The 57,671-nt window shown below is 68.0% G+C and carries 48 protein-coding genes, 3 pseudogenes and 1 riboswitch (2 of these 52 only partly in view); of the genes and pseudogenes, 23 read left to right on the plus strand and 28 right to left on the minus strand.

Features of this window, described 5'->3' with window-relative positions:
- The 6 genes from NET02_RS01285 to NET02_RS01310 form a co-directional block, all read left to right on the plus strand.
- Positions 1–903, plus strand: the 3' portion of a protein-coding gene (locus tag NET02_RS01285) for a M81 family metallopeptidase (RefSeq protein WP_284055559.1). 609 nt of this gene lie to the left of the window's left edge; only the last 903 of its 1,512 coding nucleotides appear in the window; the start codon falls outside the window, past its left edge; its stop codon occupies positions 901–903.
- Positions 904–1,481: 578 nt separating this feature from the next.
- Entirely contained in the window at positions 1,482–2,234 is a 753-nt protein-coding gene (locus tag NET02_RS01290) for a response regulator transcription factor (protein ID WP_284055560.1), read from the plus strand.
- A gap of 115 nt (positions 2,235–2,349) precedes the next feature.
- Positions 2,350–2,982 (plus strand): response regulator transcription factor, encoded by a 633-nt coding sequence (locus NET02_RS01295; RefSeq protein WP_284055561.1) that lies wholly within the window; start codon positions 2,350–2,352, stop codon positions 2,980–2,982.
- Between the two features lie 301 nt (positions 2,983–3,283).
- On the plus strand, positions 3,284–3,700 hold the full coding sequence (locus tag NET02_RS01300; protein WP_284055562.1) for a hypothetical protein: 417 nt from the start codon (positions 3,284–3,286) through the stop codon (positions 3,698–3,700).
- Between the two features lie 70 nt (positions 3,701–3,770).
- The gene (locus NET02_RS01305) at positions 3,771–4,166 is read left to right on the plus strand and encodes a hypothetical protein (RefSeq protein ID WP_284055563.1); all 396 of its coding nucleotides are present in this window, start codon (positions 3,771–3,773) and stop codon (positions 4,164–4,166) included.
- Between the two features lie 75 nt (positions 4,167–4,241).
- Positions 4,242–5,651: a signal peptidase I gene (locus NET02_RS01310; RefSeq protein ID WP_284055564.1), complete on the plus strand. Its 1,410-nt coding sequence runs from the start codon at positions 4,242–4,244 to the stop codon at positions 5,649–5,651.
- A 1-nt stretch (position 5,652) separates the two neighbouring features.
- On the opposite strand, the pseudogene NET02_RS16650 reads toward NET02_RS01310, so the two are convergent.
- From NET02_RS16650 to fmdA, 12 genes and pseudogenes are all read right to left on the minus strand, one after another.
- Positions 5,653–5,889 (minus strand): annotated as a pseudogene (locus NET02_RS16650) (hypothetical protein); the annotation flags it as partial.
- A 30-nt stretch (positions 5,890–5,919) separates the two neighbouring features.
- On the minus strand, positions 5,920–8,061 hold the full coding sequence (locus NET02_RS01315; RefSeq protein WP_284055565.1) for a heavy metal translocating P-type ATPase: 2,142 nt from the start codon (positions 8,059–8,061) through the stop codon (positions 5,920–5,922).
- Positions 8,062–8,073: 12 nt separating this feature from the next.
- Positions 8,074–8,403, minus strand: a complete 330-nt coding sequence (locus NET02_RS01320; protein WP_284055566.1) for an ArsR/SmtB family transcription factor — start codon at positions 8,401–8,403, stop codon at positions 8,074–8,076.
- A gap of 379 nt (positions 8,404–8,782) precedes the next feature.
- Positions 8,783–8,989 (minus strand): annotated as a pseudogene (locus NET02_RS01325) (heavy-metal-associated domain-containing protein); the annotation flags it as partial.
- Positions 8,990–9,096: 107 nt separating this feature from the next.
- Positions 9,097–9,429 (minus strand): annotated as a pseudogene (locus tag NET02_RS01330) (ArsR/SmtB family transcription factor); the annotation flags it as partial.
- Positions 9,430–9,836: 407 nt separating this feature from the next.
- Complete coding sequence (gene nrfD / locus NET02_RS01335) at positions 9,837–10,847, minus strand: NrfD/PsrC family molybdoenzyme membrane anchor subunit (protein WP_284055568.1); 1,011 nt, start codon at positions 10,845–10,847, stop codon at positions 9,837–9,839.
- A gap of 31 nt (positions 10,848–10,878) precedes the next feature.
- On the minus strand, positions 10,879–11,727 hold the full coding sequence (locus NET02_RS01340; protein ID WP_284055569.1) for a 4Fe-4S dicluster domain-containing protein: 849 nt from the start codon (positions 11,725–11,727) through the stop codon (positions 10,879–10,881).
- Positions 11,724–14,969: a formate dehydrogenase gene (gene fdh / locus NET02_RS01345; RefSeq protein WP_284055570.1), complete on the minus strand. Its 3,246-nt coding sequence runs from the start codon at positions 14,967–14,969 to the stop codon at positions 11,724–11,726. The genes NET02_RS01340 and fdh overlap by 4 nt, the downstream gene beginning before the upstream one ends.
- A gap of 107 nt (positions 14,970–15,076) precedes the next feature.
- Positions 15,077–15,442, minus strand: coding sequence for a DUF190 domain-containing protein (locus NET02_RS01350; RefSeq protein WP_284055571.1), 366 nt, complete (start codon positions 15,440–15,442; stop codon positions 15,077–15,079).
- 58 nt (positions 15,443–15,500) lie between these two features.
- Entirely contained in the window at positions 15,501–15,896 is a 396-nt protein-coding gene (gene crcB, locus NET02_RS01355; protein ID WP_284055572.1) for a fluoride efflux transporter CrcB, read from the minus strand.
- 209 nt (positions 15,897–16,105) lie between these two features.
- Entirely contained in the window at positions 16,106–16,624 is a 519-nt protein-coding gene (locus NET02_RS01360; protein WP_284055573.1) for an AmiS/UreI family transporter, read from the minus strand.
- An 80-nt stretch (positions 16,625–16,704) separates the two neighbouring features.
- Positions 16,705–17,955, minus strand: coding sequence for a formamidase (gene fmdA, locus NET02_RS01365; RefSeq protein WP_284055574.1), 1,251 nt, complete (start codon positions 17,953–17,955; stop codon positions 16,705–16,707).
- A gap of 305 nt (positions 17,956–18,260) precedes the next feature.
- Between fmdA and NET02_RS01370 the strand changes: the two genes are divergently transcribed.
- A complete protein-coding gene (locus NET02_RS01370) occupies positions 18,261–18,560 on the plus strand; it encodes an FmdB family zinc ribbon protein (protein WP_284055575.1) in 300 nt (99 codons plus the stop codon).
- A gap of 12 nt (positions 18,561–18,572) precedes the next feature.
- On the opposite strand, the gene NET02_RS01375 is transcribed toward NET02_RS01370, so the two are convergent.
- Positions 18,573–18,998: a universal stress protein gene (locus tag NET02_RS01375; RefSeq protein WP_284055576.1), complete on the minus strand. Its 426-nt coding sequence runs from the start codon at positions 18,996–18,998 to the stop codon at positions 18,573–18,575.
- A 1-nt stretch (position 18,999) separates the two neighbouring features.
- Positions 19,000–20,202, minus strand: coding sequence for a cation:proton antiporter (locus NET02_RS01380; RefSeq protein WP_284055577.1), 1,203 nt, complete (start codon positions 20,200–20,202; stop codon positions 19,000–19,002).
- A 75-nt stretch (positions 20,203–20,277) separates the two neighbouring features.
- A riboswitch (Fluoride riboswitch) is annotated at positions 20,278–20,353 on the minus strand.
- Between the two features lie 357 nt (positions 20,354–20,710).
- On the opposite strand from NET02_RS01380, the gene NET02_RS01385 reads away from it, so the two are divergent.
- From NET02_RS01385 to NET02_RS01410, 6 genes are all read left to right on the plus strand, one after another.
- On the plus strand, positions 20,711–21,325 hold the full coding sequence (locus NET02_RS01385) for a hypothetical protein (protein ID WP_284055578.1): 615 nt from the start codon (positions 20,711–20,713) through the stop codon (positions 21,323–21,325).
- Between the two features lie 123 nt (positions 21,326–21,448).
- Positions 21,449–22,123, plus strand: a complete 675-nt coding sequence (locus NET02_RS01390; RefSeq protein ID WP_284055579.1) for a hypothetical protein — start codon at positions 21,449–21,451, stop codon at positions 22,121–22,123.
- 12 nt (positions 22,124–22,135) lie between these two features.
- Positions 22,136–24,394: a copper resistance protein CopC gene (locus NET02_RS01395; protein WP_284055580.1), complete on the plus strand. Its 2,259-nt coding sequence runs from the start codon at positions 22,136–22,138 to the stop codon at positions 24,392–24,394.
- Between the two features lie 203 nt (positions 24,395–24,597).
- Positions 24,598–27,387: a 2-oxoglutarate dehydrogenase E1 component gene (locus NET02_RS01400; RefSeq protein WP_284055581.1), complete on the plus strand. Its 2,790-nt coding sequence runs from the start codon at positions 24,598–24,600 to the stop codon at positions 27,385–27,387.
- 16 nt (positions 27,388–27,403) lie between these two features.
- Positions 27,404–28,753, plus strand: coding sequence for a 2-oxoglutarate dehydrogenase complex dihydrolipoyllysine-residue succinyltransferase (odhB, locus tag NET02_RS01405; protein ID WP_284055582.1), 1,350 nt, complete (start codon positions 27,404–27,406; stop codon positions 28,751–28,753).
- An 89-nt stretch (positions 28,754–28,842) separates the two neighbouring features.
- Positions 28,843–29,670, plus strand: coding sequence for an alpha/beta fold hydrolase (locus NET02_RS01410; protein WP_284055583.1), 828 nt, complete (start codon positions 28,843–28,845; stop codon positions 29,668–29,670).
- Positions 29,671–29,800: 130 nt separating this feature from the next.
- Here the strand turns inward: NET02_RS01410 and NET02_RS01415 are convergent, their stop codons facing one another.
- Positions 29,801–30,157, minus strand: a complete 357-nt coding sequence (locus NET02_RS01415) for an SPW repeat protein (RefSeq protein WP_284055584.1) — start codon at positions 30,155–30,157, stop codon at positions 29,801–29,803.
- 354 nt (positions 30,158–30,511) lie between these two features.
- Here NET02_RS01415 and NET02_RS01420 point away from each other — a divergent pair, with 354 nt between their 5' ends.
- Complete coding sequence (locus NET02_RS01420; RefSeq protein WP_284055585.1) at positions 30,512–31,207, plus strand: cupredoxin domain-containing protein; 696 nt, start codon at positions 30,512–30,514, stop codon at positions 31,205–31,207.
- 100 nt (positions 31,208–31,307) lie between these two features.
- Here the strand turns inward: NET02_RS01420 and NET02_RS01425 are convergent, their stop codons facing one another.
- Positions 31,308–32,915: an LCP family protein gene (locus tag NET02_RS01425; protein ID WP_284055586.1), complete on the minus strand. Its 1,608-nt coding sequence runs from the start codon at positions 32,913–32,915 to the stop codon at positions 31,308–31,310.
- A gap of 352 nt (positions 32,916–33,267) precedes the next feature.
- Between NET02_RS01425 and NET02_RS01430 the strand changes: the two genes are divergently transcribed.
- Positions 33,268–34,548 carry a polysaccharide deacetylase family protein gene (locus NET02_RS01430; RefSeq protein ID WP_284055587.1) on the plus strand — a complete coding sequence of 427 codons (1,281 nt, stop codon included), beginning with the start codon at positions 33,268–33,270 and terminating at the stop codon, positions 34,546–34,548.
- Between the two features lie 1,210 nt (positions 34,549–35,758).
- Here the strand turns inward: NET02_RS01430 and NET02_RS01435 are convergent.
- Positions 35,759–37,663 carry a glycoside hydrolase family 127 protein gene (locus NET02_RS01435; protein WP_284055588.1) on the minus strand — a complete coding sequence of 635 codons (1,905 nt, stop codon included), beginning with the start codon at positions 37,661–37,663 and terminating at the stop codon, positions 35,759–35,761.
- Positions 37,664–38,571: 908 nt separating this feature from the next.
- On the opposite strand from NET02_RS01435, the gene NET02_RS01440 reads away from it, so the two are divergent.
- From NET02_RS01440 to NET02_RS01470, 7 genes are all read left to right on the plus strand, one after another.
- Entirely contained in the window at positions 38,572–41,697 is a 3,126-nt protein-coding gene (locus tag NET02_RS01440) for a WD40/YVTN/BNR-like repeat-containing protein (RefSeq protein WP_430981067.1), read from the plus strand.
- 104 nt (positions 41,698–41,801) lie between these two features.
- A complete protein-coding gene (locus NET02_RS01445) occupies positions 41,802–42,815 on the plus strand; it encodes a proline dehydrogenase family protein (protein ID WP_284055590.1) in 1,014 nt (337 codons plus the stop codon).
- A 66-nt stretch (positions 42,816–42,881) separates the two neighbouring features.
- Entirely contained in the window at positions 42,882–43,811 is a 930-nt protein-coding gene (locus tag NET02_RS01450; RefSeq protein ID WP_284055591.1) for a dihydrodipicolinate synthase family protein, read from the plus strand.
- Positions 43,812–44,178: 367 nt separating this feature from the next.
- Complete coding sequence (locus tag NET02_RS01455; RefSeq protein WP_284055592.1) at positions 44,179–44,715, plus strand: macro domain-containing protein; 537 nt, start codon at positions 44,179–44,181, stop codon at positions 44,713–44,715.
- 278 nt (positions 44,716–44,993) lie between these two features.
- On the plus strand, positions 44,994–45,599 hold the full coding sequence (locus NET02_RS01460) for an AAA family ATPase (RefSeq protein WP_284055908.1): 606 nt from the start codon (positions 44,994–44,996) through the stop codon (positions 45,597–45,599).
- Positions 45,600–45,899: 300 nt separating this feature from the next.
- Positions 45,900–46,859, plus strand: a complete 960-nt coding sequence (locus NET02_RS01465; protein WP_284055593.1) for a hypothetical protein — start codon at positions 45,900–45,902, stop codon at positions 46,857–46,859.
- Positions 46,860–47,057: 198 nt separating this feature from the next.
- Complete coding sequence (locus NET02_RS01470) at positions 47,058–47,957, plus strand: tyrosine-protein phosphatase (RefSeq protein WP_284055594.1); 900 nt, start codon at positions 47,058–47,060, stop codon at positions 47,955–47,957.
- A 24-nt stretch (positions 47,958–47,981) separates the two neighbouring features.
- Here the strand turns inward: NET02_RS01470 and hemG are convergent, their stop codons facing one another.
- Genes hemG through hemE form a run of 3 tightly spaced genes read right to left on the minus strand, consistent with a single transcriptional unit; the run spans position 47,982 to position 51,474 of the window.
- On the minus strand, positions 47,982–49,406 hold the full coding sequence (gene hemG / locus NET02_RS01475; RefSeq protein ID WP_284055595.1) for a protoporphyrinogen oxidase: 1,425 nt from the start codon (positions 49,404–49,406) through the stop codon (positions 47,982–47,984).
- 2 nt (positions 49,407–49,408) lie between these two features.
- The gene (hemH, locus tag NET02_RS01480; RefSeq protein ID WP_284055596.1) at positions 49,409–50,374 is read right to left on the minus strand and encodes a ferrochelatase; all 966 of its coding nucleotides are present in this window, start codon (positions 50,372–50,374) and stop codon (positions 49,409–49,411) included.
- Entirely contained in the window at positions 50,371–51,474 is a 1,104-nt protein-coding gene (hemE, locus tag NET02_RS01485) for a uroporphyrinogen decarboxylase (protein ID WP_284055597.1), read from the minus strand. The genes hemH and hemE overlap by 4 nt, the downstream gene beginning before the upstream one ends.
- A 231-nt stretch (positions 51,475–51,705) precedes the next feature.
- On the opposite strand from hemE, the gene NET02_RS01490 reads away from it, so the two are divergent.
- Complete coding sequence (locus NET02_RS01490; RefSeq protein WP_284055598.1) at positions 51,706–52,260, plus strand: nitroreductase family protein; 555 nt, start codon at positions 51,706–51,708, stop codon at positions 52,258–52,260.
- Positions 52,261–52,291: 31 nt separating this feature from the next.
- Here the strand turns inward: NET02_RS01490 and NET02_RS01495 are convergent, their stop codons facing one another.
- The 8 genes from NET02_RS01495 to dmpG form a co-directional block, all read right to left on the minus strand.
- Positions 52,292–53,047: a DUF1700 domain-containing protein gene (locus NET02_RS01495; protein WP_284055599.1), complete on the minus strand. Its 756-nt coding sequence runs from the start codon at positions 53,045–53,047 to the stop codon at positions 52,292–52,294.
- Positions 53,044–53,373: a PadR family transcriptional regulator gene (locus tag NET02_RS01500; RefSeq protein ID WP_284055600.1), complete on the minus strand. Its 330-nt coding sequence runs from the start codon at positions 53,371–53,373 to the stop codon at positions 53,044–53,046. The genes NET02_RS01495 and NET02_RS01500 overlap by 4 nt, the downstream gene beginning before the upstream one ends.
- A 352-nt stretch (positions 53,374–53,725) precedes the next feature.
- Positions 53,726–54,535, minus strand: a complete 810-nt coding sequence (locus NET02_RS01505; RefSeq protein WP_284055601.1) for a 2-keto-4-pentenoate hydratase — start codon at positions 54,533–54,535, stop codon at positions 53,726–53,728.
- Positions 54,536–54,550: 15 nt separating this feature from the next.
- A complete protein-coding gene (locus NET02_RS01510) occupies positions 54,551–55,279 on the minus strand; it encodes a 2-keto-4-pentenoate hydratase (protein WP_284055602.1) in 729 nt (242 codons plus the stop codon).
- On the minus strand, positions 55,263–55,478 hold the full coding sequence (locus tag NET02_RS01515) for a tautomerase family protein (protein ID WP_284055603.1): 216 nt from the start codon (positions 55,476–55,478) through the stop codon (positions 55,263–55,265). The genes NET02_RS01510 and NET02_RS01515 overlap by 17 nt, the downstream gene beginning before the upstream one ends.
- Before the next feature lie 2 nt (positions 55,479–55,480).
- A complete protein-coding gene (locus tag NET02_RS01520; protein WP_284055604.1) occupies positions 55,481–56,347 on the minus strand; it encodes an alpha/beta fold hydrolase in 867 nt (288 codons plus the stop codon).
- A 17-nt stretch (positions 56,348–56,364) separates the two neighbouring features.
- Positions 56,365–56,934 (minus strand): flavin reductase family protein, encoded by a 570-nt coding sequence (locus NET02_RS01525; protein WP_284055605.1) that lies wholly within the window; start codon positions 56,932–56,934, stop codon positions 56,365–56,367.
- A gap of 46 nt (positions 56,935–56,980) precedes the next feature.
- Positions 56,981–57,671 carry the 3' portion of a 4-hydroxy-2-oxovalerate aldolase gene (gene dmpG, locus NET02_RS01530; protein ID WP_284055606.1) on the minus strand. The gene runs 323 nt beyond the window's last position, so the window shows 691 of its 1,014 coding nt (coding positions 324–1,014); its start codon lies beyond the right edge, outside the window — the gene reads right to left on this strand; the stop codon is at positions 56,981–56,983.

Genomic DNA, 57,671 nt, shown 5'->3' on the forward strand with positions numbered 1-57,671 from the left:
CAGCGGCAGTACACCCACGCCGAGCCGATGCTGGGGGTCAAGCACCTGTCCCGTGACATCGAAAACGAGAGCGGCATCCTCAACGTAAGCTACCTGCCGGGCTTCCCCTGGGCCGACATCCCGATCACCGGCTTCAGCGTGATCGTGACCGCCGAGGGGGATCGCCTGCAGGCCCAGCGCGCCGCTTCACGACTGGCGCAGGAGATCTGGAACCGGCGCGAGCAGTTCGTCGTGCAGCCGACGCCGGTGGACGAGGCAGTACGGCGGGCCATGGCCGCTCCGGAGGGGCCGGTCGTGCTGGCCGACATCGGCGACAACCCTGGAGGAGGCGCCCCGGCCGACGGCACGGTGCTGCTGGAGGCGCTGCTACGGCTCGGAGCCAAACGCGCCGCGCTCGCGCCGATCCGGGATCCCGAGGTGGTCGAGGCCGCGCGGGCGGCCGGCGAGGGAGCAGTCATTACCGTGGCTCTCGGAGGCAAGACGGACGACCGGCACGGCCGGCCGCTCCAGGTCACCGCCCGGGTCGTGCGGCTGACCGAGGGCCGCTTCACCCACACCGGCCCGATGAGCACTGGTATGACCGTCGACCTCGGGCCGACGGCGGTGCTCGAGCTGCGCGGCCAGCGTGATGGCTGCGTGCTGGTCGTGGTCACGACGCACCGCTACCAGCCGACCGACCTCGGGATCTTCCGCAGCCAGGGGATCGAGCCGACGGCGCAGCAGATCCTGGCCGTCAAGTCCTCAGTCCACTTCCGGGCCGCCTTCGGGCCGATCGCCCACGAGATCATCGAGGTGGACACCCCGGGCATCACCAACCCGCGGCTCGACCCGGCGGCTTACCGCAAGCTCCCCCGGCCGATCTACCCGTTCGACCGGGAACTCGAGTGGCGGATCGACCTGTAGTCGGCGAGGAGATCCTCCACTGGATGGCGGTGCTCGCGGCGGCTTACGGCACCGTCATCGACGTCGTGGACGGCGTGGGGCGCGTCCGGCTCTGAGCAGCTACACCACCCGCGCTCACCTGCCCTCTGGGCACGGTTCTCCCGTGCCTCCCGCTCACTATACCTTCGGTTCCCGCTCCCGCGAGGCGCGGTAGAGGGGCCTGATGCCGTACGAGGTGGCGCGGTCCCACAGCTCGCGTGGGCGTGCGTCCCCCTCTCGGAGGTTCAGGAGAGGGGAGATCGGCCGGTCGGCCCTACAGCACACCGCGGTCCACCCTCCGGACGCGCCGTCGATTTCCGGCGAGCGAGCCCGGCGGGAACCACTGTGTTCCCGGGAGATCACTACCCTGGTGACAAACGATTCAGGTCCGAGTAACAATATGTGTGACACAGATACTAACGCGACATAGGGGAGTTGTCGTTCGTCTAATCGAATTTCAGGGTTCGCGGGCAAACGATCGACGGCGTGGCGAATGGGGCAGCAACCCGACCCATGCTCTGCATAAGCGATCCGATTCAGGTTCGGGGAGGGGGTTGGGGATGGACGTGTTGCTCTTCAGCCAGGATCAGCAGCTCGCCACGCTGCTGGGGCGCATCCTCCGCAGCCGCTGGGACAGCGCCTGGGTGCACCTGGTCGCTAACCTCGACGAAGCCGTCGAGCGACTGGACACCGCCGAGCTCGTGTTCGTCGATCTGGCTGCCTATCCTCGCGACTTTGCCCGGCTGATCCAGGAAATCCGCGAGGCCTGGCCCGGGCCGCTGGTGGCGCTGTGCGACGAGCACGCTGAATCGGAGCGACAGGTCATCGCGCTGCGGGCCGGCGCCGACGAGGTCTACGAGCTTCCCCCGGAGCCGCTTCTCTACCTGGCGCGCATCCAGGCGCTCCTGCGCCGCACCGAGGCGGCGCGCCGGATGCGGGTCGGCCGTCTGGTGCTCCTGCCCGACACGGCGGAGGCGCTGGTCGATGATCGGCCGCTGGCTCTGACGCCGCGCGAGTTCCGGCTGCTGCACGCCCTGGCAGCCCGCGCGGGCCGGATCGTGCCCGTCGAGGAGCTGATCGAGGCCGTCTGGGAGGGTGAAGCAGTCGACCGCTCGACGCTGCGCAAGTTCATCCAGCGGCTGCGCCAGAAGCTCGGTCCCCAGGCCGGCGTCCAGATCGTCGCTAGACCCGGCATCGGATACAGCCTCAAACCGGTGAGTTTTCAAGATGTGCTGGAACAGATCCAGCGAGCGGTGGCCCTGGCCGGGCCGCTCGCCGCGTCCTGTGCCCCGCTCTGCCTGAGCTGGATCTGACGCTCGAGTAACCGAGATGTAACGGCGCAGTCACCGGCTGTCCACGCCGAATTCACGGTCGTGATCCACACTGGATTTGGGTACGGGGAGCCAATTACAGTCGGGTTTCGTCTCCATGAAACTCCTGCTCGTGGTCGAGCCAACTGGCCAAAGCACGTGGGGTGACCGGCTCCAGCGGGCGCTGGCCGGGACCGACTGGCGGGTCTGCCGGTCGTCCCCGGCCGAAGCCCGGCGGGCGGCGCTGAGCACGGCGGCGCTGGTGGTCGTGGTGACCGAGGCGGCGCTGGCGGCGAGCCCGGGGCTGCTCCCGGCGCTGGCAGGCGCCATCCGGGCGCCGGTGGTGGTGGCCGGGCGAGACGACCGCCAGGCGGAGCTGGTCGCGCTGCGCGCCGGAGCCGTGGCCTACTTCCGGCCTGAGCAGCCGGATGACCTCCTCGTGGCCCGGCTGGAAGCGCTGCTGCGGCGACACCCGTTCCGGCCCGTGCTGGAGCGGTTGCCCAAAAGGCTCGGGCCGCAGGAGCGCGCGCTGGCGCACGCGATCCTGGCCCACCGCGGCCCGCTGGACCGGCTGCGGGCGGTGGAGGTGCTGTGGGGCGGGTTCGCGAGCGAGAGCGCCTACCGGGTGGGCTTGCTCCGCCTGCGGCGGAAGCTTGCGGCGGCGGGCCTGCTGGTGGAGGTGCGGCCCGGCCTCGGCGCGCGGATCCTGGTGGCGCCCGAGGCGGCGACCGGCGGCGCGCGACCCGGCTGAGCTTCTGAGGGGAGGTGGTGCGGCTCGCGAGGGAACACAGGAGAAGACCCCAGGCAGGTGCAGGCTGCCCGGGGTCGGAACGGGACCAGGCTCGCCGCCTGATCGCCGCGCTCCGAGCGGGATTGTACCAGGCGCCGGCGGGCCGGGTCGAGACGAGGCGCGATCGACGAGCCGCTACGACCTGCCGCGGGCGCGTCGATCGCCGGAGTGGGCAGCGGCCGCCGGGGACCGGCCTCCGCCGGGCGACCGCTGGTGGACGGCACCAGGCGGCCGCGGGAGAGACGAGGAAGGATCGGGAGCCATGAAGCGAGTGTTCGTATCGCTGGCGCTGGTGCTGGCCCTGGCGGCGGCGGCCTTCGGCGCCGCGGCCGCGCTCAACGTGGACGGCGGCGTCATCCAGGCCGGCGCGGACACGAACCTGCAATGCGACACCGACGGCGTGCGCGTGGCTGGCTGGGGGTTGGAGACGGATACCGGCCTGGTCGACTTCGTCCGCATACACGATATCAATCCTGGGTGTGAGGGAGCCGAGCTCTTCGTGAACATCACCCAGAACGGCACCAAGATCGCTGAGGGCAGCGCGACTATCCCGAGCGACGGTGCTGGTGGGGACAACGACCTGGATCCCAATGAAGTCGGCGTGAAGGTGGACTTCGAACCCGATCAGCCGGCCGCGGACATCACGGACATCGAGGTGTTCATCGAGGGCGGCAACTAGGGCGCAGTGAGGTCGCGGCGGTGGCCGGCACGCCGGCCATCGCCGTCGCCCCGATTGACAGGGGACGATCATGCTGGCGCGTCTCGTGCTAAGCGCAGCGCTCCTGAGCCTGCTGCTCGCCGCGGCCCTGGGATCGGCCGCCCTGCTGGGCGTCTCGGGCGGTGTCATCCAGGCCGGCGCGGACGACGACCTGGCCTGCGATGAGGACGGCGTCCACGTGGTCGAGTGGAACCTCAACACGAACACCGGCCTCGTCACCTCGGTGACAATCGGCGGTATCGATGAAGGCTGCCAACAAGGTGACACCGACCTGTGGGTGACGCTGACGCATCTGGGATTCCCGCTGGTCGGCGGCCACTACGACGACATCGACGGTACCGAGGTCGTGGTTCCGCTCGATTTCCCGATGTCGGCCTGGAACATCACCGACATCGAGGTGTACATCGAGGGGGAGGCGAACGACTAGGTCTGGTGGAGCGGCAGTCGCCCTTGCCCGTGGCCCGTGCCACCGGCGGGCGGTGGGCAGTCCCGGAGGGCAGCGGTGCGGAGGTGGGCGTACCTGACCACCATGTTCGCGCTCTTTTGGGCCTGGTTTTTCCTGTTCCGGCCCGCCGCGCTGGGCGGGCCGGCGTCCTACGTCATCGTCTCCGGCATCAGCGTGGAGCCCACCCTCTATGCCGGCGACCTGGTCATCACCCGGCGGCAGGACACCTACCAGATCGGCGACGTCGTCGCCTTTCGGGTCGACGATGGCCTCGTCATCCACCGCATCGTGGGCCTGACGCCGGAGGGCACCTATGTGCTGCGGGGCGATAACCGTAACTCCGACGACCTGTGGCACCCGACGGCCGACGAGGTCGTCGGCCGGATGTGGCTACGCCTGCCGGGGATGGGCCGCTGGGTGCAGCGGCTCCGCGAGCCGGCGAGCTTCGCCGCTCTGGTGGCTGTCCTCGGGCTGATCTCGCTGCCGGGTCTGGGCACGGCGCGCGATGCGCGGAGGAGGCGACGGATGAGGGCCGCAACCGGTTCGAGCGGGTGGGGTACGCTGAGCCTCTGGGTGAGCGCCGTGGCCGTCGCGGCGGCGCTGGCAGTGGCCTTCGGAGCACTGGCGGTCTATGCGTTGCGGCAACCGCTGCAGCGCACCGAGGAGGTCGAGCGGCTCCGCTACGAGCACGCCGCTGCCTTCAGCTACACCCTCGAGGTCGCGCCGTCGACCCTCTACCCCGAAGGCGCGGTCGGGCCGGTGACGCCCTCGGTCGCCCCCGCGCAGCAGCCCGCCGGAACTGCACCGCCGCCGGGCGCGGGCGCTGATCGCGAGCGGGTGACGGGCACTGCGGTCTACACTAGGGAGCCCCGGCGGCTGCTGCTGGACATCCGCTACAGCCTGAACGCTCCGGAGCCGGCCTACGTCGCCGGCGAGTACCGAGTCGATCTCGAAGTGCGGGCGGGCGCCGACGGCTGGAGCAAGGTGCTGCCACTGGTCGAGCCGGCGTCCTTCGGCGGCACGCAGTTGATGCTGAGCGTCCCGGTCGACCTCGAGCAGGTGCGAGCGCTGATCGCGGTGGTGGAGGAAGAGACCGGCTTCGAGCCAGGGGCGTACCAGCTCACGGTGATCCCGGAGATCCGGGTGCGGGGCCGTATCGGCGACCAGCCGGTGGACGAGGTCTACGCGCCGCCCTTCCGCATGACCTGGAACCGCAGCCACCTGGTGCTCGACGGCGAGCTCGCGCGCAGCGAGCCGCACAGCGTCGCCGAGCCGGTCGCGCGGCCGGCGCAGATAGGACTGCTCGGCCTCGACATGCCGGTCGGGATGGCCAGGATCGTCGCTCTCGCCGGGCTCGTCGCGAGCCTGCTGGGACTGGCGGCTGCCGGCGGCCTGCTGGTGCGCCACCGCGCCGCTCCTCCGGCGGGCCGAGCGCGACTGCGACGCCATCGCTGGTCCGGACCGTGATCCGCGCCGACCCGGATACAATGGGCTCGCTGAAGTCGAGCACGACCGCCGGCGGGCTGGTGCCCAGCCGCTCGCCCGGCCGCGGCGTGGTGCGCACCAGGAAGGCGTGCGCGCTGGCGATCCCCGGCAGGACAAGCCCCAGGACCACGATCAGCGCCGCCAGGAGGAGTCGGACCGCCGCGTTCCCGCCGCTCCGTCTCGAGACCGGTGCGCTCGTGTGGTCATCAGTCCGGGGCATGACGTGCTCCAGAGCGTTCGTCTCGCCGACTCACGAGCGCAGCATGCGCAGGCCGCTGGCGATCACCACAAACTCGCTGATCTCGTGCCCCAGCACGGCGATCGGCAGGGTGAAGACGCCCGCGATCGCCCCTACCACCAGGGCGCCGATGACCGCGGCCGAGAGGGCCAGGTTCTGGTTGACCACGCCCTGGGTGCGTCGGGCCAGGCGGAGCGCGTAGACGAGCTTCTCCAAGTCGTCGGCCATGAGCGCCACGTCGGCCGTCTCGAGCGCCACGTCGGTGCCGGCCGCGCCCATGGCCACGCCGACGGTCGCCTCGGCCAGCGCGGGCGCGTCGTTGACCCCGTCGCCCACCATCGCCACGTGCCCGTGCTGCTGCGCGAGCTCGCGCACCTTGGCCACCTTGTCCTCCGGCTTGAGGTCGGCGTACACCTCGTCGATCCCCACCTCGCGGGCGATGGCGTGGGCCGTGCGGGCGTTGTCGCCGGTCAGCATCGCCACCTTCACGCCCAGCTCGTGCAGCGCCGCGATCGCCTGGCGGGCGTTCGGGCGGATGGTGTCGCGGATGGCGACCAGCCCCCAGGGCCCCCGCTCGTCGCCGACCAGCACCACCGTCTTCCCCTCGCCCTGCAAGCGTTCGATCTCCTCCCGCACCGCGTCGACCGCTACGCCGAGCCGTGATTGGAACAGGTCTGGGCTACCGATGTACACCGTCGCTCCGTCTAGCCGCGCCATTGCCCCCGCCCCGGGCAGGGCGCGGAATTCCGCTGGCTCCGTCGGCCTTGCACCCGTGGCCTCCGCGTAGCGGACGATCGCGCGCGCCAGCGGGTGCTCGCTGCGGCGTTCGATGCCCGCGGCGACGGCCACCAACTCATCTGACGAGCTGATGCGGCCCGCGACGCCATCCGGACACAGCAGGACATCCGTGACCTCCGGCTCGCCGCGGGTGATGGTGCCGGTCTTGTCCAACGCCACGACCCTGACCTTGGCCAACTCCTCCACGTACACGCCGCCCTTGATCAGCACGCCGTTGCGGGCGGCGGTGCCCAGCGCGGCCACCAGGGTGATGGGGATGGAGATGACGAGCGCGCACGGCGCCGCCGCCACGATGAAGACGGTGGCGCGGGTGATCCAGGTCTCCCACGGGGCGCCGAAGGCGAGCGGCGGCACCACGGCGAGCAGCACGCCGAAGAGCAGGACGGCCGGGCTGTAGCGCCTGCCGAAACGTTCGATGAAGCGCTGGCTCTTGCCCTTGCGCTCCTGGGCCTCTTCGACCATCTGGATGATGCGGGCGATGGTGTTGTCGGCGAAGGTCTTCGTCGCGCGGACCTCCAGGGCGCCCTCACCCGCGTTGATGGTGCCCGCGAATACCGTGTCGCCGGGCCCCTTCTCCACGTGGACGCTCTCGCCGGTCACCGGCGCCTGGTTGACACTGGACTCGCCGACGAGCACCACGCCGTCGGTGGCGACGGCCTGCCCCGGCCTGACGATGAAGACATCATCGACGGCGAGCTCCTCGACCGGAATCTCCACCTCGCGCCCGTCCCGCCGCACCAGCGCCATCTTCGGGGCCAAGTCCATCAGCGCCCGGATGGCGGAGCGGGTCTTGTCCTCGGTGTAGCCCTCGGCGGCCTCCGAGATGGAGTACAGGAAGACGAGCATCGCGCCCTCGGCGGCCTGGCCCATCGCCGTCGCGACCACCGCCGCCGTGCTCATCAGCAGCTCGATGCCGATCGCGCGCTCGAAGATCAGTTCCTCGATCGCCTCGCGGCCGAAGAAGTAGCCGCCGGTGACGATGGCGACGAGGTAGAGGCCGGTCGAGACGGGCTCCGGCACGCCGGCCAGCCCGACGAGCCAGCCGACCAACAGCAGGACTCCCGAGGCGGCCGAGGTCAGCACCTTCGGGTTGCGCCAGGGCTTCGGCGGCTCGGCCAGCACCCGCCCCCGCTGCGGCGGGAAGCCGAGGGCCTGGAGCCGCTCCTTGAGCGTCTCGTCGGAGGTGCGCTCCGGGTCGTAGGTGAGGACGACCTTGGCCGCCTTCGGGTAGATCCTCACCTCGAGGAGCCCCGGCACGCCGTCCAGGCCGCGCTCGATAACGCCGGCGTCGTGCTCGCAATCGAGATTGGTCACGTAGAGCTCAAGCTCTTTGCCGCGCTTGGCGGTCGTCGCCATAGTTCTCCCCCTTCAGTCCTGATAGCGGGTGCACGCGTACACCCGCGCCGCCACGTCCGCGAGGATGCCCTCGGCGTCGCGCAGCACGTCCTCAACCCGCGGGTCAGCGAGCGCGTAGTAGACGAAGCGTCCCTCCTGGCGGCTGGCCACCAGGCCGCACTCCTTGAGACAGGCCAGGTGGCCCGAGGCATTCGGCTGTGAGAGTCCGGTGTCCGCGACGAGCTCGGAGACGCTCTTCTCGCCGGAGCGAAGCGCTTCGAGCAGCGCGAGACGCGAGGTATCCGCCAGGCCGCGGAAGAACTTGGCCTTCAGGGTGAGGGACAGATCCTGGACTACAGCCATCGCAGGCTCCTCCTCGAGTGGTGGCGCGCTCCACGAAGTCGCCGATCCGCATGAAGAAGACCACGACGGCCGCCGCCGCCCACTCGCCGACGGCGATGGCGGCCAGCAGGCCGACGGTCATCAGCGTGTGGGCGATGATCTGGCGACGCAGCGCCGCTCGCAAGACATTGCGGAAGACCGGCCAGCCGCCGGCCAGGATGGCCACGAGCCAGAGCGGCCAGGGGACGCGATCGGTCACTGCCTCCACCAGGCCCAGCCACTCGCCGAGCACGACGACGAGCAGCACCGCGCAGAAGACGAGGCCGAGTAACCGGAAGACCGACCGGGTGTAGGCGCGGGACGTATCCGTCTCGGCTCCGCCTGCCACGTCGTAGCCGGAGCGCCGCACAGCCTCGCGGATGGCGTCGAGGTCGGCCCGCGCCGGGTCGTACTCGACGAGCGCCCGCTCGGCGGCCAGCAGCACCCGGGCGCTCAGCACCCCCGGCACGCCGGCGATGGCGCGCTCCACGTGCCGGGCACAGTCGGCGCAGTCCATGCCGAGGACGGCCAGCTCCACGGTCTCAGCAGCCGGCGTGCGCTCGCTCATCGTCGTGCCTCCCTCTCAGGGTCAACCCGCGCGGTATCGGGCCACGCCGGTCGGCGCTCACGCGCCGGGGCGATACGCTCCGGGGCATCGCCGCCCTCCTGGGAGGCGGGCAGCTCGTACCGGGTGCAGGCGTAGACGCCGCTGGCGACGTCGGCGAGGAGCTGGTCAGCCAGCGCCAGCAGCGTGTCGATACGCCGGTCGCTGAGCCGGTAGCGGACGAAGCGGCCCTCCTGCTCGCGGTCGACCAGCCCGCAGTCCCAGAGACAGCGCAGGTGGTTGGAGGCGTTCGACTGGCTGAGCCCGGTGGTCTCGGCGATCTCTCCGACGGTCATCGGGCCGCGCCGCAGCGCTTCGACGATAGCCAGCCGCGAGGGGTCGGCAAAGCCGCGGAAGAGCTTCGCCTTGAGGCTGATAGCGCGCGGGTTGGCTTGCAGCAGCATGCGTGATCATCTCCTCGTTCAACGATATCAGCACTTGCTAATATGATAACTCGCCCCGACGTGTTTGTCAAATGCTCAGCAACAAGGAGAGGCGGCGAGCGGTGGGTGACGAGCTGGTTGCCCCTGCTCAGTCGCCAGTGGCCACACGCCCGGGTGTGCCCGTGGGGGCGTCCGCATCGGCGAATACCGGTGGCCCAGGGACTCCGGGCTTTCGGGGACTAGGGCGTGTGCTCACAGCGTGAGGCCGGCCGGCCTGTGCCTCAGCTCGGAAGCGGAGCCTGATCCATGAGCCCGGTGCTTCAGCGCTGGGCGACACCCGTGTAGAGGCCGCATGCCCCGCAACCACGGATCGCCCTCGGGGAGTAGGGTGGGAAAGCTGGGGCGAGGGCCGGAGCGGGGCCGCCCATCTACCGCTTGCGGGCCAGCTCGAAGGTCGCCTGCGGGTCGTCGGCCGAGCGGTGGCCGGCGAAGACCATCACATAGCGGAGCAGGAAGCCACCGGCGAGCACCAGTAGCCCGACCAGCAAGCGCAGCGCCTGGGCCATCCCGCTGTGGCGCCCGCGGGCGAGCGCCTGGAGAAGGAGCGGCGCCACCACGCCGGCCCCCAGCACGCCGCGGAACGCCTGGCCAAGGCGCCCCTCGTCGAGCGGCCGGCCGATCACCGGGCCGCTGTTGGCGCGCAGGCCGAACAGGAGCGCCAGCTCTGCCAAGAGCGCCAGCCGGTCGAGCCGCTCCAGCCGCTCGAGTGCCTGGCTGCCGGCCTGCCGCGTCGCGCTCAGCAGGAGGAACAGTGCCGCGACCGCGTTCGAGAGCGCGGAGCTGAGGAAGAGCGGCCCCAGCAGCAGGAAGTTCTTCGTCCAGAGGGGAACCGCGGTGGCTGCCAGTAGCACGCCGGTGTAGCCGCTGAGGAAGAAGGCGGGCCCGCTGCCGAGCAGGCCGACGAGCCGATCCGGCATGGCCCGGAGCAGCCGCGCCGGCCCGCGCCGGCCCAGGAGCCCATCCTGAGCCGCCTGGATCAGCGCGCTGAGGCCCGAGAACAGGCTGAAGGCGATCAGCCCCCAAACGCCGAGCGACATCGGCGAGCGCAGCTTGAGCACCCGGAGCATGTGGTGGAACCGCTCTGGCCGCCCCAGGTCGTAGATCAACAGCAGCGGGCCGGGGAGCACGGTCAAAAAAGAGAGGTAGCGACCGGCGCGGGCCACTGGGCGCATCTCCGGTCCGCCGAAGAGCCGGGCCAGCGTCGCGACTACGTAGCTCGCGCCGGAGATGCCACCCAGGAAGAAGTAGAGGACGATCGACCACTTCCAGTGAGGTTTGTGGATAGCCGGCAGACCGTAATAGCTATCGCGCGCCTCGTCCGCGGCCGAGCGCCCGGCCTGACGCCGCGTCTCCCATCGCCGCTCGTAGCCGATGCTCATCTGGCTTGCTCCCTGTACCCCGATCTGTGCGTCACCGCCGCCGCAGCGAGAGCAGCGCGGCGAGCCCCAGCCCGAGCGCGGCCGCCGCCGTGCTCAGGAAGGCCGGCAGGACCTTGCGCTGCGGCAGCTCCGGCTGGGCTGGCAGGTTGTAGACCTCCGGCGGCGCGGTGAGGATGAAGAAGGCGTTCAGCCCCTCGATCCCGCCGGTGCCGCCGACCTCCCGGTCGCCGTAGATGTAGGCCTCGGTCACGCCCTGCGTGTGCAGATCGGCCACACGCCGCTTGGCGCGCTCCATGAGCTGCTCCACCGGGCCGAACTGGATGGAGTCGGTCGGGCAGGCCTTGGCGCACGCCGGCTCCAGGCCGTCCTTGAGGCGATCGTAGCAGAGCGTGCACTTGTGCGCTTTGCCGTCGGTGAGGCTGAGCGCCGGCACCCCGAAGGGGCAGGCTGGCACGCAGTAGCCGCAGCCGTTGCAGATATCTTGCTGGATGACGACGGTGTCGAACTCCGTCCGGATAATGGCTCCGGTGGGGCAGGCTTCCAGGCAGCCGGCGTAGACGCAGTGCTTGCAGACATCGCTCATCATCAGCCAGTTGCTCTGAAAGGCCTTGAGCCGGGTGGGCCGGCGTCCCTCGCGGTCGCTGACCCGTTCGATGAAGGCGACGTGTCGCCACGTGGTGGCCCCCAGGTCGCCGGTGTTGTCGTAGCTGTAGCCGGTGAACCCGAAGTCATCCATCGGGAGCTGGTTCCACTGCTTGCAGGCCACCTCGCAGGCCTTGCAGCCGATGCACAGCGTCGTGTCGGTCAGGAAGCCGAGCGCGCCTGGCCGGGCTCCTGTCGTGCCGGCGCGGCCGTTGCCCTGGGATTCCCTCGCGCTCATAGCGGTCGCTCCCCTTCCCGGGCGATCCGGCCCTTGCGCAGGTTGCAGGTGAACGACTTGGCCTCGTGGATCCGAGAGTTCGGATCCTCGATCAGCGCCGACAGGTTGTTGGCGATCCCGCCCTGCGCGTATCCCTTGTAGCCGAAGTGCCAGGGCATGCCGATCTGGTGCACCTTCCGGCCGTGGATAACGAGCGGCTGGATCCGATCGCTCACGAGCGCGCGGGCCTCCGCCTCGCCGCGCAGCGTCGAGACGACTACCCAGTCGCCGTTGGCGATCCCCAGTTCGGCGGCCAGCTCCGGGCTGATCTCGACGAACCCCTCGGGCTGCAGCTCGGCCAGCCAGGGTACCGTGCGGCTCATGCCGCCGGCGGTGTGGTGCTCGGTCAGTCGGTACGTCGTGATGACGTACGGGAACCGGGGGTCGCCGATCTCGTGGTAAGGATTGTCGGGCCGCTCGAAGAGCGGGGCGACCGGGCTGCGCGGCGTCTTCGGATAGAGGAGGTTGCCGACCGGCGACTCCCAGGGCTCGTAGTGCGTCGGGAGCGGGCCGTCGAGCAGCCCGGAGGGCACGAAGAGGCGGCCGCGCCCGTCGGGCAGCATGACGAACGGCTTATCCCCGGCATGGGCATCCAGCCCTCTGGCTCCCTCCGGCGGCCGGTAGTCGGGTGGCTTGTTGGCAGGGAAGTCCGGCACGTCGTAGCCTGTCCAGCGGCCCTGCTCGGCGTCCCACCAGATCCACCGCTTTCGCTCGCTCCAGGGCCGGCCCTGCGGGTCAGCCGAGGCGCGGTTGTAGAGGATGCGCACGTTGTTCGGCCAGGAGAAGCCCCAGTCGAGCGCGGCTTTGTCGTCGCCCTTGCGGTTGCGGGCCCGGTTGTAGCCCTTCTCGGGCATGATGCCCGAGTAGATCCAGCAGCCGCAGGCTGTGGAGCCGTCGTCAGCGAGCTCGCGGAAGCTCTTGACCGGCTTGCCGTCGGCCACGGTAAAGCCGTTGATCTCCTCGAGCACCGCCTCGAGGTCCGGCTCGTCGTAACGGCCCTTCGTGGGGTAGTCCCAGGTCAGTGCCCTGATCTGGCGGCCTTTGGGCGTATCGTCGTCCTGGTAAAGCTCCTTGAGCCGCTTGCCGAGGTGGTAGAGGAACCAGGGCTCGGAGCGACAGTCGCCGGGTGGCTCGACCGCCTTGTCGTGCCACTGGACGAGCCGCTGGGTGTTGGTGAAGGAGCCTTCCTTCTCGCCGGGCAGCGCGGCCGGGAGGAAGAAGACCTCGGTCTTGATCTGCTCCGGCCGCAGCTCGCCGCGGCGCACCTCCGGCGAGTCGTACCAGAATGCCGCGGTCTCGATCTCATACGCGTCGCGCACTACCAGCCAGTCGAGGTTGGCGAGCGCCTTGCGCACCAGCACGGCGTTCTGCCCGCCGACCGCCGGGTTCTGGCCTAGGCAGAACAGCCCCTTCATGACCCCGTCGGCCATCATCGGAATCATCGCCTCGAAGGAGTAGTCGCCCGAGATCTTGGGCAGGAGGTCGTAGGCGAAGTCGTTCTCCGGGGTGGCGGCATCGCCGTACCAGGCCTTCAGCAGGCTGACCATGAAGCGCGGCATGTTGAACCACATCCCGGTCGGGGATTGCTCCGCCGCCAGGTACTCGCGGAGCGAGCGATGCCCCGCCTGGGTGCTCGGCATCGGCAGGTAGCCGGGCAGCAGGTTGTAGAGCGTGGGGATGTCGGTGCTGCCCTGGATGGTTGCATGGCCGCGCAAAGCCAGGATGCCGCCGCCCGGTCGGCCGATATTGCCGAGCAGGAGCTGGAGCAGCGCGCAGCAACTGATGATCTGCGTGCCGATGGTGTGCTGCGTCCAGGCGACCGCGTAGCAGAAGGCGCTCGTGCGGTCGCGGCCGGAGTTCTGGAGGAGCGTCTCGGCCACCGTGATCAAGAGGTCGCGTGGCACCCCGGAGATCTGCTCTACCAGCTCCGGCGTGTAGCGAGCGAAGTGGCGCTTGACGATCTGGAAGACGCATCTCGGGTGCTGCAGAGTCATATCGACGAGCGGCGGGGCGTGCGGCACGACCTGCGCGCTGTAGGGCTCGGCGGTTTGCCCGTGATCCTGTTCGGCTTCCTCGGCCTGGTGGCTTAGGGCGGAGCCGTAGTTGCCGGTAACAGCTTGCCCTTCCTCGCCGGTCTGGCCGGTGGCGTGGCGCTCGGGCTCTGATCCGGCCTGGGGTTGCTGGCGCTGGGCTGAGGTTGCAGGCTGGCTCGCGAACTGCCAGCTATCGGTGTTATAGCGCCGTCGCCCCGGGTCGTAGCCGGAGAAGAGTCCCTCGAGCTCTTCCGTGTCCTTGAACTCCTCGCCCACGATGAGCGGCGCGTTGGTGTAGTGGGTGACGTACTCCTTGAAGAAGGGGTCGCTGTTCCAGCGCTCGCTGTTGAGCACGTAGTTGATGATCCCCCCGAGCACTGCCAGATCGGTCCCTGGCCGCAGCGGGACGTGGATGTCGGCCAGAGCCGAGGTGCGGGAGAATCGCGGGTCGACGTGGATGATGGTCGCTCCCCTGGTCTTGGCCTTGAGCACGAAGCGGAAGCCGACCGGGTGATTCTCGGCCATGTTGGAGCCCATGATCACGATGCAGTCGCTGTCAGCCAGGCTCTGCTGGGTCGTAGTCGCGCCGCCGCGACCGAGCCGAGCGCCCAGACCGGGCACCGTGCTGGAGTGTCATATCCGAGCCTGGTTCTCGACTGCCACGATGCCCAGCCCGGCCGTCCAGAGCTTCTTGATCAGGTAGTTCTCCTCGTTGTCGAGGGTCGCGCCGCCCAGGTGGCCGATGCCGAGCGTGCGGTTGACCGGCACCCCATGCTCGTCGGTTTCCTCGTAGGTAGCGTCGCGCGTCTGCTTGACGAGCTGGGCGATCCGCTCCATGACCCAGTCGAGCGAGCGCTCCTCCCAGTGGTCGCTGTAGGGAGCCCGGTATTTGACTCGTGTCTCGCGGAGCGGGCTCGTGAGCAGTCCGAAGGTCGCGGCGCCCTTGGGGCAGAGCGTGCCGCCGTTGATCGGGCTCTCGTAGTTGCCCTCGATGTCGATGATGCGCCCGTCTTTGGTGTAGATGAGCTGGGAGCAGCCTACCGCGCAGTACGGGCACACGCTCACCGCGACGTCGGCACCTCGTATCCGGGCGTGTGCCTGCCTGGTGGCTTCGCTCACCGGGTTGGGTACCCGGCCGGCGTGGGTCTTGAGAAGTTGCACCACGCGCATGTACGCCTCCCACGGCTATGGGTTCAATCCAGCTCGATCATAGCGCAGCGGGCAGGGCGACCGCAGCTTCGCCCGGCGCTGTCCGCCCTGCTGTTCCTGGATCTTGCTCAGCCAGTGGCTGGTGGGGGTGAGCCGGGCGAGCGTGTCCGGTAGAGTCGCACGTCTACCGGCATCAGAGTGAGCATCCCTTCTCGAACCATCTCTTCGAGCTGGGGCAAGATCGCCTCGATGCGCTCCGGCTGGTCGATGGCCTCGATCACGATCGGCAGGTCGGCAGCGATGTCCAGTAGATGAACGGCATGAATGCGATGGTGGGTGCCGTAGCCAGCTATCGCGCGGAACGCGGTTGCCCCGGCGATCCCGGAGTGCAAGAGGAACTCGAGCACCGCCATGTACAATGGCCGGTGATGCCACCGATCGGCTTCGCTGAGATAGATGCGTAGGCAGGTGGCACGGCCGTCACGCGTCTCCATCGGTCCTCTCGCCTTCAGGAATCCTCGACGCAGTATAGCACGCGCAGCAGGGGCCGGCTTACGGATGTCCTCGAAGCACCGCGGCCATGATCCGCACCAGTACCACGCCCAGCCATGCCGCTGCCAGGCCTGCGACGACCGAGCCAACCGTATTGAGCAAGAAGGGGAGAACGGCCTTGCTCTCCAGGAGCAGGAGGCTCTCGTACGAGAAGCTCGAGAAGGTTGTGAAGCCGCCGAGAAAGCCGACGGCGATGAGCAGCCGGGCTGCCGGTGAGAGATTGCCCGCCTCGAAGAGGCCGAGGATCACGCCGATCAGAAATGAGCCGGTGACGTTTATGATGAAGGTGCCGAGGGGGAAAGAGATGCCGACGTTTCGCTGGACAGAGGTCGAAGCCAGATAGCGCGCCACCGAGCCGGCAGCACCACCGATAGCCACCAAGAGCACGCCTGTCACGCCCACTCCTTCTCGCGCCTTCTGCGTCTCACCCGAAGCGGCGCACACGAAGAGGCTCCTGCCCGCGCTCCGGGCGGGAGCCATGCGCGGACTTTCGGGTCGAACCGCTGCCGGTCCTGCCCGAACCGGCAACCCTGGTTGCCGGGCGAAGGGTAGCGATTGGAACGGTTGACGTCAACGCGGTCGACCGATGGCGACTGCCAGGCCGGTTAGATCGCCAGATGGCCGCGCAGGATCAGGTAGCCCGGCAGCCAGGCGGTCAGGATGCCTTCGAGCAGGGTGACCGCGCCGACGAAGCTGGCGCTGAGCCGCCGTGGCACCAGGAGCAGGAAGTAGAAGAACCAGAGCACGGCCCAGGCTAACCAGTCGAGGCCTAGCCACCAGTCCCAGGCCTGCTGGGCGTTCATCAGGATTTCGACCCCGATCGGCACCGCGGTGATCGCTACGAACAGCGAGTACCATCCCAGACCTCGCCCATCGAGCTGAAAGATCCGGTTGATCGCCACCCACAGGTAGGTGAACGCGAACAGGAGCACCAGCGCGCCGAAGGCGATCTCTCCAGTGACCTCGGCGCCGGCACGGAACGCCGTGACGATGGCTGCCAGGAAGGCGATACCGCCAGCGAAGATGTTGATCACCGCAATCTCGCGGTCACCGATCCGGCCCATCAGCCAGAGGCCGTTGAGGGTGAGGACGGCGCCGACCCAGAGAAGCACGAGCCCGATCATGCCGGCCCCCTCTCACCGACGGGGCCAGGAGCCACGCCCCTGGCCCCGCGAGTAGACGACGAGCTGGAGCAGAGACGATTTCATCCAGCGCGAGCGAGCTGCCCGGTGGTGGGCGCTGTCGGCGGCTCTTCCGGCATGATGTTGCGCTGGAAGATCTCCGTCGGCAGGTAGATAGTGCAGCAGGCATTCGGGATATCCACGATGCCGCTGATCCGCCCCTCGACCGGAGCCGAGCCCAGTATGATGTACGCCTGCTCGCCGGTGTAACCGAACTTCTTCAGGTACTCGATCGCGTTCAGGCAGGCCCGGCGATAGGCGACGTGGGCATCCAGGTAGTACTGTTTCCCCGCCTCGTCGACCGAAATCCCCTCGAACACCAGGTACGTGGTGTAGCGAGGCTCGAGCGGGCTGGTGCGGAAGATCGGGTTGGTGATGCCGTACTTGGCGACCCCACCCTTGACCAGATCGACGTGCAAGTCGATCCAGCCAGCCATCTCGATGGCGCCACAGAAGCTGATCTCGCCGTCGCCTTGCGAGAAGTGCAGGTCGCCCATCGAGAGCTTGGCGCCTGGGACGTAGACCGGGAAGTAGCAACGCGAGCCGCGGGTCAGGTTCTTGATGTCGCAGTTACCACCGTGCTCGCGCGGTGGGATCGTCCGCGCGGCCTCCTTCGCCGCGCGCTCGAACTCGGGCCCCTTCAGGGTGCCGAGCACCGCGTTGGTCTCGAGCGGCGGGAGGGCCAGCGGGGGCACCCGGTTCGGGTTGGTCGAGATGAGCTCGGCCTCCCGCCGGTTCCATTCCGCCAGGAGCTCGGCGGAGGGCGCGCACCCGATCAGCCCCGGATGGGGGATGCCGACGTAACGGACATCGGGGATGTGGCGGGACTGCGCATACGTTGTCCCCTGAAGGTCCCAGATCGCCTTATGGGGATCGGGGTAGTGGTCGGTTAGAAAACCGCCGCCGTTGACCTTGGCGAAGATGCCAGTGTAGCCCCACTCGGTGGTGGGAGAGTTGTGGGGAGTCTTCGTCCCGTTGGGGAACGGTCCCAGGTCGAGAATGTCGACGATGAGAAGGTCGCCGGGTTCGGCACCTTCGACGGCGATGGGGCCACTCAAGACGTGGTTGCGGGTCAGGTCGACGTCCCGGACGTCGTTTGCGCTGTCGTCGTTGCGGATCTGCCCGTCAGTCCACTCCTGGCACTCGATCCGGAAGACCGCACCCGGTTTCACCGAGGCGACCGGCGGGATGTCGGGGTGCCAGCGGTTGTGACCAGGAACACTTTGCTCCGGCCAGGGTTTGGTGAGGTCGACCTCGAACAAGATGTCAGGCATGGTAATCCCTCCCGGAGAGTCATGAGACCGCGGTGACCGGCCACGAGAGATAGCAATACTCTCTCATAGCTCACCACCACCCTTCTGGAAGAGCTTAGATAGGGGCAGATTACGTTGTGGGAAGGCTTCTTCCGCGCTATACTCAGCGTAGTCGCCCATAAGCATGTTGTCAATAGTACGTACAGGCGTGAAGAGATGCACAATTCTGGTTTGCCGTGGTGGTCAATCACCGCTCTCGTCTCGCCTGATTTTGGCGCTGGTCTGGTGCGTACCAGCAGCCGGCTCCGGGTAGAAAGGAGGCCAGCATGCCGCTGTACGAGTTCTCCTGCCTGGCTCACGGCTCGTTCGAGCTCCGGCGCCCCTTCAGTCAAGCGACGGCACCGGCGCGCTGCCCGCAGTGCGGCGAACTCGCTCGCCGGGTTTTCACCAGCCCGAACGTCCCACGCACCCCGGCCTGGATCGTCGAGGGCTTGACCCGCGAGGAGCGTAGCCGCCACGAGCCTCGAGTCGCGACGCGCGAGGAGATCGGCCTGCCGGCCTACGACCCGGAGGCCAAGCCACAATACCACGTGGCGAAAGGCCGGCCCTGGATGATCTCCCATTGACGCGGGCTGTGCCTACCAGCGCACGACCATGACCGTGCACGGGGCGTGGCGAACGACTTTGTCCGCCGTCGTGCCGAGGAACGTGCCCCAGACTCCTGAATGCCCGCTGTGGCCGATGACCAGCAGGTCGAACTCCCCGGCACGCGCTGTGCTCACCAGCGTCTGGGCCGAGTGCCCGACTTTGACCAGCGTATGGAACGAGATCCCTTCCTGCGCCGCGACCTGGCGCGCCTCATCGTGCAGTTGGCGATAACGCTCTTCGAGCAGGGCGCGCTGCTCGTCCACCTCCGCCACGGCGGCAGTCCAGTGAGGGATCTCGATGACCGAGAGCGCCAAGACTTCCGCCGAGAACGGCGCCGCCAGCGCGAGCGCACGTCGCAGCGCCTCCCAGGAACCCTTGGAACCATCGAACCCCACCAGGATCTTGCGGAAGAGCATGCTAGTCCTCTCCTTCACTCAGTGACGACGACTCCATCGCCGGCAGGGTAGAAACGCTGGCCTGACCTGGCTCGCGCGCGCCGGCCGGAGCGGTTTCTGGCAGGAACCAGGTCTGCGCGATCAGCGTCGGGACAACGGCTGAGCCGATGACGGCGGTGACCAGCACGGTGTACTGCGACTGGTCGATGAGCCCGTTGGTGAGACCGAAGAGCGCCGAGATGGTTCCGAAGGTCAGGCCGGTGGACATCAGCAGCGTCGTGTACGTCCCGCTACGTCGCTCCATGGCGAAGGCCCGCGTCAGCGGCCAGACTCCGACCAACTTGGCGACCATCTTCACCAGCAGGAAGGCACCGATGAGCGCGGCTCTGGAGATGATGGCCGGGATCGAGACGAAGAGACCGGCCTTGATGAAGTAGAACGGCGTCAGCGCCCCGAAAGCGATCGTCCGCAGCCGGAGCATCAGTGCCCGGCTCTCCTGGAAGACGCCGGCCACGACCAGGCCGATCAGGTAGGACGGCAGCACCGCCTCGCTCCCGGCGCGCGTCGCCAGCCAGCCGAGCGCGAACAGCACGAGCAGCAGGAACTTCACCTCCGGCTCGGAGACCCGGCCTCCCCAGGTCTGGATGACCCAGCGCGTGAGCCGGGGAAGCGGCCAGAGCACCAGCGCGGTGACCGCGGCGAACACCACGAGCCAGCGGTCGAAGCCGGCGAAGATCAAGCCGAGCGCCAGCACCGTGCCCAGGTCGTTGATGAAGCAGGCGGCGAGGATCAGCTTCCCCAGCTCCGTCTGGTTCAGGCCGGTCTCGACCATCACCGCGTAGACGACGGCGACCGAGGTGGTGGAGAGCGCGATGCCGGCGATCCAGGCAGAGTCGGGCGCCCAGCCGGCGACGAAGCGCGCGAAGGCCGCCGCGCCGAGGAAGGGAAAGACGAAGCCGGCGATGCCGATCGCCAGGCTCGGCTTCAAGTGCCGGCGCAGTGATTCCGGATCGATCTCGGCGCCGGCTAGGAACGTCAGCACCACCGCGCCGATCCCGGCGAGGGCGTTGATCCACTCGCTCACCTCGAGGTGCAGGACGTTCCCGCCGAAGACGCCGACGGCGATCTCGACCAGCGCAACCGAGATCCCGAGTCGGATCGAGAACAGGCTCGCGACGAGCGCGAGCGCCATCCAAATCGCGGCCGTCCCCCAGACGTGCTCCATCTCTTCGCCTCCCACCGGCTCCGATGCGAATCCGCCGCTCGGCGACGGGCAGGAAAGCGAAGGCTCCTGCCCGCGCCGCGAGCAGGAGCCATCAGCCGTCCGGCAGTTCGAGTCGCTATCGACTCAGGCGGGCTCCATCGCCCTCAGGAGTACGAGTCGAGTGTACTGCTCAGTAAGGCGAGCGACAAGATGATCAAGGGAAAGATCTCCATTCGCTCCGCTGCCCGGCTCGATCTTCCGGCACGCTACAACTCTCCGATGTACGATGCAGTCTCGGTGTCACCGTTGGTCGATGCACTTGAGCACGGGCCATGACCGTCTAGGGCCGCGCTTAACTTCCGACTTTTCCCGGCACGCACAGATGCTTTCCGTCGTATAGTTTCTGGTGAGAGGTGCCGGGGTGGGACTGAGGGTAGAGTGTCGCTCTGGCATGGCGCCTCTCAGTTGACGCGCACATCGCTCGGGGACTGTCAATCCGCTGGCGGCTGTCGTTCGTAGGTAGCACGAGATGCTTCTGCCGCTCTTGCACGTCGACATCGCGAATAGTCCGGGGCTCGCTGCCAGCCCGCACGTGACGATTACCCTGCTCTTGACAATCGCCGGGAGCATCTATCTCGTGCTGCGTCGACCACAGGGTGCGCTCACCGCGGGCGTCGTCCCCGCGTCGTACCGGGCGGGTGCCGCGTGCGTCGAGAGCGCGGACCGAGGCCGTGCCATGCGGGTCTCATCCTTTACCTGCTCGAGTTGGCGGATGCTCGGGCGCAATGCCACGGGCGCCGGTCTGGTCCTCGCGCTCGCGCTCGTGCTCAGCCTGCTGTCGTTTCCGACCTCCTGTCGCTGTGGGGCCTCCCTGCCGCACGAACATGTCTTGTTCGATCTGCCCGGGCACTACCATCGCGGTCACCCGGCTGCCGGCACTGTGGGTACCACCGACGCCAATGACTACAACGGGCCGCTGCTGCGTGCCGCGGAGGGATCGGGGGCGATTGGCCAGCCGGCGACGGCCGTCGTTCAGCTCCTCTCGTATCCGCTGCTGCGGGTGCTTCAGGTGCCTCTCTTCTCCTCCGTCATCGCTCCGGACGGCCTGGTGCTCGTTCCCGATTCTCCACCTCCCCGCGTGTAGCCTCCGCATCGAACCCACTAATCGAACCTACTAGAGGTTCAGCCAATACCGGTGGCAGGGCGATAGCTTCGAGCTGGTTCCCTGTGACCGGCGGAGTAGAGACAAGCGAGCGAGGAGGCTACCATGAGCGCGAAACGAGCGTTGTCGTTCCCAACGCGCCTGGTCGTGGTGCTGGCGGTCGCGATTGCTGGTTTGATCGCGACCATCGGCTCTGCTAGCGCGCACGAGCACCGGCACGTCGGCGAGTACGAGATCGTCGTCGGCTTCCTGAACGAGCCGGCGATCGTCGAGGAACCGAACGGTCTCGAGCTACGCGTGATGAAAGGCGAGGGCGACGCGGCCCAGCCGGTCGAAGGGCTGGCCGACACGCTGCAAGCGGAAGTCATGTACGGCGACCAGGTGATGCCGCTCCAGCTCCGCCCAGCCTTCGGCGAGCCCGGCTCTTACAAGGCCGAGTTCATCCCGACTGCCGAGGGCGCTTATACCTTCCACATCTTCGGCACGATCGAGGGCACGCCGATCGATGAACGCTTTACGAGCGGGCCGGAGACGTTCTCAGAGGTGCAGTCGCGTGCCGATCTCAGCTTCCCACAGCGGGTATCGCCCGCCTCGGAGATCGAGCGCATGGCGGGCGAGGCGAACGATGCCGCCGCGACAGCGCGTCTGCTCGGCATCGCTGGGCTCGTGGTCGGGCTGCTGGGGCTGATCGCAGGCGGGAGCGGGCTCGTGCTGGCTCGCCGGGCGATGCGATCGACGTCGGAGACGGCGCGGGTGATGCCGCGCGAGGCCGAGAGCTAGCGAGTCGGGGCCATGAAGCGGCGAGCGCGGCGAGGAGGGCGACGGCTTGCCACCGTCCTCGCAACTCTGCTCATTCTGATCGGCCTGCCGGCGGGGATCGCCAGGGGACACGCCTTCCTCGAGCGCAGTGACCCGGCGGCGAACGCAGTCGTGCCCCAGGTGCCCGGCGAGGTGCGGATGTGGTTTACCGAGCCGCTCGAAGCCGCCTACAGCCGGGCCGAGCTGTTCGATGCCCAGGGGCAGCGCATCGAGACAGAGCCGAGCCACGTCGGCACCGACCCGAAGGAACTGGTGCTGCCTCTGCCACCCGACCTGCCGCGCGGCACCTATACGGTGCAGTGGCGCAACGTCTCGGCGGCTGATGGACACCCGCAGGTGGGCTTCTTCTCCTTCACCGTCGGCACAGTTGCCGATGTCCAGGTGCCGGCTCCACCCCCACCGTTGCCGGTCGGCTTCGCGCCGACCTGGCTCGACGCGCTCGGGCGCTGGTTCGGCCTGCTCGGGCTCACTGGGCTGCTCGGCGCGCTCGTGTGCTGGCGCTGGGTCATTCGCCCGAGCCTGGAGCCGTTGGAACCAGATCGGCGGGAACGAGTGGCCGCCGCTGTCCGAGCTCTGTCGCTGGCCGGCCTTGCCTTGGCCTCGATCGGAAGCCTGGTTGGGCTGGGTGTGCAGGCCTGGAACGCAGAGGGCCAGTTCTCCCTCGCTGGGATCTGGGGACTCCTCAGCGGAAGCCGGTTCGGCCTGCTCTGGTCGCTTCGCGTCGCGCTCCTGCTGGCGCTGGGAGGGTTACTGGCCAGGCACTCTGCCTGGCACGAGCCGCCGTCCGGGCGCAGGGTCTGGCTATGCCTGGGGCTGGGCCTGGCGGCGGCTCTCGCCTATTCATCGATGAGTCACGCCGCCGCGCAGCCGGCAGGGCGCCCGGCCGCCGTCGCTGCCGATTGGCTGCATCTGGTCGCGGCGAGCGTCTGGGTTGGCGGGCTGCTCGCGCTGCTGGCTGGGCTCATCCTGGTTCGGCGCGGCGAGATCGAGCGGTGGCGGGAAGTCTACGCCCTGGCTATTCCACGCTTCTCGACGCTGGCCATCGCCAGCGTCGCGATCCTCACGCTGACCGGCCTGTACAGCGCCTGGCTCCAGGTCGGCAATCTCGAGGCGCTGCGATCGACCGGCTACGGCCGGGCGCTACTCGTCAAGCTCGCTCTGGTGCTGGTGCTACTGGAGCTGGGAGCGATCAATCTGCTGGTCACCGGCCCACGCATGCGCCGGAGCGTGGACGCGCCGAGGCACTTCGGCTACACGGTGCTCGCCGAGGCGGTGCTCGGCATCGCCGTGTTACTGGTCGTCGGCGTCCTCACCAGCTTGCCTCCGGCCCGCGACACGCTAGCGGCCAGCTCTGGACGGGCGAGCTTTCACTTCGCCGAGGGCGAGGTGCATGCCTCGTTACAGGTCTCGCCGGGAGCGGTCGGCTTCAACCGGTACACCGTTGACCTGGCGCTGGCCGGCCAGGACGTTCCCGAGGGCACCCAGGTGCTCCTGCGCGTGACGCCACCGGGCAACCTGGAGGGTGTGCGCGAGATCGAGCTGGCCCGGCAGGCGAGCACGAGCGGGCAGCAGGCCCGCTTCGAGGCGAGCGGCAGCGAGCTGAGCGTCGTCGGCGCCTGGGAGCTGGAGTTGATCGTCCGCCGGCCCAACGCGGCCGACTGGCGTGTCTCGGTCCCGCTCGAGGTCGCCCAGGCGCCGCCAACCGAGCGCCAACCCGGGCCTCCGCCGCGCTTTGCCGGTTTGACCGCTGCGGCTGCTGTGGCGGGACTCGGCATGGCGATCATGCTGCTCACCGTTGGCCTCCGCCGGCGTGATCCGCAGGGTAACGGCCGCTTTCTCGCCGAACTGGGTGCTGGGCTCGCTTTGGTCTGTGCCGTGGCGCTCCTGGTCTCCCGTCTCGACCAGACGCCTGGGGTGGCCGCGCGCAACCCGATCCCGGCGACGCCAGAGTCGATCGCGGCCGGGCAGGAGCTCTTCGTGGCCAACTGCGCCGTGTGCCACGGCGCCTCTGGCCGTGGCGACGGGCCAGCGGCCGCCTCGCTGGACTGGCCACAGATCAATATGGACCTCACTGCTCACCTCTACCAGCACACCGATGGGGATCTCTACTGGTGGATCAGGGAAGGGAAAGCAGGCACGCCGATGCCTGGCTTCAAGAATCAACTTGCTGATGAGGAGATCTGGCACCTGGTCAATTACCTTCGGACGCTGGACCGACGTTCGGCGCCGTAGCTGCGCTCTACTGGTACCGGAGTCGATGGTTTGGAGCCGGGAGGCCCGAAATATCAGGAAGAGAGTCCGCAAGTGACCGGTCTGCGGTATCATTGGGAAGCGGCGCACCGTGCCGAAGGGAGGGTAATGGCCCCTCTTGCGGCACCGCCCGGAACCGGAGCGCTGGCCGGGGGCGACGGCGCACGGAGGTGGGTGGGTAGACCATGAGTATGGCGAGACTCTTCCCAGGGATCAACATCGGCTACGTCCTCGAGCAGTACGAGCGGTACCAGCAGGATCCCAATCAGGTCGATGCAGCCTGGCGCGCGTTTTTCGAGCGCTGGGGTTCGGTGCTGGTGGCCGAAGAGGGGCCTACGACGCCGGGCGTGGCCGCTCCGGCAGTCGACCTGGCCAAGGTGGCTGCCGTCGTAAGCCTGGCCGAGAGCATCCGTAAGCGCGGCCACCGGGCGGCGCGCCTCGACCCGCTCGGGAGCGACCCGCCGGGTGACCCGGCGCTCGATACCGGCTATCACGGGCTGAGCGAGCGTGACCTGGAGACGTTGCCAGCCAGCATCGTCGGCGGGCCGATCGCCCGGAGCAGCCAGAACGCTCGCGAGGCGATCACCCGGCTTCGTGCCGTGTACTGCGGCACGATCGGCTATGACTTCGGTCATGTCGAGGAGCCTGAGGAGCGGGAGTGGCTGATCGAGGCCGTCGAGAGCGGCCGTTTTGCCGTGCCCCCGACGCCCGAGCAGAAGCGCGCGCTGCTGGAGCGGCTCACCCAGGTGGAGGCCTTCGAGCGCTTCCTGCACCGCGCCTTCGTCGGACAGAAGCGCTTCTCGATCGAGGGCACCGATATGCTCGTCCCGATGCTCGACCACATCGTGAGCTCGGCGGCGGAGGTGGGCATTGCGACCATCGCGATCGGGATGGCCCACCGGGGCCGGTTGAACGTGCTGGCCCACGTGCTGGGAAAGCCATATGAGCGAATTCTCGCTGAGTTTCTCGGACTGAATCACCGCGAGCCGTTCTCCGAGGCCGAGGGCGGCAGCCTAGGCTACACCGGCGATGTCAAGTATCACCTGGGTGCCAAGCGTCCTTCTGGCGAGCTGCCGCTCCAGATCACGCTCGCTTCCAACCCCAGCCATCTCGAGTTCGTCAACCCGGTGGTAGAGGGTATCGCCCGTGCCGCGCAGGAGCGCCGTGACCAGCCCGGCGCGCCACAGCGTTCGCCTGATGCCTGCCTGCCTGTCCTAATCCACGGAGACGCCGCGTTCCCCGGTGAGGGCATCGTCGCCGAGACCCTGAACATGGCTCAGCTTCCCGGCTATACCACCGGGGGGACGATCCACATCATCGTCAACAACCAGCTCGGCTACACCACCGAGCCATGGGAAGGCCGCTCGACGGCCTATGCGAGCGACGTCGCCCGGGGATACGAGATTCCGGTCATCCACGTCAACGCGGATGACCCTGAAGCCTGTCTCATCGCGATCCGGCTGGCGTTCGCCTATCGCCAGCGCTTCCACAAGGACGTGCTGATCGACCTGATCGGCTACCGGCGGTGGGGTCACAACGAGGGCGACGAGCCGAGCTTCACCCAGCCGAAGATGTACGCTGTCATCGGCCAGCATCCGTCGGTCCGGGAGCTCTGGGCCCGCCGGCTGGAGGTGGAGGGGCTTGTGACCGCCGACGAGGCGCGAGCGCTGGAGCAGCGCATGCTCGAACGGCTGCAGGCGATTCGCCAGGAGCTGGTTAGCCACAGCGATGGACCATCAGATCAACCGCGCATCGGCCGTAACGGTCGAGCCGGCGAGGTGCCGACCGCGGTCCCGGTCGACCAGCTTCGCGAATTGAACCGGCAGGCGCACGCGTTGCCCGAGGGATTCAACCTCAACCCCAAGCTCAGGAGGCAGCTTCAGCGTCGCCTCGAGGTGGTGGAACGCGACGGCGCGCTCGATTGGGCACACGCGGAGCTGCTCGCCTTTGCCTCGATCCTGGCCGACGGCATCCCGATTCGCCTGACAGGCCAGGACACGGTTCGCGGCACCTTCAGCCAGCGCCACGTGGCTTTCTTCGACGTGGAGACGAACGAGCGGGTCATCCCGCTACAGCGCATGCCGGCTGCCCGCGCCTCGTTCGACGTGCACAACAGCCCGCTGGCTGAGGCCGCGCCGCTCGGCTTCGAGTACGGCTACAGCCTGCAGGCTCCGGAGGCGCTGGTCCTGTGGGAGGCGCAGTTCGGAGACTTCGCCAACGCCGCCCAGGTGATCATCGACCAGTTCATCGCCAGTGCCCGGGTGAAGTGGCAGGAAACGTCCGGACTAGTGCTGCTGCTGCCGCACGGCTACGAGGGGCAGGGGCCGGAGCATTCGAGCGCCCGGCTGGAACGCTTCCTGCAGCTTGCGGCGGAGGACAACCTGCGCATCGCCAACTGCACGACGGCGGCCCAGTACTTCCACCTGCTGCGCCGGCAGGCGGCCCTGCTCAAGACCGCGCCGCGTCCGCTCGTGGTCATGACCCCCAAGAGTTTGTTGCGACACCCGAAGGCGGCGTCGCCGCTCGCGGAGCTGGCGCACGGGAGCTTCAAACCGGTGCTCGACGACTCGCAGGCCGGGGAGCGCGCGCCGGAGATCACCCGGTTGATCCTCTGCAGCGGCAAGGTGTACGTCGACCTGGTCACTAGCCCGCACTGGGAAGAGGCGCGACACGTGGCCATCGTGCGGGTCGAGCAGCTTTACCCCTTCCCGGAAGAGGAGCTGCGCCGGGTGATCGATCGCTATCCGAACGCGCGCGACGTGGTGTGGCTCCAGGAAGAGCCGAGGAACATGGGCGCCTGGACGTTTATGGAGCCGCGCTTGCGGCCGCTGCTCGGTGACCGGGCGCTACGCTACATCGGACGGCCGGAACGCGCCAGCCCGGCCGAGGGCCTCGCTGACCTTCACGACCAGGAGCAAGCTCGGATCGTCACAGAGGCCTTCGAGGGGGTGCCGGAGCCGGCGCTCAGGTCCTGAAGGAGTTGGAGCATCGATGGCAATCGAAGTCCGCGTGCCGGAGATGGGCGAGTCGATCGTCGAGGCCGTGATCGGCAACTGGCTGAAGAGAGAGGGAGACGCGGTCTCGGCCGGCGAGGCCCTGGTCGAGCTGGAGACTGAGAAGGTCAACATCGAGGTCGCGGCCGAACAGTCCGGCGTGCTCGAGCGGATCCTCAAGCGCGAGGGGGAGACTGTCTCGGTCGGGGAAGTGATCGCCGTGATCGCGGAAGGCGTCGCTGCAGAGGCCCCGGCAGCCCGGACGGAGGCTGAGCCGGCCCGGCCAGTTGCCGAGCCGCAGCCAGTGGCAGCCGAGGTGTCGGCAGCGCCTGCCGAGCGCGCCGCGCCGGCCGAAGCGCCGGGAGTGCGGGCGACACCAGCGGTGCGCCGGCTCGCCGAGGAGTACGGGGTGGATCTCCGGCAGGTTCCGGCCAGTGGTGAAGGCGGCCGGATTACGCGGGAGGACGTGCTCCGCTACGTCGCCCAGCAGCGCGAGGCGGTCGCCGCGCCGGCCGGCGGGCCGAACGGCACGACGACCGCTCCACCCGCAGCCCAGCCCGAGCCGGCTGCTCCACCGAGCCCGCCGCCCGTGGCGCCAGCGACCGCTCCGGCAGCTCCAGCGATGGTACCGGCGATGGCCGTTGACGGGCGGCGTGAAGAGCGCGTGCGGATGACGCAACGACGCAAGACGATCGCGCAGCGGCTGGTCGAGGCGCAGCGCACCGCGGCTATGCTCACCACCTTCAACGAGATCGACATGAGCGCGGTGATCGAGCTACGCCGGCGCTGGCGAGACCGCTTCCGCGAGCGATACGGGGTGAGCTTGGGCTTCATGTCCTTCTTCACCAAAGCGGTCGTCGGCGCGCTCAAGGCGTTCCCGATGCTCAACGCTGAGATCCAGGGCGACGAGATCGTGCTCAAGTACTACTACGACATCGGCATCGCGGTCGGCGCCGAGGAGGGGCTCGTCGTCCCGGTGGTGCGCGATGCCGACCGCAAGTCGTTCGCGCAGATCGAGCGGGAGATCGAGGAGCTGGCGCGGAAGGCACGCGAGCGCCGGCTGACGATCGAAGATCTGAGCGGCGGCACCTTCACGATCACCAACGGTGGCGTCTTCGGCTCGCTCCTCTCGACCCCGATTCTCAATCCGCCGCAGGTCGGCATTCTGGGCATGCACAAGATCGAGGAGCGGCCGGTCGTGGTCGACGGTCAGATCGTCGTGCGCCCGATGATGTACGTGGCGCTGACCTACGACCACCGTATCGTGGATGGCCGCGAGGCCGTGCAGTTCCTGGTTCGGGTCAAGGAGCTGATCGAAGATCCCGAGCAACTCCTGCTCGAAGCCTGAACGAGCCGTCAGTCTAACCTGGACGAGAGCCCGGTTCGGTTGTCCAGACGCGCCGGGCTCTCCTTCTGTGAGCGCGATGGGATGCGACGATGCCAGTGACCGACCTCCGATGGGCGTTGGCGCCCGACGGAGAACGGCTAGCCTACGAGGTCAGGGCTGAGGAGCCGGATGCCCCAGCGCTGATCGCGCTCCACGGCGTGCTGGTGGGGAGCTCGAACTGGGTGCACCAGGTGCTCCGGCTCCCCCGGTTTCACTGGATCGTCCCGCACATTCGTGGTCACGGTCAGAGTCCGCCGCCGATGCCGCGTCAAACGATCGAAGAGGCGGCGCTCGACGCGCTGGCGGTGTTGGACGCGGAGGGCGTGGAGCGAGCCGTCGTGCTGGGAAACTCCCTCGGGGCGACCATCGGGCTGGCGCTCGCCCTGCTCCGGCCGGAGCGCGTACGGGCGATGGTGCTGGTCGAGCCGTCGCTGCCGGCGCTGGTTGAGCACGAAGGGAGGTCGCGGTTAGCCGAGACGGCCGCCCGGACGCGTCACCTGCTCGCCGAAGACCGGATCGACGAGGCGCTGGCGTTGTTCCTGGTACCCCGGCTCGGCGAGGATTGGGAGACGAAGGCTGGGCGCCGGCGCTTGGACGAGTGGCGGCGCAACCTGTTCTCCACGCCGGCGTGGATCGATGCGGTGCTGGCGTTCGACCCCGGCCCGGTGCCGCTCGCCGTGCTGGATCACCCCACGCTGCTGGTCTATGGCGCGGAGACCCAGCCCTTCTACCGTGCCATGACGCTGGCTTTGGCCGAGTTGCTGCCCAATCCCGAGGTGGTCGAGGTTCCGAACGCGGGCCACGGTGTGCCAGTCGATAACCCAGACGCGTTCAACGAACTGCTGCTACGCTTCCTCGATCGGCTCGGCCTTAGCTGAGGTTGATCACCGGAATCTCCCGCAATCGTTGAGAGCAGCGACAAGCATAACCGGCCGGACTCTTGCCTGGTGAGCCCGACCGGCTTCGACTCGAGGTGACGTGCGACCTGCGGTGGCTGCCGACAGCTCTCTACCGCCGCGCGCCGAGGATACTCGCTGCGGCGAACAAGGCCACGGCCAGACCAGTCACCACGCTGCTCACCACCGCGGCGGGGAGGAAGGTCACGCCGTAGACGAACGGCATCACTGCGACCCACAGCCCGAGGACGACGTTCAGCCAGCCCAGCCAGCGCAGGCCCGGCGACAGCGCGAGCTGGGTAATGGCCAGGCTTAGAATAAGCCCACCGACGAAGGTGCAGTTGAGTCGCATGCCGTCGTACAGCGAGAAGTTGAGGATGTAGGGCGACGCAACCAGCCAGACGCCCAGCGGGATGCAAAGGGCTGCCAAGATATCCCAGAGCGTCGTCCGACGCTGTGCCGTCACCACGCACAGTACTCCTTCCCCATCGTGACCTGCTAGACCGACACCGCCCCGGCGCGGTGCTCTTGGACTATTCTCCAGGATGTCGCCAGGTTTCGCCAGTCCTGGATCATGAGCTCCGCGCGGCTCGAACACCGGCTGCCTGCTCTCGCGCCTCTCGTCGCTGTGAAGCGGTCCGGTGAGCATGGAGATGCCCAGGCTGGGGCCAGCAACACGGAGGGGGAGCGGTTGAAGTGGGGCACCCGCTGCTGGTGTCCGCCGGACGGCGGCACGGCCTGGGGAGCAGCGCAATCCGCAGAACTGGCTCCGTCGTATTGCCTGTGAAGTGCCGCGCCGAGTGATGAGGTGAAGGGAGGGCGCATGACGCGAAGAGTCACCCGAAGACGCGCGCTGGCCGTGATCGCGGCCCTGCTCGGCTTGCTGGCTGGGCTACTGGTCCTGCCACCGCTCGCTGCGGGCCAGGAGCAGCGGATCGAGGTGGAGTTGACCGAATTCTCGATCACACCTAATTCGATCACGGTAACCGCCGGCGAGCCGGTCACCTTCGTTGTGTCGAACACTGGTGGGGCCCCGCACAACCTCGAGTTCGAACTCGAGGCGCAGGGACTCGAACAGCTCCTGTTCGACACGAACCTCCAGCCTGGGGAGACGAGGGAAGCCACCGTCACCTTCGACACTCCCGGCGAGTGGGTGATGTACTGCCCGGTGGGCAATCATCGCGCGCAAGGAATGGAGGGTCGGCTCATCGTCCAGGCCGCCGGGACTCCCACGCCGACCACGGCGCCCGCGGCCACGCCGACACCAGCAGCCACCCCGACGCCCGCGGCCACGCCGACGGCTGCTGCCACGCCGGCTCCCGCGATGACCCCGACCCCCGCCGCGACGCCGACCGCGGCGCCGGCTCGCACGCCGACCGCGACCCCGATGCCGCAGGTCGCCCCACCGACCGGCGGCGGGACTGGCTCCGGTCCGGCCGAGCTGTTCATCGCTGGTCTGCTCGCGCTCGGGCTCGTCGGAGTACTGGCTGGGCTAGCGGCACGCCGCCGGGCGGCCTAAAGAGGACAGCCGAAATCGCCGTGGAGGCGGGCACGCCCGCCTCTGCACGCTCTCCCCATTGCCGGCTGCGGAGCTACCGCAGCCGGCGCACTCTTAACACTCATTCCTGCCAGGAACATGCCGAAGGGAGGTCGACACTGCTCGAAGCCAGCTCGTCCGGCAGCCCGTCTATCGAGAGCGCTGCCGAGACCACCTGCTGGATCAGCGAGAGGTTCGGAATCGGGTAGCGGCCGGTCGTCCAGCCAGATACATACGTGGGCGGCACGAACCCGATCGTGACGACCCGCTCCGGCGACACGGCCAGGGCGAGCTCGACCAGGTGGGGCAGAGCGTCCAGCGGCACGTCGGTTCGTACCGTATCCTGGAGCGCTTCAGTCAATGCCGGGAAAGCGAGCAAGATCGTCGGGAGGTCAGCCTGGCGGCGCAGTGCTCCGAGCAGGCAGCGCTGGCGGTACATCCGGTCGTAGTCGCTGGTGCCGGTACGTGAGCGCGCATAGGCGAGTGCCTGGTGACCGTTCAGGTGCTGCCGTCCCGCCGGGATCTCGTAGTAGGCCCAGTCTTCGCCCGGCGCTGGTGGGGAGAGCCAGGTCGTAACCGGCTTCGGGACGTCGATCGTGACCCCACCGAGCGCGTCCACGACGCGGACGAAGCCGGCCATATCGACAAGCGCATAGTAGTCGACGGGCACGCCCGTGAGCTTGCCGATGGCGCCCTTCAGCGCAGCAGCGCCGGGATCGGGAGCGCCCGGAAAGCGCTCCGGGTAGCGCGAGGCGTAGCTGTACAGCGCGTTGAGCAACTGAGGCCACCGGCCGTCCGGGAAAGAGGCTGCCAGCTCATCCGGCAGCGGCACGCCCACGAAGTTCCGAGGCACGCTGAAGAGACCGGCGCGTCCCGTGTCGAGTTCGAGCACGGCCAGGATGATCGAGTCGGTGCGCGCGCCGCTGCGTCCAGGTCCGGCATCGGAGCCGAGCAGCAGCACGGCGATGCGACGATCGGCAAGGGCCGGGTCGAGCGGGCTGGGCGGTGGGGGTTCGGGCGTGGGCGCCGGCTCCGTGGACGGCGTAGGGGATAGTTGGGGGGTGGGGGTCGGCCTCGGAGGTGGGAGAGGGAACCGGTTCGGCAACTCGTCGAGCGGGGGCAGCCCTCCTCCTGCCAGCGGCGATGAAGGCGTCGGCACCGCCGGAGGTGGCGTCGGCAGGGGCTTTCGGCTGGGTCGTGGTTGACTCGCGGGTGCGGTCAACGCAGTCGCGGGCCGCTGCTCTGGGAAGACGGTTACGAGCAGGACATAGAGCTCGTACGTGTAGTAGCCGGCGAGCATATGAGGCACGCTGGCTACGATGAGGAGAGCTGCCAGTCCGGCCGCGGCGAACGCCTGCGACCGTCGGCGCCATCGCGCGGTGGTGTGGGGTAATCGCTGTCGCCCGAGCCGAAACGCGTCGGCGATCACCAACCACCGCACCAGCGCGAGCACCGCATTCAGGCACAGCGCCAGGAGCAGCGTGCTCGGGCGAAGTGCGAGCACCAGCACGGCCGCCCGCTCCTGTCGCCAGGCTAACCCGGCGAGTGTGGCCAGGGCAGCGGTGCCGCCGAGGAGTAGCCCGCCCCGCACCCAGGCTCCGAGCAGAAGCTGGCCGGCGCCAGGCAGCAGTGCGGTGAGTCCGGCCGCTGCCAGGGCCCGCCAAGGGATCCCCGCGGAACGCTGTCGCATTACCCGCTCCTCGGGATATCGACATCGAGCTCGGATGCCTCCGAGGGCTCCAGTTTACCATATCATTCTTGGTCACCGGCTCCCGGCTGTCCGCTCGGTCCGCGCGGCAGCGGCCACCGCTGTCCTGCCCGAGCGATCGCCGGCCACCCAAGGACCGGCACGTCGCTCCTCTCGAACCTGGAACCGGTAGCTCGGGCGAAGCGTATATTCGAGCGAACAGCACTCGCTGGCGAGGCGAGCCCCGCTCTTCTCTCCAAGCCTGCTGTGACCCTCAGTGTCATCGCTATCACTCAGCCGGCTGGTCCGCCGAAAAGGGCCGCCTGGCCGGAGACGTCACGGAGGGAGCCCAGCGATGTCGCGCGCTGCCTACCTATCTCCTGGCTCGCTCGTTGGCCTGACCGTGTTGTGCCTGCTCGCGAACTTGTTCGGTCCGGCCGGAAGCGTGGTCGCTGCCCCAGGGGACGTGACGACCATCCGGCGCTTCGAGACGGCCGAGCCGGTCATCGTCCTCACCTTCGATGCCGGCGCCGACCGCGGCTTTGCCAGCAATATTCTGGATACGCTAGCGGCCAAGGGCGTGCGGGCGTCGTTCGGGCTGACCGGGGCCTGGGCGGCTGCCAACCCCGACCTGGTCCAGCGGATGGCCCGCGAGGGTCACCACCTGATCAACCACACCTGGAGCCATCGCTCCTTCACCGGTCGCTCGACCGGCTCCGCACCCCTGAGCACAGCCGAGCGGACCGAGGAGCTGCGCCGGACCGAAGAGCTGATCCGGCAACTCACCGGCATCGAGCTGCGACCGTACTTTCGGCCGCCGTACGGTGACTTCGACGACTCGGTGCTGTCTGACCTAGCCGACAGTGGCTACACCTTGAACATGATGTGGACGATCGACTCGCTGGGGTGGAGAGGTCTCACCGCTGACGAGATCACCCAGCGCGTGCTCGACGCCGCCGAGCCGGGCGCGATCGTTCTTATGCACGTCGGCAGCCAGTCGCAGGACGCGGCGGCCCTGCCGGCACTGATCGATCAGCTCCGAGCGCGCGGCTACCGGTTCGCGACCGTCCGCGACCTGGTCGAGGGGCGAGCCGGGCCGGAGTTCCGCTACTTCCCCGAGACCGGCCATTGGGTAAGCCACGGCTTCTTGCGTTACTGGGAACGATTCGGCGGGTTGGCCATCTATGGCTACCCGCTGACTGAGGAGTATGTCGATCCTGCCACCGGCCGCGTGACGCAGTGGTTCGAGCGGGCCCGGTTCGAATGGCACCCGGGTGCCTGGCCCGCGCGCTACGACGTGCTCCTCGGGCGGTTGGGCGCGGAGGTGTCGGCCGAGCGCGAGGGGATAGGCCCGTTTCGGTCGGCCCAGCCGGTCACCGGCTGTACCTACTTTCCACAGACCGGCCACAACCTGTGCGGGGGCTTCCGGGCCTACTGGGAGCAGTTCGGCGGGCTTGCGGTGTTCGGTTACCCGATCTCCGAGGAGTTCCGGGAGGTAAACCCAGACGACGGACGCGAGTACACGGTGCAGTACTTCGAGCGACAGCGGTTCGAGTGGCACCCGGGGGCGTGGCCGGAGCGGTACGACGTGCTGCTCGGCCGGCTCGGCGCCCAGCTCCTGACCGGGCAGCGTTGATGTAAGCGGGGATACTTTTCACTTCTACGACGGGATGACATGGGCTGGCCCAGCTTTCACCGGTATTTGACGAATCTGCCGTGTTGGTTGCTACCTTTAATACCTTTATGCTATCCTACTGGTTAAACAGGGTGATCACCCTGAGAATTGGGCTGCTATTCACCATTCACCAGGTCTGCAGTAGCGATGCTGGAAGAGACTAACCCGCTCTGGGCTGACCAATACGCTACAGATGTGAATCAGCGGCTAGCAATAGTTGTGCGGTGGCCTACTGAGCAGCCAATTGAGGAGGCGGTTGGTGAGATTGGTCAGCTCGTAGGCGAAATACTCGAAGAATACGCGCACTCTATTCGTCATCAACAGCCCTCCGTGTCACGCTATCAAGTGGGACCAGCGGCGGATGGTCTGTGGCTTTCCTATCTTTGTACGATTGATAAGGACGTGCGCCAACTCCTCAGCGACGGAGCAAATCTAATAGCTTGGGGACACCTAGCTATTGCACTCTTTAAGAAGATCCGCGTGTATTGGCAGCGACGTAGGTATAGCGTCCAGAACTACTTAGACCAACCAGGCTCCAACCTTGAGGCGATCACGTCACCTCACTTCTCGGAACCAATGATTCTTGGACTTTGCTACAAACATTGCGAGGAAACGTACTCTGAGCCAATTAGGGACATATCGGTGTTCGACCGATCCGCATTTCGAGTATTCTCCTCCGCATGTCATCCGGGCGACGTGGAGGTTCATACCGTGCGGATCTGGACAAAGAACCGAGCAAGCTACATATACGTTGTTGATTCCAAAGGTCGACCCATTGAGCACTTCCGGACGTTAGGGAAAGATCTCAGACCTCTAGATTTGCCGAGGTGGTTCAACGATGATTCCCGTGATTCTTCGGGATTCTCCGAGGTAAGAACTATTATTATATCTAGAGCTGGGCGTTGAACCATGTCTCAGTGCTCAGTCTAGTCGGCGTGATTCGAAGTAGTTTACGCACCTTTTCCTGTCTGCCGGTGATTCGAATCGAACCTGTGCTGCTTGGCGAGGTTGCTAAACTCAGGCAATCATATTCGTACCGGCATCATAACCTCACAAGAACATTAATATGCCCATCTGCTGACTGTGCTCCGCTGTCTAACACCGAGGCTGCGTTGAAGTGACGCTGAAGGCTCCCTGATCGCAAGAAGATTCGGCTGCGGAAATTGGTGTCTTACGCGGAACCATTTCGGAGCCAGACCAGCATTCGACCGGGCTCGCGGTTCGCCCAGGCGTAGTAGGGGATGGCGACCAGCTCGATCTCTCGATCACTCCCGAAAGTCTCGACTCCGCGGGCGGTGCGGTAGAGGGTGCCAGACCAGGCCGGGCCGGGCGGGGCGAGGCGCGCGGGGGCACGCAGGGCCACCACGCCACCGAGCAGATCCGGTCGCTCCTCGGTCACGATCTCCGCACCGATGGGAAGCACCAGGTCGCGAAGATCGATACCCGGGTTATCCGCCTGCTCGACGCAGTAGATCAGGGGCCCGCGAGCCGGAGCTACCCGACCCGCGTTCTCGGCCGCGTAGGGGTGCGATTCGAGACGGCGAGCCGGCATCGGGAGGCTGAGCTCAACCGTGTCGCCCCGCTGCCAGGCACGCCGGACCTCGACGTAGCTGCCTGGGGCCTGGTCGGCGGCGACCTGGCCGTTGACGCGCACGATCGCGCCGTCCTCGCACCAGGCCGGTACCCGGAGGAAGAGGCTGAACTCGCCCGCGCCGTCCACCTCCATCTCGATCGCCTCGTCCCAGGGGTAGTTCGTCTGCTGGCGGAGCCGAACTGGCTGCCCGCTAGGCAAGGTGATCTCCGCGGTGCCCTGGGCGTAGAGATGAACCCAGATGCCCTGATCGGTCACGCTGTAGAAGTAGCCGGGGAGCGACGCCAACAAGCGAGCCACGTTGGGCGGGCAGCAGGCGCAGGTGAACCACGGCTGCCGCCGGTGCGAGCCGTCGTCGGCCAGCGGGTTCACGTAGAAGTAGGCTCGTCCGTCGAGCGAGTAGCCCGCGAGGAAGCCGTTGTAGAGCGCCAGCTCCATGAGGTCGGCGAAGCGCGCCTCGCCGGTCAGCAGCAGCATGCGCCAGTTCCACATCACGTTGCCGATGGCGGCACAGGTCTCGGCGTAGGCGCGCTCGTTGGGCAGCTCGTACGGCTTGCCGAACGATTCGCCCTCGTGGCGGGCGCCGATGCCGCCGGTCACGTAGAGCTTGGCGGTCACCATGTCGAGCCAGAGGCGCTCGAGCGTCTCGCGCAGGGTCGGATCGCCCGTCTCGGCGTAGAGGTCGGCCGCGCCGGCTGCTAGGTAGACGGCGCGGACGGCATGCCCGACCATCTGGTCGAGCTCGCGGAAAGGCTTGTGGTCCTGGCGATATTCATCGCCGCCGGCGTACCCGTAACCGCGGGCGTTCAGGAAGTAGAGCGCCTGATCGAGGTAGCGGCGCTCGCCAGTGACCCGGGCGAGCTCGACCAGTGCCATCTCGATCTCGGGGTGGCCGTCGGTGCCGGGCTGGCGTCCGGACTCCTCGGGCCCGAAGGTATCACAGATGCAGTCGGCGAATCGGCGGGCCACATCGAGGAGCGTCGACTTGCCGGTGGCGCGGAAATGGGCCACGGCGGCCTGGAACAGGTGCCCGGCGCAGTAGAGCTCGTGTGTTCGTGGCAGATCGGTCCAGCGAGCCGCCTGGTTTCCGAGGATGTAGTAGGTGTCGAGGTAGCCGTCGGGCTGCTGCGCGGCGGCGAGCTCGGCGATGACGCGGTCGACGAGCTGGTCGAGCGCTGGGTCGGGGTCGGTCGCGAGGCACCAGGCGGCCGCTTCCAGCCACTTGTAGACATCGGAGTCGTTGAAGTAGAGCCCTTGGAAGGGGCCTCCCTGCTGGCCGGCCGCGCGCCGGAAGTTGTCGAGCCGGCCGGTCCGCTCGAGGTACTCGTACTGCAAGGGGAGCGACACCTCACGGACGAGCTGCCGTCGCGGCCCCCAGAACGCGTCATCGAGCCTGACGGCGGTCACTGGCAGTGGGCGAAGCCTGGCGAACGGGCTAGACGACGTATCGACGACCGGGCCACTGAGCCGTCCGCGCGCTGACATCGTGGTGCTCCTCCGAGTCGCGAAAATCCCGTCACTGGGACGCGAGGCGTCCTTAGACCTCGTCACCAGTGTACGCTGCCGGGATCGAACCGGCGCCGGGTCGGCCGGGCGAACCTGGCCTATCGTCGAGCGACGCCTCTCACCATAGACGACGACCGCACCGCCGGCTGGGCGAGCGCCCGAGCGTGGGCGGTCGCGTGCTGGCCACGGGGCGAGAGCCGTCTCCTCGCGGCTTCGCCAGCATCCGACGAGCATCAGGCGATCCCGCCGATGGGCGACGACAGTTCACGCATCCGATCAGGTTCGGACGGCTCTGGGCATGCCCTCGAGCCGGACGATGCTCACTCCGCAGGCTCGGGCCGCGGCGAGCTCAGCGCCACGTTGAGCCCTGACCCGTCAGACTTCCGTCTCGTTCGGCGGGTATGATCTCCATAGTGCCGGATCAGTGCGTGTGGTCTGGTAGGCCCATGGGCTGGGAGCGTGTCTGCCTGCGGTGGAGGTGATCGATAGGTGAGTAGTGCCGAGCAGCTCTAACGCTTTTGATAGGCAGGCGGGTGCGTGCCTCGCTGTCCGTTATCACCCTCTTATGGAGCGTCCCTCCGGATGCGGGATGAAGTCTCCGCCTGCATGAGCCGAGGGGTGCATGCGGAGGTGTCCGCTCGAGGAGGAAAGCCTATAGCGTTTGCGTCGCCCGGGCAGAGTGGCTGGAACCGCACCGCGACGTCGGCCTCCATGGTCGGCGTATTCGTCGCATGGGCGAAGTGGCTACTGGTCCTAGCAGCTCATCGCCCGTCAGGAGCGCCGTGACGTACAGTATTCCTGTTAGCGTACTGCTGGAAGTCCGTCGACTGACTGGGTTCTAAGGCGTTTGAGGGGAGGGTAACGTGACGAGTGCGGGCGGGAAGATCATGGAGAGCGTGCTCTCGTCGCTGGAGTGGCGCTGCATCGGCCCGCACCGCGGCGGGCGGGTGGTCGCCGTCGCCGGTGACGTCTCGGACCCGATGACGTTCTACTTCGGCGCCTGCGCTGGCGGCGTGTGGAAGACCACCGACGGCGGGGTGACCTGGCGCAACGTCTCCGACGGCTTCTTCCGCACCGCCGCCGTCGGCGCCATCGCGGTGTCGGAATCCGACCCCAACGTGATCTACGTCGGCACCGGCGAGGCCTGCATCCGCAACAACGTCTCCCACGGCGACGGCGTCTACAAGTCCACCGACGCCGGCCGGACCTGGATCCACTGCGGGCTCTCCGATACCCGCCACATCGGCAAGATCGTGATCCATCCCCACGACCCGGACATCGTCTACGTGGCCGCGCTCGGCCACGCCTTCGGCCCCAACGAGGAGCGCGGCGTCTTCCGCTCGACCGATGGCGGTAAGACCTGGGAGAAGGTGCTCTACAAGAGCCCGCGCGCCGGCTGCCACGACATCGCGATGGATCGCACCAACCCGCGCATCCTCTTCGCGGCGGTCTGGCAGGTGCAGCGCTACCCCTGGGCGCTGGTGAGCGGCGGCGAGGAGTGCGGGCTCTGGCGTTCCTTCGACGGCGGCGACACCTGGGAGGAGATCTCCCGCAAGCCCGGCCTGCCCACCGGGCTCCTGGGCAAGATCGGCGTCGCGGTCTCGCCGGCCAAGCCCGGCCGCGTCTGGGCGCTGATCGAGGCCGAGGACGGCGCCGTCTTCCGCTCCGACGACTACGGCGAGACCTGGATCCGCCTCAGCGAGCAGTCGCTGCTCCGTACCCGTCCCTGGTACTACATGCACATCACCGCCGATCCAAAAGATCCCGACACGGTCTGGGTCCAGAACTACAGCCTCTGGAAGTCGGTCGACGGCGGGGCGACCTTCCACCGCGTGCCCACCCCCCACGGCGACGACCACGCGCTCTGGATCGACCCCAACAACCCGCTCCGGATGATCGAGGGGAACGACGGCGGCGCCTGCGTCACCTTCAACGGCGGCGCGAGCTGGTCCTCGATCTATAACCAGCCGACGGCCCAGCTCTACCACGTTATCACCGACGACCAGGTCCCTTACCGCGTCTACGGCTCCCAGCAGGACAACACCGCCATCAGCGTGCCGAGCCGCTCGGTCGATGGGGCGATCCACGAGCGCGACTGGTATGCGCCGGGCGGCGGCGAGAGCGGCTACATCGCCGTCAAGCCGGACGATCCCAACATCGTGGTCGGCTCGGGGCCGGCCGGGCGACGCGTCTTCAACGACCGGCTCACCCTCTACGATCACCGGACGAAGCAGGTGCGCGACATCACCATCTGGCCGGAGCTCTACGGCTGGGGCGTCGGCGCCGAGAGCCTCAAGTACCGGATCGGCTGGACCTTCCCAATCTTCTTCTCCAAGCACGACCCCAACGTCCTCTACGTGGCCGGCAACCACGTCTTCCGCTCGACGGACCTGGGCACCACCTGGGAGGTGATCAGCCCCGACCTCACCCGCAACGACCCCGAGAAGCTCAAGCCCTCCGGCGGGCCGATCACGCGCGACAACACCGGCGCCGAGGTTTACTGCACCATCTTCGCGCTGGCCGAATCGCCGCTCCGTCCTGGTCTCCTCTGGGCTGGTACCGACGACGGCCTCGTCCACGTCTCGGAGGACGGCGGGCGCACCTGGCGCAACGTCACCCCGCCCGAGCTGCCCGAGTGGACGCTGGTCAGCATCGTCGAGCCTTCCCCGCACGACCCGGCCACCTGCTACCTGGCCGCCACCCGCTACAAGCTGGACGACTTCCGCCCCTACCTCTACAAGACGGCCGACTACGGCCGCACCTGGACGAAGATCACCAACGGCATCCCGGAGGGTGAGTTCACCCGGGTGATCCGCGAAGATCCCAATCGCCGGGGGCTGCTCTACGCCGGGACCGAGACCGGGCTCTACATCTCCTTCGATGACGGCGCCAACTGGCACCGGCTGGGTGGTAACCTGCCGGTGGTGCCGATCTACGACCTCGTCATCAAGGGCGTCGAGATGGTCGTCGCCACCCACGGGCGGAGCTTCTGGATCCTCGACGACCTGACCCCCTTCTACCAGCTCGACGAGCCGCTGGACGATGCCCAACCCTACCTGTTCCGTCCCCGGCCGACGATGCGCATGCGCATGGACAGCGCCCGGCCCTACCGCGAGCCGATCCTGGGGATGGTCAACTACGCTCGGGTCGACACCAGCGTGGTCTCCATCCTGCCCGAGCGCAGGCCGGACGGCTCCGTCGCTTACCGGTACCTGGACGCCGGTGAGAACCCGCCCCAGGGCGTGATCATCCACTACTACCTGCCGGCCGAGCTGGAGGGCCCGGTCACCCTGGCGATCCTCGACCAGCAGGGCGACGAGCTCCGCTCGTTCAGCAGCGAGGACGGGGGGCTCCCGGTCAAGCCTGGCATCAACCGCTTCGTCTGGAACATGCGGCTGCCGGGCGCGCCGGACGTGACCGCGCCCGACCTCGAGCCCTGGCCGCGCCCGGATGGGCCGATGGTCTTGCCCGGCACCTACCAGGTTCGCTTGGCGGTCGGCGATCACCGTCTCGTCCAGCCGTTCGAGATCGAGCCAGATCCACGGATCACTGCCAGCAGCGACGACCTCCAGGCGCAGTTCGAGCTCCTGCGAGCGATCATCGAGAAGCTCTCGCTGACCAACGTGACGATCAACCAGATCGACGCGCTGCTGGCCCAGGCCAGGAATTGGGAACAGCGCATCGCCGGACTCGCCGGGGGCGAGGCGGTTCGTCGCGCGCTGGCGGCGCTCCAGAGCGAGCTCCACTCCATCCGCGGCGAGCTGATCGACGTCCACATGCGCGAGTCCCAGCTCTGGCCAAGCGGGCTGCACGAGAAGTTCAACGCGCTGTTCGACGCGGTCGACAGCGCCGACTACGTTCCCACGCGCCAGTCGCGCGAGGTCTTCGCCGAGCTCTCGGCGCAGCTCGACGAGCTGGTCGAGCAACTCCGGCGCGTGCTCGACGAGCAGGGCGGGGCGCTCAACGCGGCCATTCGGGAGGCGGGGCTGGCTCCGATCGGCTTGCCAGCGTAGCTGGTCACCCGGCGGGCCTGGGCAACGCTAGGAGACGTGCTGAGCGATCGTGGGTGGAGCGAGGTTGTTCTCTGGCTTTGCGAGGTGAAGGGTACCGGGAGCCGATGAGCACAGTGCGCGAGACCGGCGAGCGGCCGGCCGGCTATGCGATGCCCCCGACGATCGAGCCTGATGCGCGCGAGCGGCTGGCGATGGCGGCCAACGGGATCTTCCGCCGAGCCATCCTCTCCGCCACGCACAACCCGCTGGTGGCCCGCTTCGTCCGTCGCTACGGCATGCGACTCGGCGCGGCGCGCTTCGTCGCCGGCGAGACGCTGGACGAGGCCGTCCGCGTCCTGCGATCCCTCAACGCGAAGGGGCTGCGCACCAACACCACACTGCTCGGCGAGGGGGTCAAGGACGAGGCGACTGCCCTCGGGGTCGTCGACGCCTACATCGAGATCCTCGACCGCATCGCCGCCGAGGGCTTGGTGACCAACGTCGCGCTCAAGCTGACGCACCTGGGGCTGGATCTGGGCGAGGAATTCGCCTACCGGAACGTCCGGACGCTGGTCGAGCACGCGGCCGCGCTCGGCAACTTCATCCGGATCGACATGGAGGAGTCGACCCGGGTCGACCCCACGCTCCGCATCTACCGCCGGCTGCGGGCCGACGGCTACGACAACGTGGGAACGGTGCTGCAGGCCATGCTCTACCGCACGGTGCAGGACCTCGAGGACCTGCTGCCGCTCAAGCCGAACCTGCGCCTGGTGAAGGGTGCCTACCTCGAGCCGGCGAGCGTGGCCTACCCGAAGAAGGCCGACGTTGACCGCAACTACATCCGGCTGGCCGAGCGCTGCCTGCCGAACGCGGGGTTCACGGCGATCGCGACCCACGACGAGCGGATCATCGCCCACGTAATCGACTTCACCGAGCGGCACGGGATCGGCCGCGACCGGTTCGAGTTCCAGATGCTCTACGGCGTGCGCCCGCAGCTCCAGCTCGAGCTGGTGCGGCAGGGGTACCGGGTGCTGGTGGCAACACCCTTCGGCACCGAGTGGTATTTCTACCTGATGCGCCGGCTGGCCGAGCGCCCGGCGAACGTGCTGTTCCTCCTCCGCAACCTCGTCAAGCGATAATGGGAGCGCAGCCCGAGCGGGTGCTGGTCGTAACGACAGCGGAGCCGAGTGGTCAGGAGGGCGATCGTGTACGAGCCGTTGCGCGGTGTCTACAACATCCTGAGCACGCCGTTTCATCCTGATGGCAGCCTGGACGAGGCCAGCCTGCGCCGGCTGGTCGAGGCCACCATCGCCGCCGGCGTGGACGGCATCACCGTCCTCGGCGTGGCGGGCGAGGCGCAGAAGTTGACCGACGCTGAGCGCCGCCGCGTGGTCGAGGTCGTCATGGAGACGGTCGGTGGCCGGGTGCCGGTGATCGTCGGCACCTCACGCGACGGCACCGACGCCACCATCGCCGCCAGCCGCGAGGCCGAGGCGATGGGGGCGGCCGGCGTGATGGTGGCGCCGCCGACGTTCCTGCAGCCCGGCCCGGCTCTGACGGAGCACTTCCGCCGGCTGGGCGAGGCGATCGGGATCCCGATCGTGCTGCAAGACTACCCGCCGGTGAACGGGGTCACCCTCTCGCCGAGGGCGATGGCCGAGCTGGTCGAGGCGGTGCCGGCGATCGCGACCATCAAGCTGGAGGATACGCCGACTCCTCAGCGGATCGCCCAGACACTGAAGCTGACCGGCGACCGGGTGACGATCGTCGGCGGGCTGGGCGGCATGTACCTGCTGGATGAGCTGCGGGCCGGGGCCAGCGGCACGATGACCGGCTTCGCGTACCCGGAGGTGCTGGTCGCGATCTGGCGGGCCTGGCAGGCGGGTGACCGGGCAGGCGCGGCTGAGCGGTACTACCGGGCGCTGCCGGCACTGGTCTTCGAGGGGCAGCCGCGGATCGGGCTGGCGATCCGCAAGGAGACGCAGCGCCGCCGCGGGCTGATCGCGCACGCTACGGTCCGGCACCCCGGGCCGGTGCTGGACGAGCAGACACTCGAGGCCCTGACCGAGGTGCTCGAATGGACCGGGCTGCCGGCCGCCTACGACCGCGTGGGGGCTCAGAGCTCCGCGAGCTGACCGCTGGCCTTGTCCGTGCCTGCCTACCCGAGGGATCGTGAGCCGGTGCCCGGGTTCGGGGCCGGAGGACGGCGGGGGAGTGCGCGCTGGGGCAGCCGGCCCGGCGACTGGGGCCAAGCGGCTAGCTCGGCGTCGGTGACCTGTCGCCGCCTCTGGAACCAGGTGAGGTTCTCCTCCGGAGGGTGTCACCCGAAGCTGTGGGCGCCTGGACGCGCTCGGCAATTCCGGGATGCCCTGTAGCTCGACCCGGTCGAGGGCGGAGACGGCCACGGTGGTCTCAGGTGCTAGGACGGGACTGCTGAGCGCGCTCGTGCTCGAGCGGCGGTGGCTACTTCCTGGATATCGCGAGGTTCCGAGGGGGCAGATGATGAGCGACGGCATCATGGAGGTCATCGTCGGCGACATCACCACGGTCGATACCGAGGCCATAGTGAACGCCGCGAATACTGAACTCTGGATGGGCGGAGGCGTGGCGGGCGCGATCAAGCGGGCCGGCGGCGAGGAGATCGAGCGCGAGGCGATGAGCAAGGGCCCGATCCGCGTCGGGGAGGCGGTGGCGACCGGCGCCGGCCGGCTACCCTACAAGGCGGTCATCCATGCCGCCGCCATGGGGTATCAGGGGGGACGGATGATCCCGCCGACTGCCGAGAGCATCCAGGCGGCGACGCGAGCCGCGCTCGCGGTCGCCGACGAGTTGGGAGTGGAGTCGGTGGCCTTTCCGGCGCTGGGCACGGGCGTGGGGGGCTTCGACCTGGCCGAGGCCGCGAGCCTGATGGTGTCGACGGTGCGCCGCTCTCTGTCGCGCCCAGATTGCCGGGTACGCCGGGTCGTCTTCGTCGTGCGCACCGAGGATGCCCGCCAGGCCTTCCAGGACGCCATCGATCGAGAGAGCGAAGTGATGTAGTGCAGGCTGGAGCTGTCGCTCCGGTGTCTGAGGGATGTGCCTCCAGATTGCGGTGGGGAATCTGCTGCACCTCTGAAGCCGACTCCGCTGACAAGCCCACCGTCCGAGCGACCGCTGCCACATGAAAGCACTCGTAAGGCGGTAATGCCCGAAGAATCAGGCCTCGCTCCGTTGAGTTGGACACCGGCTCGGCCGAGGATCAGTCCAGCCCGCGCGAGAACCTCGGATGCCACGTTGGAGAGGCTTCCCGATTGCGCAACCTGCGCCGTTCCGGTATCGTGCGGTCGAGCAGATCGCTCACAAGTTGTTTGATCAGGTCCGGTCGGGAGGTCGGAGGAGCGGTCAAGCTCCTTCTCGAACGGGACGCGTTTCTCTCCGAACTACGCCAGCGGCTCGATGCAGCCGCTTCGGGGCCCGGACACCTGGTCTTCGTCGCGGGGGAAGCCGGGGTGGGTAAGACCGCCCTGGTCACAGCGTTTGACAGAATGGTGGAGCGCGAGGCTCGGCTCTATCACGGCGCCTGCGACCCGCTCTCGACGCCGCGGCCTCTCGGGCGACTCCTCGACATCGCGGCGCAAGCTGGAGAGGAGCTCCGGCGTGTCCTCGAACTGGACGACCATCGCCAGCGCGCCTTCCTGGTCTTCCATGCATTCCTCGCGCGCCGCACTCGACCCGCGCTGGTGGTCATCGAAGACGCCCACTGGGCTGACGAGGCGACGCTCGATCTCCTGCGCTTCGTCGGCCGACGCGTCGCCACCACCCGCGCACTCGTGGTCGTCACCTACCGCGACGACGAGCTCGGGCCGAGTCACCCGCTGCGGGTCGTGCTGGGGGATCTGACGACAACGTCCGCCGTCAGTCGCCTGCATCTGCCACCCCTCTAAGTCGATGCGGTGCGCACGATGGCGGAAGGTACGGACTTCAATTACAAGTAGCCTCCACTCGCCTTGTCCTCCAGAATCCGCTCGGGGCCGCGATACTCGGTGTCGCGGCTCCGAGCGGGCTCCAGCTACTACGTACTGACGGCGAGCGCGCCAGCCTAGCGGGCGCAAGCAGTCTAGCGATTCGAGATCGCCTCTCGGCATGGGGAACTTTCGTCTCGGCAGTAACGTCCTGCTAGTGGAGAACGGTCGAGGGTGGGACACGCCTTGCGACCCGGTGACCCAGCCGAAAGGAGTCGATCGGTGACCTCTACGCGGAGACGATTTATCGCCCTTGCCGGCGCCGCTATCCTGGTTCCCCTGCTTGCTGCCTGTGGCCAGCCCGAAGGCCAGGGTGGCCCCGGTAGCCAGCCAGGGCCTGGCTCGACCCCCTCGACCGGGGAGAGCAGCCCCACGGCCGGGCCGGGCACCATTGCCCACCCAACTGGCGCCGAGGATCTGGTCCTGCGCATCGATCGCACCGGTGGCTTGCTTCCGCCATTCTACGCAGTGACCGAACTCCCGCTCTTCGTGCTCTACGGCGACGGGCGCGTGATCACGCAGGGACCACAGATCATGATCTACCCGCCCCCGGCTCTCCCCAATCTCCTCGAGACGAGATTGACCGAGGAGGGCGTGCAGGCGATCCTGCACGAGGCGCAGGCGGCTGGCCTGCTGGAGGGTGACCGGCGCTATGAATTGCCCACAATCGCCGATGCGCCGATCACTCTCTTCACCGTCAACGCCGGTGGCCGAACTTCGACCGTGTCCGTCTACGCGCTGAGCGAAGCCGAGCTCAACGACCCGAACCTGTCTCCGGAGGATCGACAAGTCCGGCAGCGACTTCGGGACTTCCTGGACAAGGCGCTTAGCTTTAGCTCTTGGCTGCCTCCGACTGCCATCGCGAAGCCAGAGACCTCGTACGAAATCTCGCGCCTGCAACTGGTCGTGGTTCCCGCTGACCAGGCTATCGACGAGCCGGTCGATGTGCAGCCGGCGGAGATGGAGTGGCCGCTGGCGGGTCCACTGGGTGAGTTCGGGGAACCGTATCAGGTGATGGGCATGCAGGCTCGTTGCGGGATAGTGGAGCGCGCTGAGCTAGCGGCCGTGCTCGACGCGATGAGCCAGGCCAACACGCTGACCCGCTGGCGGAGCGGCGACGCGCTCTACGCGGTTTTCCCCCGTCCGCTCCTCCCGGGGGAGGCTGGCTGCGTCTCGTCGTAGATAGTTGCTCTCGCGCGATTCTGACGTCACCCGTGGTGCCGGCGGGAACCGGATGGGCTTTCCGCCGGCGTTCTGTCTCCTCTCCCGACCGGCATCCGGTTGCTTGTTCACGACCCGGTATAATCCGGCAGCAGGCTATTGCGACGACTTTTCGCCTGTTGTCAGGCCTTTGACGGCCGGAAGCGTTGGGTGAAAGACGTGGGCGAAGCACAGGCGGGCGAGTCTGGAGTCGGCGCCCCTGAGGAGGTCGCGACGGGGACCTCGGTGACGCGCGATTCGGAAACGCGCCAGACACCGGGCCACGATATCCCTCAGGTGGACCTGCACAGTCACTTGGTCCCTGCGGTAGACGATGGAGCGCGGGACGAGGAGATGGCCGTCGCGATGCTGCGGGTAGCCGCGGCCGACGGCACGCGAATTATCGCCGCGACGCCTCATGCCGACGGATCCCGACCAGCGACCATCCCGGATGCGGTGCAACGGCTCAACGAGCTGGCCCAGGAAGCTGAGATCCCGATCGAGGTCGTGCCCGGGTGCGAATACAAGCTGACCCGTTATCTGGGCATCTTCTACAAGCAGGGGCGGCTGATCACCCTCAATGGAAAGCCCTATGTCCTCGTCGAGTTGCCGGACTGGAACGAGTGGCCACGCTGGGTGCCGCGGTCGCTTGCGGCACTCCTCGAGGACGGCCTCTGGCCTGTCTTCGCGCATCCTGAGCGCCATCCTCCAGTCCAGCGCAATCCGGAGCTCGTGCTCGAAGCGGTACAGGCCGGTGCGCTGGTGCAGATCAACGCAGGCTCGCTGCTCGGCAGCAACGGTAGGGAGGCACAGCGCGTCGCCGTGCTGCTCCTTCGCGCCCGGGCCGCTCACCTCATCGCCAGCGACTCGCATCACCCCCAGGACAGGCCGCCGTGCATCAGCGCTGCGCTCGAGCGCGCCGCGGCGCTGGCCGGCGACGACTACGCGCGCTGGATGCGGTGGGCCGCCCTGCAGGTCGTGCTCGGAGAGCGGGTCGAAGTTCCCCAGCCAGACCCGGAAATCCTGCGCTCCGACGAGTCCTGGCTCGATCGGGTGCGCGATTGGCTGGGCACTCCCTAGGAGCCATCGGTACCGCCACCCGCCTCAGGAGATACCGGACGCCTCGAGCTGGAAGGCAGACAGAGCCGATCGGGCTGCCCGCTCAGCGCCCGCGATGCAGTCGGGCAGGCCGACGCCCCGATAGGCCGCACCGATGAGGAAGAGCCCGGGGTGAACAGCCAGGCGCGCCTCGATCTCCTTGATCCGGTCTAGATGCCCAACCAGGTACTGCGGGATCGAGCGCGCTTGCCGGTGGACGATGGCGTGCAACGGCTCTGCTCTGAGGCCGAACAGCCCCCGCAGCTCTTCCCGTGCTAGCTCGACCAGGCGGTCGTCCGGCAGCTCGAGGATCCCTTCACGGCCGTAGCGGCCGAGGAACACACGAACCGGCGCGAGATCAGGCGGGGCACGCCCTTCGAACTTGTTCGCGACCCAGGTGACCGCGGTCACCTCCCGACCCTCGGCGACCGGCACGACGACGCCGCGACCACGGGCGACCGGCGCGACGTCGCATGCTCGATAGACCAGCGTGACTGTGGCAGTGGAGGCGTAAGGAATACCCTCCAGTAGTCTGGTGAGCTCTCGATCCAGCGGCTCGAGCAAGCGTGCCGCAGCGTAGGCCGGCGTCGCGATGATGACCGCGTCGGCATCGAGGTCATGGCCACTCGTGAGCGTGATCCGGTAGCCGCCCCGACACTCGGAGAGCAAGATGGCTGCATCGCCGAGGCGGACGTCGACCTGGTGGAGGCGACGAACCAGTTCCTCGATAAGTGTTCCCATGCCACCCCGCAACGTGAGAAAGGTGGAGCCAGAACCGCTACGCGCGCGGCTGCGCCGCTGGGTGAGCGCGCCACGGATCAGACTCCCGTGGCGCAGCTCAAGTTCGCGGAGTTGGGGAAAAGTGGCCAGCAGGCTGAGGTGTTCAGCGTCGCTTGCGTAGATGCCGGCAAGCAATGGCTGGGCGATCCACTCGTAGGCCTCGCTGCCGAGTCGCCGCCGCACGAACGCTGCCAGCGACTCGTCCTCGTCATCACGGCGCGGGGGTAGGAGCAAGTCGAGAGCCAGGCGCAGCTTGCCCCGGTTCGAGAGGAGGCCACTCGTCAGGAGTGGGCGCAGCCGGGTGGGGATCATCAGCGAGAACCCTTCGGGGAGTGGCTCCAGGCGTCCCCGGCGAGCAATGAACGCGCTCTCGAATCCCGGGCGCAGGCCGACGAGCTCGGCGCCGAGGCCCAGCTCGATCGCCAGCGCCCTTGCGGCCGGCTTCGTGGCTAGGAAGGAATCGGGGCCAGCCTCGACGAGAACGTCACCCCAGCGATCGGTGCGAACCCAGCCGCCCAGGCGGTCGGTCGCCTCGACCAGCGTAATGCGTAGCGGCGTGGACGCTACCACTCCTTGTAGCCGGTAGGCAGCGGCGAGCCCAGCGATCCCACCGCCGATCACCGCGATGTGGTGGAGAGCGTCTGGCCCCATCGTCAACGCGCGAGCGCGCGAGCCTCGGTCACCCGGCGGCGGACCACGTCCGCGATTGCCTGGCACAGTAGCGGATGGTCGTTGAGCGAGGCTGTGCGCTCCAACCGGATGCCGAGATCGGCGGCATAGTGCCGGTGCTCGATGTCGACGTCGTAGAGCACCTCCACGTGGTCGCAGACGAACCCGATCGGTACCAGGAGCACGTTCTCGACGCCCTCGGCTGCCAGCCGGTCGAGCGTCTCTTCGACGGTCGGCCCCAGCCAAGGCTCCTCGCTGGCACCCTGGCTCTGGAAGGCGAAGACCCAGCGCCGCGACGGAAAATGCCGGGCGACCTGCTCGACCGAGGCGAGGATCTCCTCGCGGTACGGATCGCCCCAGGTCAGGATACGCTCCGGCAGGCTGTGCGCGGTGAAGAGAAGCACCACCTCGTCACGTCGCTCCGCGAAGCGAGCTAGCCCCTCGGTAATCCGGTCGGCTACCGCCGCGATGAAGGCCGGCTCGTCCTTCCAGCTCTCGACGGCCAGCACCGGGAATTCGGCTCGCTGCGACTCCAGCGCCTCGGATAGCCGCTGCAAGTAGGCGCCGACGCTCATTTTCGAGTAGTGCGGGGCCATCACCACGGCTACTAGCCGGTCAGCGCCGTCGCGCAGGATCTCGGGCACGACCTCGTGAATATAGGGGTGCCAGTGCCGCATGCCCACGTAGGTGCGGTAGCGAATCCCCTGTTCGGCGGCCTCGCAAGCGTTGAGCAGCCGCTCGATCCCGGCCGCCTGGGCACGGGTCAGCTCGACGATCGGCGAGCGCCCGCCGATGCGACGGTAGCGCTCGGTGATCTCCTCCAGCAGTGCCTGCGAGAACGGCCGCCCGTGCCGGACGTCGGCCAGGTAGGCCGGGATGTCCTCGAGCTTGTCAGGTCCGCCGTACGCCATCAGCAGCACCGCGATGGTCTCGACCGGCTGGGTACTCATCTCGATGCCTGCCCTCCATCACTCGTTCTGCAGTCGACGGTCCGGCACTTGGCCGGATAGGCAGAGCCTGGGGCGAGGGTCAGCTCGTGCACGAGATCGACGAGGTACCGCACGTTGTCGACTGGCGTTTCGGGGAGAACGCCATGGCCCAGGTTGAAGATGTGGCCAGGGCGGCCACCAGCTTGCTCCAGCACAGCTCGCGCCTGGCGCGCGATCTCGTCGCGCGGCGCGAAGAGCACTGCGGGGTCGAGGTTTCCCTGGATGGCCCGGTCCAAGCCGATCGTATCCCAGGCGTCGTCCAGCCGGACGCGCCAGTCCACCCCGATCACGTCGGCTCCGCTCTCCGCCAATTCTGCGAGGAAGCCCGCGGTGCCGGTGCTGAACAGGATGACGGGCACGCCGAGCGGTCGCAGCTCGTCGACGATCCGGCGAACCCAGGGGAGCACGCGCTCGCGGTAGTCGAGCGGGCTGAGCGCGCCGGCCCAGCTATCGAAGAGCTGCACCGCCTGCGCTCCGGCAGCGATCTGGGCGCGCAGGTAAGCCGTCGTCACGTCGGTGAGCAGATCCATCAGAGTCGCCCAGCTCTCGGGGGCTCCGTGCATCAGCCGCTTCGTCTCCAGGTACTGCCGCGAGCTACCGCCTTCGATCAGGTAGCTTGCGACCGTAAAGGGCGCGCCAGCGAAGCCGATCACCGGCACCTTTCCGCCCAGTTCCCGTCGCACCAGTCGAATCGCCTCATAGATCGCTGGCGCGATCTCCTCGGCCTCCGGCCGGCGCAGCCGTTCGATCGCTTCCGGAGCGCGAACCGGGTCGTGGATGACTGGCCCCTCTCCGGCTGCGAATTCGAGCCGCACGCCCATCGAGACGAGCGGCAGCAGGATATCGGCAAAGATGATCGCGGCGTCGACTCCGAGCCGGCAAACCGGCTGGAGCGTCACCTCGGCGACCAGCTCCGCTTGGCTGCAGATGTCGAGCAGCGAGGCACGCGCGCGGACGGCCCGGTACTCGGGAAGGTAGCGGCCTGCCTGGCGCATCAGCCAGATCGGCGTCGCGTCGACCGGCTTTCGCTGGCAGGCGAGCAGGAAGCGGGAATCTTCCATTGACCGTCACCGTCCAGAGGTTATCATCCAAAAACCAGCGCCACTGCTCATGATCCGAGCGCCGGCTTCCGCGCAATTCTACCAGTGCGACGAGGCGGGGTCGTGCCGGGAAAACCGTGACAGCGCTCTCCTAGCTCAGAGGCGCCTGCATGGTGAGATTGGGTCGGAGCGGCATACTTTGGGGCAGTACTGGCTCTTGCGTCATGAGCGGACTGGGAGGTGAGCGACACGATGGCAGTGCTGTCGAACGCCCGCGACATGCTGGAGCAGATGCGGAAGGTGCGGCAGATCCGCCAGTACCGGCCGGATCCGATCCCCGAGGATGTGATCACCGAGCTGTTGGAGGTTGCCCGCTGGACCGGGAGCTCGCGGAATACTCAGCCGTGGCATTTCATCGTGGTCGATGACCGGGAGACCTTGCGCCGGATCAGCCAACTCCGCCCACCGATCGCTTGGGTGGCCGAAGCGCCTCTCGGGATCGCGATCGTGCTCGACGGCGAGAGCGAGACGAGCGAGGCCTACGATGAGGGCCGGGTCACGGAACGCCTGCTGGTCGCGGCCAGGCTGCTCGGGCTCGGCGGCGGCGTTGCCTGGTACGGCGACGCCTCGCAGCAGGGTGAGGCGAAGCGCATCCTCGGCATCCCACAGGAGCGCACGGCACGCTCGATCGTGGCTATCGGCTACCCGCGCTCGGTGCGTGACCCTCGCCCGAATCCCGCTCGTGGCGGCCGCAAGCCGCTGGCCGAGCTCGTCAGCTACAACCGGTACGGCGCTCGCAGATCTTGAAGGGGACGGTTGACGGGAGCACGCCGCGCCACTACGGGACATGGCGCGGGCTTGGCCCGGCTGCAGTGAAACTGCTCGTGCCGCCTGTGTGCAGCGCACTGGTCTTTGGACGGCGAAGCTGAAAGGCGAGGTAGAGCGCCGAAGCGAACGGCAAGCCGAAGGAACCTCCCAATAGGATCGCGATTCCCAGCAGTGATGCCCAGTTCGCGCGCTCGACCGTGGTTCGTGGATGCGATGGGGGTGTGGCGAGGACTGTGGGGGTTCCCACTGGCGGGGCAACGGACGGTTCGGCGCCCGGCGAGTACGTCACCGGCGTCGCGAGTTCGTAACTCTCCACGCGCGAATCAACGCGTATTGGGGTAACCCAGAGCACAACCAGGGCGAGACCTAGCAGCGGCAATGCGCTCGCGACCAGCTTGTCTCGCGTTTGCCAGGACTCGGAGAGCCAAACCAGCACCAGGCCGATCGGCCAGACGATCGCCGTCGCCACCACGGCGATGGTCTCGAAGAGGCCCGGTCGCCTTGCTGTCTCCGGCTCCGGCGCGGAGCCCACGATACCCAGCCGCTCGCGCGCTTCGCGGGCCAGCTCGTCCGGGGTGCCGAGCCGGTCGAGGATCGAGCGCACCGTCGCCTCGTCCGGATCGGGCACGGCGGCGAGCGCATCGTGAATGTGGGTGCGGAGGTCGTCCAGAATCTCGCGCCGCTGCGCGGGTAGGAGGTCACTCAGCGCGTCAGCGACCTCGCGCAGGTAGCGCTCGACGAGGGGGCGAAGGGGATCGTCGCTCACTTGGTCTCTCCTTCCAGCGAGTCGAGCAACCCGTCGACGGCCTGCCTGAAGGCGATCCACTGCTGGCGAAACGCTGCCAGCGCGGCCCTGCCGGCCGGGGTCAAGCGGTAGTACTTGCGCGGTGGCCCCGCGGGCGATGTGCGCCACTCGGTTTCGACCAGTCCTTCACGACGAAGGCGGCTCAGCAGCGGGTAGATCGTGCCCTCCGACGTGAGGAGCGCGTCGACCCGCGAGAGCTCCTGCACCAGTTCGAAGCCGTAGTACTCGCGGCGGGCCAGCAAGGCCAGCACGCAGTACTCCAGCGCTCCTCGCCGCATCTGGGACATAAGAGCCGCCGTATCCATGCCTTCATAATACCACAAGGTACCTTGTAACGCAAGGTATCGATGGCTGGTTCATAAGGCTCTCCACGTCGCCAGGGCAATAGGTCAGAAGGCCCGGCCTGGCGGCCGGGATGCCCGCGGGCCGTGATCCCACACACCTGAGCAGGTTACCCTGCTGCTTGCCCTCGAGTAGGAGGCTCGAACTGGTAGCCGTTACCCAGCGGTGAGACTTGCCGAGCCGCACGCGGCCGCGTGGCCGGCTGAAAGTGGGCTCAACGGCGCCAGCCGGTATGCCCAGCCGCAGCGCACCGCGACGGGCGCGTACAATCCTCGACGGGGCGATGGCTGTGCTACCTTAGACGAAGCGGACCGTGAGCGGCGGCTGGCCGAACATCTCGACGACGAACAGATCGCCGGCCTGTGCCGGGATGGCGCGGGCGAGCGAGCCGGAGAGCACGATGTCGCCCGGCTCCAGCCGAACGCCGAACTCGCCCAGCTTGTTGGCCAGCCAGGCGACCGCGCGGGCCGGATGGCCGAGTGCTGCGGCGCCGATCCCCTCCACGGCGGGCCGCCCGTTGTGGTGGACCAGCATACCGATCGTCCGCAGGTCGGCCTCGCGGAGGCTTCGGTTCCAAGAGCCGACCACGAAGCCGCCGAAGGAGGCGTTGTCGGCGATGGTGTCCGCCAGCTTGATGCGCCAATCCTCGATCCGGCTGTCCACGATCTCGACCGCGAGCGCGACGGCCTCGGTGGCTGCCAGCACAGCCTGGAGCGTCACTCCGGGGCCGGCGAGCGGCCTGCCGATCAGAAAGGCCAGCTCGCCTTCGAGCCTGGGCTGGATGAAGAGCTGGGCGGGCACCTCGGCCCGGCCGCGTATGACCGGGAAGTAGCGCGAGGCCCAGAGATTGCCGTAGTCCGGCTCGAAGACTCCCATCTGCTCCTGCATGGCCCGGCTCGTCAGCCCGATCTTTCGGCCGACGGTGCGCTCGCCTCGGCGTGCGCGCATCTCGCTCCAGCGGGTCTGGATCGCGTACGCGTCGGCTGGGCTGAGCGGGCCGACGCTCTCGGTCAGTGGCGGGATCGTGGTCGCCGTCTCCCAGGCGTGGTCGAGCCGCTCGGCCAGCGCCTCGATGTCCGGGCCTGCAACGACGCGCTGCTCTGCCATCGCTCTGTTCCCTCCTCACGCCTCGAGCCGGGCGAGCAAAACGCTGCCCTCGGGCCCGTGCACCTCGAGCACGCCCGGCCGGGCAGGGACCGCCGCGGCCGGCGCGCCGAGAAACACGACCTGGCCGGCCTGCAACCCCCCGGTGGCCTCGGCCAACCAGCACAGCCGCTCCTCCGGGTTGCCGAGCGTGCCGAGCGGTCCTTCCGCCAGCAGCTCGCCATCGAGATAGAGGCGGAGCTCGCCGTCGAGCTGCAGCGGCAGCGCGCGCTCGCCGAGGAGGAAGCCGCCCCCGGAGGCGTTGTCGGCCACCACCCCGGCGATGCTGAAACGGTAGTCTTTCCACACGCTGTCGAGAATGTCGATCGCGAGGAAGACCGCACCAGCAGCGAGCCGGCCAGCACCGGGGGTCGAGCCCGGTGGCAAGTCCTCGCGCAGGACGATCGCCAGCTCCGGTTCGATCCGGGGCTGCAAGAAGCGGCCGAGCTGTACCGGGCTCTCCAACAGCATGCCGGCTGTCACTCGCCCGAAGATCGGCTCGTCGATCCCCATCTGCGCCTGCTTGGCGGGGCTGGTCAGGCCCAGCTTGTAGCCGCGCAGCGCCTGGCCCTCCAGCAGCGCCGCCTGCACGCGATAGGCGCCGTCCAGGTCGACCCCGCCCGGCTCCTCGCTCGCGTCGAGCAGCCGGCCGGCCTGGCGAGCCGACCGGATCAGATCGAGCAGCGCTCGCTCAGCGCCGCTGAGCATCGTCCTCCCCTCCCTCTCGCTCGGCCATGGTTCGTCCTCCACTGCCCCACTCGTCACGGCCCACCTCGTAGATGATCACCCGGATCTCCTCCGCTGGCCAGCCCAGGTGTCGAGCAGCAGATGCGGTGAGCCGCCGGATCAACTCTGCCTTCTGCCCAGTCGTGCGACCCTCGAGCATGGTGACCTTCAGGAGCAGCATCTCTACAGCTCCCCGGCGATGAAATCCGCGATAAGCCGGTTGAAGGCGTCGCGGTACTCGATCTGCGTCCAGTGGCTGCACTGCCCGAAGACGTGCAACTGCACGCGGGGGAGCCGCTGAAGTAGGTACAGGCTGGTGTCCAGGGGGATGATCTGGTCATCGCGGCCATGAACCAACAAGACACGCTGTTGGATGCTCGCAAGGGCGTCGTCGGGAACGACCAGCTCATCCAGGTGGCGCTGGCGCGGGGCCGGGAACATCGCGGCAAAGCTACGGCGAGCGTTCGGCTCCTGCGTCGATTCATAACGCTGGCGGGCGATCGCCTCGAGGTCACCTCCCACGCGCTCGGGATCGTAGACGAACCAGCGGAAGATCTGGGTGAGGCGCTCGAGGGTCGGCTCGTCATAGAAGCCCCAGGTGCCGTCGAGTCCCGGGGTGATCCGAAACGGCACGCCAATAGTTCCCATCAGTACGGCTGACCGCACGCGCTCGGGGTGACGCCAGAGGAGATGCAGCGCGATCGCCCCACCCATCGAGTTACCGACCACGTGCGCGCGCTCGATGCCGACCAAGTCGAGAAGCGCGATCAACTGCTCCAGCCAGGCTCGCATCCAGGCGCCCATGCCCTGGAGCGGCGGATCTGGATGCTCGCTCTGCCCGAAGCCCACCAGGTCCGGGGCTAGGCAGTCGAACCGTTGGCCCAGCGCCGGCAAGGCGAACTGCCAGTTGGCCCAGGCGCTCACGCCAGGCCCGGAGCCGTGGAGGAAGAGCACCGCCGGCTCTCGCCCGGCTCCAGCGCGATACAGGTACGTGCGGTACGGACCGGCTCGCAACGTCGTGCGCTCGACCGGCACGTTCGATGTATCCATGGCCGTCTCCTTCAGCCTCACCACCACCAGGCGCCGGAGTCGTGCAACTGTACCTCCAGGCACCGGTAGTTGCCGCCGTAGAACAGCAGCGGCGCGCCGTCTCGGCAGTCGAGATGCTCTACTTGCCCGATAAACAGCGTGTGGTCACCGGCCGGTACCGCTTGCACGATCCGGCAGACCAGATGAGCTACCGCCCCTTCGATCAGGGGCAGGCCATGTTGCCATTCGAAGCGGGGTTCCTCGCTCACCTGCGGGCGCCCGCCGAAATGCCGGGCCAGCAGCTCCTGGTTCTCGGCCAGAATGCTGACGCCGTAGCGGCCGGTCTCCTCCAGCAACCGGTGCATGCGCGCGCGGTGATCGACCGCCACGGTCACCAGGGGAGGATCGAGCGATACGGACATGAAGGCATTGGCGGTCATCCCGTGGACCGTCGCTCCGCTGACTGTCGTGATCACGGTGACGCCGGTGGCGAATCGGCCGAGCGTGCGGCGGAACTCGCGCGGGTCGATGCTGCTCGAGGTGTCCGGCGAAACGGCTGCCCTCGATTGAGCCGCGGCCGGCGTCTGCTGTCTGGCCCGAGGAGTCATCGTGGTCTCCTCTCGCGCTCGCTCCCCGTGAGCGGATCGAGCAGGATCAAGCTACTCGCTGCTTGGCCTGTGCCAGATCGACCGCAACGTCGAGGATCCAGTCTTCCTGCCCCGCCACGGCCTGGCGCCGGCCGAGCTCGACCAGCAGCTCCCGCGGGTCGAGCCCGAATTCGGCCGCGATGTGTCGAGCGTGCAGCAGGAACGTCGAGTAGACTCCGGCATAGCCGATAGTGATCGCGTCGCGATCGGGGATCGGCTGGTACGGCATGATGGGCGCGACGACGTACTCCGCAGCGTCCATCAGCGCAAAGACGTCGAGACCCGGGTTGATGCCGAGTCGGTCGAGCACGGCGGCGATCAGCTCAGTTGGAGCATTGCCGGCCCCGGCGCCCAGTCCCCGGAGGCAGCCATCGACCTGATCGGCTCCGGCTTCGATGGCGGCCAGCGTGTTGCCGATGGCCAGGCCGAGGTTGTTGTGCGCATGGAAGCCGACCTGGATCGAAAGCCGCTCCTTCAAGGCACGCACGCGTGCCCGGGCATCGTCGGGCAGCATCGCGCCGGCCGAGTCGACGATGTAGACGCAGTCGGCGCCGTACGACTCCATCAGCGCGGCCTGCTCGGCCAAAAACTCCGGTGGCCGCATATGGGCCATCATCAGGAAGCCCACGGTCTCCAGGCCCAGCTCCTTGGCCAGACCGAAGTGCTGCTCGGAGATGTCGGCCTCGGTGCAGTGCGTG

The organism is Thermalbibacter longus (assembly GCF_023806485.1).
GTDB lineage: Bacteria > Chloroflexota > Chloroflexia > Thermomicrobiales > Thermomicrobiaceae > Thermalbibacter > Thermalbibacter longus.

What these genes read in the sequence shown, in the direction of transcription:
- NET02_RS01290 (WP_284055560.1), top strand. Translation starts at nt 1,482, where the DNA reads ATGGACGTGTTGCTCTTCAGCCAGGATCAGCAGCTCGCCACGCTGCTG.
- NET02_RS01295 (WP_284055561.1), top strand. Translation starts at nt 2,350, where the DNA reads ATGAAACTCCTGCTCGTGGTCGAGCCAACTGGCCAAAGCACGTGGGGT.
- NET02_RS01300 (WP_284055562.1), top strand. Translation starts at nt 3,284, where the DNA reads ATGAAGCGAGTGTTCGTATCGCTGGCGCTGGTGCTGGCCCTGGCGGCG.
- NET02_RS01305 (WP_284055563.1), top strand. Translation starts at nt 3,771, where the DNA reads ATGCTGGCGCGTCTCGTGCTAAGCGCAGCGCTCCTGAGCCTGCTGCTC.
- NET02_RS01315 (WP_284055565.1), bottom strand. Translation starts at nt 8,061, where the DNA reads ATGGCGACGACCGCCAAGCGCGGCAAAGAGCTTGAGCTCTACGTGACC.
- NET02_RS01320 (WP_284055566.1), bottom strand. Translation starts at nt 8,403, where the DNA reads ATGGCTGTAGTCCAGGATCTGTCCCTCACCCTGAAGGCCAAGTTCTTC.
- nrfD (WP_284055568.1), bottom strand. Translation starts at nt 10,847, where the DNA reads ATGAGCATCGGCTACGAGCGGCGATGGGAGACGCGGCGTCAGGCCGGG.
- NET02_RS01340 (WP_284055569.1), bottom strand. Translation starts at nt 11,727, where the DNA reads ATGAGCGCGAGGGAATCCCAGGGCAACGGCCGCGCCGGCACGACAGGA.
- NET02_RS01350 (WP_284055571.1), bottom strand. Translation starts at nt 15,442, where the DNA reads ATGGAGACGCGTGACGGCCGTGCCACCTGCCTACGCATCTATCTCAGC.
- NET02_RS01360 (WP_284055573.1), bottom strand. Translation starts at nt 16,624, where the DNA reads ATGATCGGGCTCGTGCTTCTCTGGGTCGGCGCCGTCCTCACCCTCAAC.
- fmdA (WP_284055574.1), bottom strand. Translation starts at nt 17,955, where the DNA reads ATGCCTGACATCTTGTTCGAGGTCGACCTCACCAAACCCTGGCCGGAG.
- NET02_RS01370 (WP_284055575.1), top strand. Translation starts at nt 18,261, where the DNA reads ATGCCGCTGTACGAGTTCTCCTGCCTGGCTCACGGCTCGTTCGAGCTC.
- NET02_RS01375 (WP_284055576.1), bottom strand. Translation starts at nt 18,998, where the DNA reads ATGCTCTTCCGCAAGATCCTGGTGGGGTTCGATGGTTCCAAGGGTTCC.
- NET02_RS01380 (WP_284055577.1), bottom strand. Translation starts at nt 20,202, where the DNA reads ATGGAGCACGTCTGGGGGACGGCCGCGATTTGGATGGCGCTCGCGCTC.
- NET02_RS01385 (WP_284055578.1), top strand. Translation starts at nt 20,711, where the DNA reads ATGCTTCTGCCGCTCTTGCACGTCGACATCGCGAATAGTCCGGGGCTC.
- NET02_RS01390 (WP_284055579.1), top strand. Translation starts at nt 21,449, where the DNA reads ATGAGCGCGAAACGAGCGTTGTCGTTCCCAACGCGCCTGGTCGTGGTG.
- NET02_RS01395 (WP_284055580.1), top strand. Translation starts at nt 22,136, where the DNA reads ATGAAGCGGCGAGCGCGGCGAGGAGGGCGACGGCTTGCCACCGTCCTC.
- NET02_RS01400 (WP_284055581.1), top strand. Translation starts at nt 24,598, where the DNA reads ATGAGTATGGCGAGACTCTTCCCAGGGATCAACATCGGCTACGTCCTC.
- odhB (WP_284055582.1), top strand. Translation starts at nt 27,404, where the DNA reads ATGGCAATCGAAGTCCGCGTGCCGGAGATGGGCGAGTCGATCGTCGAG.
- NET02_RS01410 (WP_284055583.1), top strand. Translation starts at nt 28,843, where the DNA reads ATGCCAGTGACCGACCTCCGATGGGCGTTGGCGCCCGACGGAGAACGG.
- NET02_RS01420 (WP_284055585.1), top strand. Translation starts at nt 30,512, where the DNA reads ATGACGCGAAGAGTCACCCGAAGACGCGCGCTGGCCGTGATCGCGGCC.
- NET02_RS01425 (WP_284055586.1), bottom strand. Translation starts at nt 32,915, where the DNA reads ATGCGACAGCGTTCCGCGGGGATCCCTTGGCGGGCCCTGGCAGCGGCC.
- NET02_RS01430 (WP_284055587.1), top strand. Translation starts at nt 33,268, where the DNA reads ATGTCGCGCGCTGCCTACCTATCTCCTGGCTCGCTCGTTGGCCTGACC.
- NET02_RS01435 (WP_284055588.1), bottom strand. Translation starts at nt 37,663, where the DNA reads ATGTCAGCGCGCGGACGGCTCAGTGGCCCGGTCGTCGATACGTCGTCT.
- NET02_RS01440 (WP_430981067.1), top strand. Translation starts at nt 38,572, where the DNA reads ATGGAGAGCGTGCTCTCGTCGCTGGAGTGGCGCTGCATCGGCCCGCAC.
- NET02_RS01445 (WP_284055590.1), top strand. Translation starts at nt 41,802, where the DNA reads ATGAGCACAGTGCGCGAGACCGGCGAGCGGCCGGCCGGCTATGCGATG.
- NET02_RS01455 (WP_284055592.1), top strand. Translation starts at nt 44,179, where the DNA reads ATGAGCGACGGCATCATGGAGGTCATCGTCGGCGACATCACCACGGTC.
- hemG (WP_284055595.1), bottom strand. Translation starts at nt 49,406, where the DNA reads ATGGGGCCAGACGCTCTCCACCACATCGCGGTGATCGGCGGTGGGATC.
- hemH (WP_284055596.1), bottom strand. Translation starts at nt 50,374, where the DNA reads ATGAGTACCCAGCCGGTCGAGACCATCGCGGTGCTGCTGATGGCGTAC.
- hemE (WP_284055597.1), bottom strand. Translation starts at nt 51,474, where the DNA reads ATGGAAGATTCCCGCTTCCTGCTCGCCTGCCAGCGAAAGCCGGTCGAC.
- NET02_RS01490 (WP_284055598.1), top strand. Translation starts at nt 51,706, where the DNA reads ATGGCAGTGCTGTCGAACGCCCGCGACATGCTGGAGCAGATGCGGAAG.
- NET02_RS01500 (WP_284055600.1), bottom strand. Translation starts at nt 53,373, where the DNA reads ATGTCCCAGATGCGGCGAGGAGCGCTGGAGTACTGCGTGCTGGCCTTG.
- NET02_RS01505 (WP_284055601.1), bottom strand. Translation starts at nt 54,535, where the DNA reads ATGGCAGAGCAGCGCGTCGTTGCAGGCCCGGACATCGAGGCGCTGGCC.
- NET02_RS01510 (WP_284055602.1), bottom strand. Translation starts at nt 55,279, where the DNA reads ATGCTCAGCGGCGCTGAGCGAGCGCTGCTCGATCTGATCCGGTCGGCT.
- NET02_RS01515 (WP_284055603.1), bottom strand. Translation starts at nt 55,478, where the DNA reads ATGCTGCTCCTGAAGGTCACCATGCTCGAGGGTCGCACGACTGGGCAG.
- NET02_RS01520 (WP_284055604.1), bottom strand. Translation starts at nt 56,347, where the DNA reads ATGGATACATCGAACGTGCCGGTCGAGCGCACGACGTTGCGAGCCGGT.
- NET02_RS01525 (WP_284055605.1), bottom strand. Translation starts at nt 56,934, where the DNA reads ATGACTCCTCGGGCCAGACAGCAGACGCCGGCCGCGGCTCAATCGAGG.